The organism is Acinetobacter sp. AOR43_HL (assembly GCF_027854635.1).
Taxonomy (GTDB): Bacteria; Pseudomonadota; Gammaproteobacteria; order Pseudomonadales; family Moraxellaceae; genus Acinetobacter; species Acinetobacter pittii.
Genome location: NZ_JAKTHX010000018.1, coordinates 288358 through 346028, shown reverse-complemented (window position 1 = coordinate 346028; position 57671 = coordinate 288358). Strand labels below are relative to the sequence as shown.

At 40.0% G+C, this 57671-nt stretch carries 55 protein-coding genes, 3 tRNA genes and 2 pseudogenes (1 of these 60 running past the window's edge); 30 read left to right on the top strand and 30 right to left on the bottom strand.

The window, feature by feature from the left end; genetic code table 11:
• Window positions 1-104 precede the first annotated feature (104 nt).
• Window positions 105-1247: a hypothetical protein gene (locus tag MKL33_RS08520; protein WP_270906803.1), complete on the bottom strand. Its 1143-nt coding sequence runs from the start codon at window positions 1245-1247 to the stop codon at window positions 105-107.
• Between the two features lie 358 nt (window positions 1248-1605).
• Window positions 1606-2307 (bottom strand): DsbA family oxidoreductase, encoded by a 702-nt coding sequence (locus MKL33_RS08515; protein ID WP_002114847.1) that lies wholly within the window; start codon window positions 2305-2307, stop codon window positions 1606-1608.
• A 177-nt stretch (window positions 2308-2484) separates the two neighbouring features.
• Here MKL33_RS08515 and MKL33_RS08510 point away from each other — a divergent pair, with 177 nt between their 5' ends.
• Window positions 2485-3243 carry a hypothetical protein gene (locus MKL33_RS08510; protein WP_270906802.1) on the top strand — a complete coding sequence of 253 codons (759 nt, stop codon included), beginning with the start codon at window positions 2485-2487 and terminating at the stop codon, window positions 3241-3243.
• 21 nt (window positions 3244-3264) lie between these two features.
• On the opposite strand, the gene MKL33_RS08505 is transcribed toward MKL33_RS08510, so the two are convergent.
• On the bottom strand, window positions 3265-3630 hold the full coding sequence (locus tag MKL33_RS08505; RefSeq protein ID WP_270906801.1) for a MerR family transcriptional regulator: 366 nt from the start codon (window positions 3628-3630) through the stop codon (window positions 3265-3267).
• 71 nt (window positions 3631-3701) lie between these two features.
• Here MKL33_RS08505 and MKL33_RS08500 point away from each other — a divergent pair, with 71 nt between their 5' ends.
• On the top strand, window positions 3702-4346 hold the full coding sequence (locus MKL33_RS08500) for an RBBP9/YdeN family alpha/beta hydrolase (RefSeq protein WP_270906800.1): 645 nt from the start codon (window positions 3702-3704) through the stop codon (window positions 4344-4346).
• A 69-nt stretch (window positions 4347-4415) separates the two neighbouring features.
• Here the strand turns inward: MKL33_RS08500 and MKL33_RS08495 are convergent.
• A pseudogene (locus tag MKL33_RS08495) lies at window positions 4416-5131 on the bottom strand (hypothetical protein).
• Window positions 5132-5409: 278 nt separating this feature from the next.
• On the opposite strand from MKL33_RS08495, the gene MKL33_RS08490 reads away from it, so the two are divergent.
• Window positions 5410-5901, top strand: a complete 492-nt coding sequence (locus MKL33_RS08490; RefSeq protein WP_270906799.1) for a hypothetical protein — start codon at window positions 5410-5412, stop codon at window positions 5899-5901.
• Window positions 5902-5948: 47 nt separating this feature from the next.
• Here MKL33_RS08490 and fadA read toward each other — a convergent pair whose 3' ends face one another.
• From fadA to MKL33_RS08475, 3 genes are all read right to left on the bottom strand, one after another.
• Window positions 5949-7121, bottom strand: a complete 1173-nt coding sequence (gene fadA, locus MKL33_RS08485) for an acetyl-CoA C-acyltransferase FadA (protein WP_005065826.1) — start codon at window positions 7119-7121, stop codon at window positions 5949-5951.
• A 12-nt stretch (window positions 7122-7133) separates the two neighbouring features.
• Window positions 7134-9287 carry a fatty acid oxidation complex subunit alpha FadB gene (gene fadB / locus MKL33_RS08480; protein WP_002114932.1) on the bottom strand — a complete coding sequence of 718 codons (2154 nt, stop codon included), beginning with the start codon at window positions 9285-9287 and terminating at the stop codon, window positions 7134-7136.
• A gap of 150 nt (window positions 9288-9437) precedes the next feature.
• Window positions 9438-9554, bottom strand: a complete 117-nt coding sequence (locus MKL33_RS08475) for a hypothetical protein (RefSeq protein ID WP_080749983.1) — start codon at window positions 9552-9554, stop codon at window positions 9438-9440.
• A gap of 305 nt (window positions 9555-9859) precedes the next feature.
• Between MKL33_RS08475 and lpxO the strand changes: the two genes are divergently transcribed.
• The 9 genes and pseudogenes from lpxO (at window position 9860) to MKL33_RS08425 (ending at window position 18012) form a co-directional block, all read left to right on the top strand.
• Entirely contained in the window at window positions 9860-10774 is a 915-nt protein-coding gene (gene lpxO, locus MKL33_RS08470) for a lipid A hydroxylase LpxO (protein WP_000598899.1), read from the top strand.
• A gap of 84 nt (window positions 10775-10858) precedes the next feature.
• Window positions 10859-10984, top strand: coding sequence for a hypothetical protein (locus MKL33_RS08465; protein WP_014208213.1), 126 nt, complete (start codon window positions 10859-10861; stop codon window positions 10982-10984).
• Window positions 10981-12024, top strand: a complete 1044-nt coding sequence (locus MKL33_RS08460) for a lysozyme inhibitor LprI family protein (RefSeq protein WP_270906798.1) — start codon at window positions 10981-10983, stop codon at window positions 12022-12024. Before MKL33_RS08465 ends, MKL33_RS08460 begins: the two co-directional genes overlap by 4 nt.
• 310 nt (window positions 12025-12334) lie before the next feature.
• Entirely contained in the window at window positions 12335-12865 is a 531-nt protein-coding gene (locus MKL33_RS08455) for a peptidoglycan hydrolase (RefSeq protein ID WP_069036519.1), read from the top strand.
• A 133-nt stretch (window positions 12866-12998) separates the two neighbouring features.
• Window positions 12999-14798 (top strand): excinuclease ABC subunit UvrC, encoded by a 1800-nt coding sequence (gene uvrC / locus MKL33_RS08450; protein ID WP_002114749.1) that lies wholly within the window; start codon window positions 12999-13001, stop codon window positions 14796-14798.
• A gap of 120 nt (window positions 14799-14918) precedes the next feature.
• Window positions 14919-15713 (top strand): annotated as a pseudogene (locus tag MKL33_RS08445) (thioesterase family protein).
• A 118-nt stretch (window positions 15714-15831) separates the two neighbouring features.
• On the top strand, window positions 15832-16419 hold the full coding sequence (gene pgsA, locus MKL33_RS08440; protein ID WP_002114808.1) for a CDP-diacylglycerol--glycerol-3-phosphate 3-phosphatidyltransferase: 588 nt from the start codon (window positions 15832-15834) through the stop codon (window positions 16417-16419).
• A 130-nt stretch (window positions 16420-16549) separates the two neighbouring features.
• On the top strand, window positions 16550-17404 hold the full coding sequence (locus MKL33_RS08430) for a methylated-DNA--[protein]-cysteine S-methyltransferase (RefSeq protein ID WP_046812063.1): 855 nt from the start codon (window positions 16550-16552) through the stop codon (window positions 17402-17404).
• On the top strand, window positions 17401-18012 hold the full coding sequence (locus MKL33_RS08425; protein WP_046812062.1) for an alpha-ketoglutarate-dependent dioxygenase AlkB family protein: 612 nt from the start codon (window positions 17401-17403) through the stop codon (window positions 18010-18012). The genes MKL33_RS08430 and MKL33_RS08425 overlap by 4 nt, the downstream gene beginning before the upstream one ends.
• A 194-nt stretch (window positions 18013-18206) precedes the next feature.
• On the opposite strand, the gene MKL33_RS08420 is transcribed toward MKL33_RS08425, so the two are convergent.
• Complete coding sequence (locus tag MKL33_RS08420) at window positions 18207-18980, bottom strand: IclR family transcriptional regulator (protein ID WP_002114686.1); 774 nt, start codon at window positions 18978-18980, stop codon at window positions 18207-18209.
• 367 nt (window positions 18981-19347) lie between these two features.
• Between MKL33_RS08420 and MKL33_RS08415 the strand changes: the two genes are divergently transcribed.
• The 4 genes from MKL33_RS08415 to MKL33_RS08400 are packed head-to-tail and all read left to right on the top strand — an operon-like array spanning window position 19348 to window position 22809.
• Window positions 19348-19479: a hypothetical protein gene (locus tag MKL33_RS08415; protein WP_002115031.1), complete on the top strand. Its 132-nt coding sequence runs from the start codon at window positions 19348-19350 to the stop codon at window positions 19477-19479.
• Window positions 19470-21569 carry an FUSC family protein gene (locus MKL33_RS08410; protein WP_270906797.1) on the top strand — a complete coding sequence of 700 codons (2100 nt, stop codon included), beginning with the start codon at window positions 19470-19472 and terminating at the stop codon, window positions 21567-21569. Before MKL33_RS08415 ends, MKL33_RS08410 begins: the two co-directional genes overlap by 10 nt.
• Entirely contained in the window at window positions 21562-21768 is a 207-nt protein-coding gene (locus MKL33_RS08405) for a DUF1656 domain-containing protein (protein ID WP_002115096.1), read from the top strand. Before MKL33_RS08410 ends, MKL33_RS08405 begins: the two co-directional genes overlap by 8 nt.
• Window positions 21769-21807: 39 nt before the next feature.
• Window positions 21808-22809, top strand: a complete 1002-nt coding sequence (locus tag MKL33_RS08400; RefSeq protein ID WP_002114928.1) for an HlyD family secretion protein — start codon at window positions 21808-21810, stop codon at window positions 22807-22809.
• A 43-nt stretch (window positions 22810-22852) separates the two neighbouring features.
• On the opposite strand, the gene ruvX is transcribed toward MKL33_RS08400, so the two are convergent.
• The 3 genes from ruvX to recN all read right to left on the bottom strand — a co-directional run bounded on the left by ruvX (window position 22853) and on the right by recN (window position 25638).
• A complete protein-coding gene (ruvX, locus tag MKL33_RS08395; RefSeq protein ID WP_002115066.1) occupies window positions 22853-23293 on the bottom strand; it encodes a Holliday junction resolvase RuvX in 441 nt (146 codons plus the stop codon).
• Window positions 23293-23847 carry a YqgE/AlgH family protein gene (locus tag MKL33_RS08390; RefSeq protein ID WP_002114753.1) on the bottom strand — a complete coding sequence of 185 codons (555 nt, stop codon included), beginning with the start codon at window positions 23845-23847 and terminating at the stop codon, window positions 23293-23295. The genes ruvX and MKL33_RS08390 overlap by 1 nt, the downstream gene beginning before the upstream one ends.
• Before the next feature lie 123 nt (window positions 23848-23970).
• Window positions 23971-25638, bottom strand: coding sequence for a DNA repair protein RecN (gene recN, locus MKL33_RS08385; RefSeq protein WP_068527242.1), 1668 nt, complete (start codon window positions 25636-25638; stop codon window positions 23971-23973).
• 114 nt (window positions 25639-25752) lie between these two features.
• Between recN and MKL33_RS08380 the strand changes: the two genes are divergently transcribed.
• The 4 genes from MKL33_RS08380 (at window position 25753) to MKL33_RS08365 (ending at window position 29268) form a co-directional block, all read left to right on the top strand.
• Window positions 25753-27063: a tetratricopeptide repeat protein gene (locus MKL33_RS08380; RefSeq protein WP_068527244.1), complete on the top strand. Its 1311-nt coding sequence runs from the start codon at window positions 25753-25755 to the stop codon at window positions 27061-27063.
• Between the two features lie 76 nt (window positions 27064-27139).
• Window positions 27140-27466: a pyrimidine/purine nucleoside phosphorylase gene (ppnP, locus tag MKL33_RS08375; RefSeq protein ID WP_002115102.1), complete on the top strand. Its 327-nt coding sequence runs from the start codon at window positions 27140-27142 to the stop codon at window positions 27464-27466.
• A 102-nt stretch (window positions 27467-27568) separates the two neighbouring features.
• Window positions 27569-28318 (top strand): 23S rRNA (guanosine(2251)-2'-O)-methyltransferase RlmB, encoded by a 750-nt coding sequence (gene rlmB, locus MKL33_RS08370; RefSeq protein WP_016142380.1) that lies wholly within the window; start codon window positions 27569-27571, stop codon window positions 28316-28318.
• 35 nt (window positions 28319-28353) lie between these two features.
• On the top strand, window positions 28354-29268 hold the full coding sequence (locus tag MKL33_RS08365) for a DMT family transporter (protein WP_068527246.1): 915 nt from the start codon (window positions 28354-28356) through the stop codon (window positions 29266-29268).
• Here the strand turns inward: MKL33_RS08365 and coaE are convergent.
• From coaE to pilB, 4 genes are read right to left on the bottom strand one after another with little or no spacing between them, the layout of a single operon-like run.
• Window positions 29265-29861, bottom strand: coding sequence for a dephospho-CoA kinase (gene coaE, locus MKL33_RS08360; RefSeq protein WP_032070755.1), 597 nt, complete (start codon window positions 29859-29861; stop codon window positions 29265-29267). The genes MKL33_RS08365 and coaE overlap by 4 nt on opposite strands.
• A 1-nt stretch (window position 29862) precedes the next feature.
• Window positions 29863-30723 carry a prepilin peptidase gene (locus MKL33_RS08355; protein WP_068527248.1) on the bottom strand — a complete coding sequence of 287 codons (861 nt, stop codon included), beginning with the start codon at window positions 30721-30723 and terminating at the stop codon, window positions 29863-29865.
• The gene (locus MKL33_RS08350; protein WP_002114869.1) at window positions 30723-31949 is read right to left on the bottom strand and encodes a type II secretion system F family protein; all 1227 of its coding nucleotides are present in this window, start codon (window positions 31947-31949) and stop codon (window positions 30723-30725) included. Before MKL33_RS08350 ends, MKL33_RS08355 begins: the two co-directional genes overlap by 1 nt.
• A gap of 27 nt (window positions 31950-31976) precedes the next feature.
• Window positions 31977-33689: a type IV-A pilus assembly ATPase PilB gene (pilB, locus tag MKL33_RS08345; protein WP_270906796.1), complete on the bottom strand. Its 1713-nt coding sequence runs from the start codon at window positions 33687-33689 to the stop codon at window positions 31977-31979.
• Between the two features lie 291 nt (window positions 33690-33980).
• On the opposite strand from pilB, the gene tpiA reads away from it, so the two are divergent.
• The 9 genes from tpiA to MKL33_RS08300 all read left to right on the top strand — a co-directional run bounded on the left by tpiA (window position 33981) and on the right by MKL33_RS08300 (window position 40912).
• Window positions 33981-34775: a triose-phosphate isomerase gene (gene tpiA / locus MKL33_RS08340; protein WP_270906795.1), complete on the top strand. Its 795-nt coding sequence runs from the start codon at window positions 33981-33983 to the stop codon at window positions 34773-34775.
• Window positions 34776-34787: 12 nt separating this feature from the next.
• Window positions 34788-35117, top strand: coding sequence for a preprotein translocase subunit SecG (secG, locus tag MKL33_RS08335; RefSeq protein WP_002115012.1), 330 nt, complete (start codon window positions 34788-34790; stop codon window positions 35115-35117).
• A gap of 56 nt (window positions 35118-35173) precedes the next feature.
• Window positions 35174-35258: transfer RNA gene (locus tag MKL33_RS08330), tRNA-Leu, on the top strand.
• Between the two features lie 38 nt (window positions 35259-35296).
• A tRNA-Met gene (locus MKL33_RS08325) sits at window positions 35297-35373 on the top strand.
• 89 nt (window positions 35374-35462) lie between these two features.
• Window positions 35463-35539 (top strand) — tRNA-Met (locus tag MKL33_RS08320).
• Window positions 35540-35754: 215 nt separating this feature from the next.
• Window positions 35755-36279 carry a ribosome maturation factor RimP gene (gene rimP / locus MKL33_RS08315; protein ID WP_002114922.1) on the top strand — a complete coding sequence of 175 codons (525 nt, stop codon included), beginning with the start codon at window positions 35755-35757 and terminating at the stop codon, window positions 36277-36279.
• Between the two features lie 37 nt (window positions 36280-36316).
• Complete coding sequence (gene nusA, locus MKL33_RS08310) at window positions 36317-37801, top strand: transcription termination factor NusA (protein ID WP_002115134.1); 1485 nt, start codon at window positions 36317-36319, stop codon at window positions 37799-37801.
• 10 nt (window positions 37802-37811) lie between these two features.
• The gene (gene infB / locus MKL33_RS08305) at window positions 37812-40511 is read left to right on the top strand and encodes a translation initiation factor IF-2 (protein WP_002114697.1); all 2700 of its coding nucleotides are present in this window, start codon (window positions 37812-37814) and stop codon (window positions 40509-40511) included.
• Window positions 40511-40912: a ribosome-binding factor A gene (locus tag MKL33_RS08300; RefSeq protein WP_002114836.1), complete on the top strand. Its 402-nt coding sequence runs from the start codon at window positions 40511-40513 to the stop codon at window positions 40910-40912. The genes infB and MKL33_RS08300 overlap by 1 nt, the downstream gene beginning before the upstream one ends.
• Window positions 40913-40971: 59 nt before the next feature.
• Here the strand turns inward: MKL33_RS08300 and MKL33_RS08295 are convergent, their stop codons facing one another.
• From MKL33_RS08295 to MKL33_RS08225, 15 genes are all read right to left on the bottom strand, one after another.
• Entirely contained in the window at window positions 40972-41376 is a 405-nt protein-coding gene (locus MKL33_RS08295) for a Na+/H+ antiporter subunit G (protein ID WP_005065884.1), read from the bottom strand.
• An 11-nt stretch (window positions 41377-41387) separates the two neighbouring features.
• Window positions 41388-41663 carry a monovalent cation/H+ antiporter subunit F gene (locus tag MKL33_RS08290; RefSeq protein WP_005065886.1) on the bottom strand — a complete coding sequence of 92 codons (276 nt, stop codon included), beginning with the start codon at window positions 41661-41663 and terminating at the stop codon, window positions 41388-41390.
• Window positions 41660-42187 (bottom strand): Na+/H+ antiporter subunit E, encoded by a 528-nt coding sequence (locus MKL33_RS08285; RefSeq protein ID WP_005079335.1) that lies wholly within the window; start codon window positions 42185-42187, stop codon window positions 41660-41662. The genes MKL33_RS08290 and MKL33_RS08285 overlap by 4 nt, the downstream gene beginning before the upstream one ends.
• Before the next feature lie 2 nt (window positions 42188-42189).
• Entirely contained in the window at window positions 42190-44001 is a 1812-nt protein-coding gene (locus MKL33_RS08280; RefSeq protein WP_032005097.1) for a monovalent cation/H+ antiporter subunit D, read from the bottom strand.
• Window positions 44001-44369 (bottom strand): Na+/H+ antiporter subunit C, encoded by a 369-nt coding sequence (locus MKL33_RS08275; protein ID WP_002115033.1) that lies wholly within the window; start codon window positions 44367-44369, stop codon window positions 44001-44003. Before MKL33_RS08275 ends, MKL33_RS08280 begins: the two co-directional genes overlap by 1 nt.
• A complete protein-coding gene (locus MKL33_RS08270) occupies window positions 44366-47215 on the bottom strand; it encodes a monovalent cation/H+ antiporter subunit A (RefSeq protein WP_068527618.1) in 2850 nt (949 codons plus the stop codon). The genes MKL33_RS08275 and MKL33_RS08270 overlap by 4 nt, the downstream gene beginning before the upstream one ends.
• A 294-nt stretch (window positions 47216-47509) precedes the next feature.
• On the bottom strand, window positions 47510-48895 hold the full coding sequence (locus MKL33_RS08265) for an AAA family ATPase (protein WP_068527622.1): 1386 nt from the start codon (window positions 48893-48895) through the stop codon (window positions 47510-47512).
• A gap of 23 nt (window positions 48896-48918) precedes the next feature.
• The gene (locus tag MKL33_RS08260) at window positions 48919-50421 is read right to left on the bottom strand and encodes a UvrD-helicase domain-containing protein (protein ID WP_002114901.1); all 1503 of its coding nucleotides are present in this window, start codon (window positions 50419-50421) and stop codon (window positions 48919-48921) included.
• A 9-nt stretch (window positions 50422-50430) separates the two neighbouring features.
• Window positions 50431-51204 (bottom strand): bifunctional phosphoribosyl-AMP cyclohydrolase/phosphoribosyl-ATP diphosphatase HisIE, encoded by a 774-nt coding sequence (gene hisIE, locus MKL33_RS08255; RefSeq protein WP_014208235.1) that lies wholly within the window; start codon window positions 51202-51204, stop codon window positions 50431-50433.
• A 174-nt stretch (window positions 51205-51378) separates the two neighbouring features.
• Complete coding sequence (locus MKL33_RS08250) at window positions 51379-51765, bottom strand: VOC family protein (RefSeq protein WP_017385378.1); 387 nt, start codon at window positions 51763-51765, stop codon at window positions 51379-51381.
• Window positions 51766-51791: 26 nt separating this feature from the next.
• Window positions 51792-53105 carry an FAD-dependent oxidoreductase gene (locus MKL33_RS08245; RefSeq protein ID WP_068527625.1) on the bottom strand — a complete coding sequence of 438 codons (1314 nt, stop codon included), beginning with the start codon at window positions 53103-53105 and terminating at the stop codon, window positions 51792-51794.
• 124 nt (window positions 53106-53229) lie between these two features.
• Window positions 53230-54849, bottom strand: a complete 1620-nt coding sequence (locus MKL33_RS08240; protein ID WP_014208238.1) for an ABC1 kinase family protein — start codon at window positions 54847-54849, stop codon at window positions 53230-53232.
• Window positions 54850-54861: 12 nt separating this feature from the next.
• Entirely contained in the window at window positions 54862-55530 is a 669-nt protein-coding gene (locus MKL33_RS08235) for a ubiquinone biosynthesis accessory factor UbiJ (protein WP_039763486.1), read from the bottom strand.
• Between the two features lie 11 nt (window positions 55531-55541).
• The gene (gene ubiE, locus MKL33_RS08230) at window positions 55542-56489 is read right to left on the bottom strand and encodes a bifunctional demethylmenaquinone methyltransferase/2-methoxy-6-polyprenyl-1,4-benzoquinol methylase UbiE (protein ID WP_270906794.1); all 948 of its coding nucleotides are present in this window, start codon (window positions 56487-56489) and stop codon (window positions 55542-55544) included.
• A 147-nt stretch (window positions 56490-56636) separates the two neighbouring features.
• Window positions 56637-57344 (bottom strand): FFLEELY motif protein, encoded by a 708-nt coding sequence (locus tag MKL33_RS08225; RefSeq protein ID WP_068527627.1) that lies wholly within the window; start codon window positions 57342-57344, stop codon window positions 56637-56639.
• A gap of 209 nt (window positions 57345-57553) precedes the next feature.
• On the opposite strand from MKL33_RS08225, the gene pap reads away from it, so the two are divergent.
• Window positions 57554-57671: the beginning of a polyphosphate:AMP phosphotransferase gene (pap, locus tag MKL33_RS08220; protein WP_005065911.1), read on the top strand. Its footprint extends 1301 nt past the window's final position; the window shows 118 of its 1419 coding nt (coding positions 1-118); it begins with the start codon at window positions 57554-57556; the stop codon falls past the right edge of the window.

The following is a 57671-nucleotide window of genomic DNA, read 5'->3' as shown; positions in this document are numbered from 1 at the left end:
AATAAAATTAGAACAATACTTTAAAAGGCTAATCTTAAAATTTTATTTAAAAGTATTTTGTTATTCATCACCTTGGATAAGGTTCCAAGGTGATGGTTGCTAGCTTAGAAAAGTGCTTCTAAACGTAAGAAGGTGCTGACAAAATGATTACGGTCTTCGCGGTGGTCATTAAAGTAATTTACATCGCCTTGTACAAAGAACCATTCACGTAAAACGGGTTGGCGCCATGAAACAAAGGGTCCCCAACTGTTTAAACGCAAGTCATTGTCGTTGTAATAACCGCTAGTATAAATACCATAGTTAAAACGGTTGTTTGCAAAGAAACTGTGTTCGCGGAAAGTTCGGTTTTCCCAAGCTAGATCATCATCTTGATCATCGGCATAGGTTAGGCTGAACTGATTGGATAAAATCGGCTGATTCGGTCTAGCATGAGTAAGTTCAAGATTAGTACGTAAGTAGTTTTCGCTGTCTATGCCGTAACGATAAATTTGTTCAGCATAAAACTTAAAATCATTACGAAGCTGCCAATCTCTCGATGCTTTTAAACGAACATAAATATCGTCTCCAGAACGAATACCTAAGTCTGCATCGGTTTCAAAAGGCAGTTTTTTTGAGAAATTTGACCAACGCAAAGCAATTGAGCTGTTGTCATCTCGAGTTTGCTTACCATCTAACTTCTTATTAGAGTCGTGATTTGGGTTTTGGTTAATATTGGCTGGGCTGTTATTAAATTCATTATCTAAAGAGTCATCACCAAATACCACGCTTAAACGTTTTTCTAGCGTAGGGAGCTTAATCTTACCGCGAATTCTGGGCTTAATTTCAAAGTTGTCGTATTCATTCCAATAGTTATCAACCATGACGCGGATAGTTGCAGTAGCTGGTTTTTGTGGATCAACTTCACCAAACCAATTATCAATTTTTTCAGAAGTACGATCGGCCCAATTACGAATTTTCTTTTGCTTACGATCAACCCAGGTTTGATCTTCGGTTTGTTCGGTAGGCGGAACAATAGGCTCATTAGACTGCTCTGGAAAAATGGTTGGGGTTGCGTCTACCCAACGCGGAATTTGATCTAAGAGATTTTCGTCTGTGGTGACTTCAGTTTGTACTCCAGATGATGTACTTCCTATTTGTTGGTTTGTAGAAGAAGAGGCGGTCTCTGCATGAGCGATGCATACTGAACCAAATCCAATCGTTAAAAGTGCAAAAAGCTGCCGGTACGGCATTACATGAAATGTTTTCATATCTATCTTTATGTTTTGTTGTTGTTTCCACTTTTGTTGATTTTTCTAATAAAATCAAGAGGGAGACACAAAAGTTAAGTAAATTTAACTTTTTTTACATATTTGAAATAAATGAAAAAGTTTAAGCTATTAGCGATTATTTTTAACCAAAAAAATCCCCCAGTGAAGGGGGATGATAGATCAAGGAAACTTCAAATTCCGATCATTAAACACATAAAAAACAGAACATTACAGCGCGAATATTCTAAGCGGCAATAATAAACTGATTTTTAGCAATTAGATAGTTCTTTTTTTAGAACGCTCTATTGCTAAAATGATGATAAAACATACGATTTGATCACATTTTAATTGTGTTCATTTATTTCTTTGGAATATCGCAAGTTTCATCGGTACAAGCAGCTGCATCATCTTGCTCGACTTCTTCACTATCTGCTTTGATTTGTGCTTTTTCCAAAACTTGTAAAAAGACTTCACGTGGTTGAGCGCCAGCAAGAGCGATTCTTTGGTCAAATACAAAAAATGGCACGCCAGTTACATTAAGCTGCTCACGTGCAATTTTTTCATCATGACGGACAAAGTCAGATAGTTCGTTGGTATCTAGTACGTATTCAACTTCAGCATTGTCTAAACCAATACGAGATGCAATTTCTTCTACAACTTCACGTTCGCCAATTGCGAGACCTTCGGTCATATAAGCATGGAAAAAAGCTTCTTTAGCTTCATTACCTAAACCTTTGCTTTGCGCAAGGTGAATAATACGGTGTGCATTAAAACTATTGCCTGAGTTGGCTTTTTGCCATTGAAAATCAATACCTTCAGAAGCAGCCATGGCCGCAATATTGCGCTCCATTTCTTCCATCTCTTCATAGGTACGGCCATATTTTTTAGCTAGACGTTCAGTATTTGAAGTGTCATGTTTAGCTGGCGCATCAGGATCTAATTCAAAACTATGCCAGTGAATTTCAAGATCAATACCTGCTTCAGCAGCTACATGCTCAAGGCGTTTTTTACCAATATAACAAAAAGGGCAAACTACATCAGACCAGACATCAACACGCATGGGAGAATCTCATAAATTTTAATTACCCATCATAATAGGGATGATGGATAAGGATTTAAAGCTTTGGGTAGCGAATACAGTGTTGCGTATTGTGAAATAAATGGCATATAAAGAAGAATAAGCTCTATTTTATAACTATAAAGAGCAAAACTATAAGAAGGGAAATAGGAGGTGTGTATGCGCCGAGTTTTGATTGCGATTGCAAGTCTGATTGTTATCACAAGCATTATTTTTTTCACCTATCAACATATCAAACAGCAGCAGGCCAAAGACAGTAGTCAAATGTTTGATGTCGTCATGACTGAAAAAATGAATCAGCTTTATGACCAAGCACAAGACTGGTCTAAACCCGTCCAGCTCGATATTCACGATAAGCGTTTGGCAGGACACTATAAGCAAATTTCAGAATTTCTTTTAAGTTATTGGATTCAAAATATTAATGCACGTAATGCATACTTAAGAGAACTTAAAGCAGCCAAATGGGATACTTTTTTAAATGTGGACCGTTTAGATCGTGATAAAAAACAAAAATTTACAGAAACCGAAAAGATGCTAGCTGATGTCCGTAAAGCGTCAGATCAGTATCAGACTGAATATGAAAAGATTCATAAAACTTTCTTAGCGAAGGTTCAAGAGTTATCTGTTGATGCAGAGATGAGGCAACTTCTTGAAATGAAATTGGGAACTCAACAAAAAGCAGATCAAGATCATGCAATTTTTATGATTGAGCTACAAATTTTAGATAAAGCAGAACAAATGTTTAAACTTCTAAAAAATTATGAATGGCAAAAGAAAGATCAGATGATTCTTTTTCATGAAAATGCTCAGGTCAAAAAATTTAACGGGCTTTATCAAGATGTTCTAAAGCTAAATGCAAAAATTGAAAAAATTAAGAAAAAGAATGTAGCTGCACTCGAAGGAGATTTAAAAGAATAAGCAAAGCATGAGCATCAAATATTATGATTTGGTGCTCTCGACTTTTCCTTTGATTAAAAAAGATTGTAATAAACTTTGAGAAGTTTGCAGTTTGTTTAACTGCTCAGACACATGCATGAGTTCAGTTTGTAGTTTTTCTTGAACCACTGAGCATAGTGTAAATACTCGTTCATCTAAATCAAAACAAGGCAGCAAAACCTGAATATCTTTTAGGTGCATGCCTGCATCATTTAATATTTTAATTTTCTTAATATTTTCAATATCTTTTTGCGTATAACTTCGATAGTTATTACTCGCTCGAAGAGGCTGTATAAGCCCTAAGCTCTCGTAATAACGCAGCATACGAGGACTTACTTTTGTAAGCTCGGCAACTTTAGCTAAGTTCATAAAATGGGGTTAACCTTAACAGTGGTGTCATAGTTTAGCATGTTTTTATCTTTCAAAATGGTACTTGTTCAATGATCAGAAAACTCATTTTATTGGTGTTATTCGGATTAATGTCATTTGTTGCAAATGCCAAAACACTTGAACTTCAGGAGAAGAACATGCGTCAAATATTTGTGCTCCATGGTTACTCTGCTTCTATAGATGATCATTGGTTTTTAGATTTAAAACATCAAATAGAAGATGAACATACAACTGTTACCTTAATTCCATTTCCAGATTCTGAGAATCCGGACGTAGATGCATGGCAAAAGGTTTTAGATCAACAGATCCCTAAGGTGGATGAGAATACCTATTTTGTTGCGCACAGTTTAGGAGTGATTACGTTACTGCACTTTTTACAAAGACATGACTATCAAAATATTGGAGGAATGATTTTAGTATCTGGATTCTCTGGTCTCATTTCAGATTCTTCTGTTCTTAATAGTTATATAACGAAGAGTAAAGTCGATACGGATTACTTTAAGGACACAAAGAAAAAGCTGGTGTATTTATCGGATAATGATGATTTGGTTCCGCCCAAACTGACTATTGAATTGGCGAAAGAAATTGATGCGCCGTACATTACTGTTCCTAATGGTGGGCATTTTTTAGGTAGAGAAGGTTATACGAAATTTCCGCAATTAGTTGATTCTTTAAAACAGATGTTAAATGATTAATAAAAATCCCCGTAGTAAGCGGGGATTTTTTATCTTTACTGAAAGTTTGTAATTTTTATTCGTAGTCTATTAGGGCTGGTAAATGATACCCATGACTTTCGCAGGTAAAGCGATAATATCGAAAGTTAAGGTAAACGGAAGCAGTGGTAAACTTGCTAGCTTCTCTTTAGTTGATAGGGGCACTTTTCCACTTTTATCGTGAAGATATTGGATTTTAACGTGATATGGCTTAGATAAAGGGGTTATAGTTTTAAGATTGTTTACAGGAGGATAAACAGTTCCTTTAATATTTAAATCAAATTTATGTGGTTCTGATGTCTTTACACAGCCACATGGAACTACACCATATTGTTTAAATAAAGCTGATTCTTTCTCGTTCAATTTCCCATTAGGTGGGGTGTAAGAAAATCTAATATGTCCGTAAAAATGATTACTATCCGGAGCTGGAGCATTAAAATCTAGCTCATTACTTATTTGAATATATTGTGGATTTAATTGATTAATTAATTGAATGAAATCGTTACCGCCTTTACTAATGACATAACTATATTTTTCCCGGCGATGACAACACTGTCCTCTGATTCATTAGGGAGAGATACTGATGGTTTACCAAATGCAATTACATCATCTTCAATTAAAGTGATCCATTCATGGCCTGAGTCATATTTTGTAAATAGCTCTCGCGTGTTCTCACCAATAATTCGGTTACTCGCACAACCAGTGAGAAAGAAAATGACGAGTAGGCAGCTCATAAGAATATTCTGATTTAATACTTTAAAGTTCATTATTTCTGTTGAATTCAATGGATTTATAAAAGTTTGACTATAAACAAAAGATCTTAATATTTAAATCTAGTAGTATGATCTGACTTAGTTATACTCAGACTAATTTCTAAAATATTTTAGAAAGTCCCTTACTATTACATTAAAAATTTTAATTATATTTACCGTTTATCTGAGCCTTACTGAATCAAATTCGACTTTGTTGTAGCCTATTTATAGATACTTTTAATTTAATCATCATCTTTTAATTGAAATAGGGTGACTGATTTTTGGAGCAAGTTATGAACTTTCTAAAACAATCAGCCTTCATTGCTGCATTTGCTTTTATGGGTTTACCGACTGTTCAAGCAGAAGAAGTGGCTACTTTACCAACAATTCGCGTTATGGCTGAATCTGAGCTACGTGAAGAGGTGGGATTTGTACCCTTTCAAGAAGATAAAAAAGTGCGTCAGGCGCTGCAACATCATGAGTATAAAACTCATTACGATATACAGAATGCTTTAGTCCCTGAAGGCATGACGACAGTAGATTATCAGCCAGTTATGGCACAACCTGATTTGTCTCAACTTTCTCCATTCTTACAACAATACATTTTAGCGGTAGCCATTGGAATACAGTCTTCTGATCCAACCAATGGTATCTTTGAAATGTTAAGACCTTTGAATATTAATCGAAGTAATGTCGATGCTTATCGTGAGGGTACGATGAAAGTTAACCTTAGTGACCTCATAAAATTACAACAGCAAATTCAAGATGGGTTAAAAGGCCGATAAAATAAAAATCCCCGCATTGAGCGGGGATTTTTTTATTTTGGTGTTAATTAAACACGTTCGATCACTGTTGCAATACCTTGACCAAGGCCGATACACATGGTCGCAAGACCGATTTGAGTATCTTGTTGCTCCATTACGTTCAACAGCGTAGTTGTGATACGCGCACCAGAACAGCCTAGTGGGTGACCCAAAGCAATCGCACCACCATTTAAGTTAATGATGTCTTGCTTGTCATAAATACCTAAGCCTTTCATTACTGATAAGCCTTGAGCAGCAAATGCTTCGTTTAACTCGATAGTTTGAATATCAGCCATCGTTAAACCAGCACGTTTAAGCGCTTTTTGAGTTGCTGGAACTGGACCATAACCCATGATTGCTGCGTCACAACCTGCAACTGCCATAGAGCGAATTACAGCGCGTGGTTTTAAACCTAACGCTTGTGCGCGTTCAGCAGACATAAGTAACATTGCAGAAGCACCGTCAGATAAAGCTGAAGATGTAGCCGCAGTTACAGTACCGCCTTTCGGGTCAAATACAGGACGTAATGCTTTGAACGCTTCAAGGTTTGCATCTGGACGAATTACTTCGTCGATGTCGCAAAGGATTTTAAAGCCATTAGCATCGTGGCCTTCAACACCAACGATTTCGTTTTTGAAACGACCTTCTTGAGTTGCAGCCCAAGCACGGCGGTGAGATTCAACACCAAAAGCGTCTTGCTCTTCACGGCTAATGCCATTCATGCGACCTAACATTTCAGCAGTTAAGCCCATCATGTTAGATGCTTTTGCATAGTGTTTAGATGCTTCTGGGTTTAGGTCGATGCCATGCATCATACCTACGTGGCCCATGTGCTCAACACCACCAATAATGAAGATATCACCTTGGTTAGTTGCAATCTGTGCAGCAGCAGTATGAAGCGCTTGCATAGAAGAACCACAAAGACGGTTTACTGTTTGACCAGCAACAGTTTTTGGTAAGTCAGCCAATAAGCCGATGTTACGGCCAATGTTCATACCTTGTTCTAGAGTCTGGTTTACACAGCCCCAGATCAGGTCTTCAACTTCGTTTACATCAAACTGGTTACGGGCAACGAGTGCACGAACCAATTCAGCAGATAAGCTGTCAGCACGTACATTACGGAACATACCGTTTTTGGTTTTACCCATTGCAGAACGTACGCCATCAACGATGACAACGTCACGTGGATTTAAAGTAGCCATTCACGTTGCTCCTTAACCGTAGAATTTTTTGTTGTTAGCAGCCATGTCGCGCAACATTTGTGGCGCTTCATAAGCCTTACCTAAGTGTGCATATTTGTCGCAAAGTGCAACGTATTCAGCAACACCAGTCTGGTCGATATAACGACATGGACCACCACGGAATGGAGGGAAACCTACACCCATAATCATTGCCATGTCTGCTTCAGCAGCAGTTGCAACGATGTTGTCTTCTAAGCAACGAACTGTTTCGTTACAGAAAGCAAGCATCATGCGGTCAATGATTTCTTGGTTATCAAACTCGCGTTTCTCACCCGTTACGAAAGGAGCAATGATTTCATACGCTGTTGGATCAACAGTTTTTGCTTTTTTGCCTTTCTTATCGAGTTCGTATTTGTAGAAACCAACGTCATTCTTTTGACCAAGGCGTTTAGCTTCGTACATTGCTTGGATTGAACCTTTGTAGTCTGGCTTCATGCGGTCTGGGAAACCTTCAGCCATGACTTCTGCACCATGTACACCTGTGTCGATACCAACAACATCGATGAGGTAAGCAGGACCCATTGGCCAGCCAAACTTAGACATTACATTGTCAACTTGTTGGAAGTCTGCGCCATCTTTTACAAGAAGGTCGAACGCACCAAAGTAAGGGAACAATACACGGTTAACCAAGAATCCTGGGCAGTCGTTTACAACGATCGGTGTTTTACCCATTTTTTGAGCAAGAACAACAGTAGTTGCAATCGCTTCTTCAGAAGTCTTTTCACCACGAATCACTTCTACAAGCGGCATCATGTGAACTGGGTTGAAGAAGTGCATACCAACGAAGTTTTCAGGACGTTGTAATGCTTTTGCTAAACGCGTGATTGAAATCGTAGAAGTATTAGAAGCAATAATCGTATTTTCACGAACATTCTTCTCAGTATCCGCAAGTACCATTTCTTTTACTTTTGGATTTTCTGTAACTGCTTCGATCACGATATCAACTTCTTTAAACTCATCGTAGCTTAAAGTAGGACGGATACGTGCAAGCGTTTCACCCATTTGCGCAGGTTTCATTTTCTTGCGTTCAACTTGTTTAGTTAACAAGCTATTCGCTTCTTTCATACCTAAAGCAAGTTGTGGGTTACCAATATCTTTCATAATAATTGGTGTACCTTTGCTTGCTGCTTGGTAAGCAATACCACCACCCATGATACCAGCGCCAAGTACAGCTGCTTGGTTTACAGGATGTGCACCTTTTTCATATTTTTTAGCAGTTTTCTTAACAACTTGGTCATTGAGGAATAAACCAATCAATGCACCAGCTTGTGGTGTAATCGCAGCTTTTGCAAAACCTTCCGCTTCCGCTTTCAATGCTTCGTCACGCGCAAGGCTTGCACCCGCTTGTAATGAATCAAGTAATAATTTTGGAGCAGGGTATTGAGCAGGGTTTGCTTTAGCAAGCACTGCACCTTTCGCAGTATTGAACGCCATCATTTGTTCAAGCGGATTCAATTTTACAGCTTCAAGCTTTTCTTGACGTTTTGCTTTCCAGTTTAAACGACCAGAAATTGCTTGCTTAACCAAGTCAGTTGCAGCTTCAAGTAATTTATCAGCAGCTACAACCGCATCTACAGCACCATCTTTTAGAGCAGCAGCCGGTTTTTTAGGAGCAGCCATCGCCATCCATTCAACCGCGTTGTCGATACCGATCAGACGGCTTAAACGTACGCTACCGCCAAAACCTGGGTAAATACCAAGTTTAATTTCCGGTAAGCCCACTTGTGCAGCTTCTGACATCACACGATAGTCACAAACTAAACACATTTCAAAACCGCCACCTAACGCCATACCGTTAATAGCAACAACTTTTGGAATCTCTAAATCTTCAAAGCTATTGAAGATTTCGTGAACAGGCATAAGCCAGTCAACAATCGCTTTTTCGCCTTGTGCGAAGTTTTCACCAAATTCGGTAATGTCTGCCCCAACAATAAATGTCGATTTGCCTGAGGTAACAACTAAGCCTTTAATATCATTATTTGCTTTTACCGCAGCAATAGCAGCTTGGAAATCTTCAATTGTTGCACGGTTAAATTTATTGACCGACTCACCTTGTAAGTCAAAGCGGAATTCTGCAATTCCGTCCGAAAGCATTTGGACGGTAATGGCATTGCCAGCGTGGATCATGCCTGATCTCCTTAGTTTTGGAGGACTTCTAAGTTGATGTTATGAAGCGTGTACACATCTTAGGTACACATTTATGCTTCGCTAATCTTACGATAACTATATCTAAAAAAAACCTGACAAGTTGTATCAAGCCGTGACGCAAGGGTCATCTTATTTATTATTCAATTCATCTATATGAAATGCATAAAAGAAATCATAAAGATAGCTAATAACGAAAGACATTTGTTTTAACTTAATTTTTTCTTTATAAAGAATTGGAATTATCAATTTTTTATATAAAAAAGAATAAGTTTTAAAAGTTAATTTTTTGTCAAAAATGTCAATTGTTAGTGGGATCATCTGTAAATAACAGTAGTATAGTAATTAATTTTAACTTCCTTAAATTTATGGAAAAATACATTATATTTATAATTTTTATTACAACAGCGCTGTCTATTATTTGACTTAATTTTTTTACATTCGCTTTTTCTAAGTCAATTTTGTTAAAATTTGCGCCAATTAAATAAACTTCCGGTTTCTCTCTCCTTAAATATAAGGTGAAGTTGCCCCTAATCTTTTGAAAGAGTAGCAATATGATTAAGTGGATCATATTAGCGATTTTTGTGATATCAGCATTGTATATCCAGCATCGCGGCAAAGTGCGTCACTCGTTTTATCGTCAATTTTTTGACCATTCAACCTTGCTCGCACCGATTAACTTTTTAATGTACATCTTTTCAAAGGTGCCGAATCAACCTTATATCGATACACAGCATTTTAAAGATTTAAAAGTGCTGGATGAAAATTGGGAAATGATTCGTGATGAAGCGAAGGCGTTATATGACCAAGGTGGGATTAAAGCTTCAAGTACCTATAATGACTTAGGTTTTAACTCATTCTTTAAAACAGGTTGGAAGCGTTTTTACCTCAAATGGTATGAATCGAGTCATCCATCTGCTGCTGAGCTTTGTCCAAAAACCACAGCACTTCTTAAAACATTGCCGACAATTAAAGCCGCAATGTTTACTGAACTTGCACCTGACAGCCGTTTGGTAAGACACCGTGATCCGTATGCAGGTTCATTACGTTATCACTTGGGTTTGATTACGCCGAATGATGATCGGTGTTTTATTGATGTCGATGGTGAAAGATATTCTTGGCGTGATGGTCAAAGTGTCGTGTTTGATGAAACTTATATTCACTATGCTGAAAATAAGACTGATCAAAACCGTATTATTTTCTTTGCAGACGTTGAACGTCCAATGAAAGTAAAATGGATGGAGCGTTTCAACCATTGGTTTGGTCGTAATGTGATGACTGCGGCAAGTTCACCGAATGAAACAGGCGACCAAACAGGTGGCCTAAATAAAGCTTTTGGTTATGTCTATCAAATTCGTATTAAAGCTAAGGCTTTAAAAGCTAAGAACCGTAAGTTGTATTACTTCTTAAAATGGTTCTTGATGCTTGGGATTTTCTTCCTGATTTTTGTTCGACCATATGTATTTTAATTAAAGCGCCCGAAAGGGCGTTTTTTATTTTGATTATTTAAATAATTTGCATTTATTTTATACATTTAAAAAAAGATTATTGGCATGAATAGTACTTTATTTAAAATTTTAGGTGAATTTTATATTAATTATTGGGATGATAATACAACTGGTAAATATATACCTTTCTTGTACTTAATAAATTTAAAAATTTGCGTGGAATATAAATGAATACGGTGATGAAACAAGCTTTAGTAATAACTACATTCAGTGCAGCAGTAATATTGACTGGATGTGGTAAATCTAAGCCAGAGCCAAAATCAAAAACAGAAAAAGTTGAGGTAGTTTCGGATTGGAGTTGTACACACCCTGAGAATTTAAATCAGATTCAAACTTCTTTGAAAAAAGAATATTTAAAGCAAATTGAGCGTAGCTTAAGACAAAGTCAATATCAGGTTGATGCAGATATTCTTAATAAAATTAATCAAGGTTTGAAGTTTGAAATTAAAAATATCCGCACTTTACCATTAGAAGACGAAAGCCAAAAAAATACACAATTAAGTTGTGAAAGCCAATTGGTCATTTCACTGCCGAAAGGTTTACAAAAACGTGCGGAAAAAGCATATATTGAAGAGCTGCGTCATTCTGATGAAGAATCACAGACGCTCAATGACTATTTTTCGGATAATGAATCATCTTTGACTCTTGAAAATGACCAATTGAAAGGTGACTTTTTCTATAACATCACAAAAACAGATAAAGAGGGTTTGGTGTTTGACTTGCCAACTCAAAATAGTGTGATTGAAGGATTGGTTTTTGTTGCCACTAAAGCTGTGCAATATGCAGCCTATGTTAAAGAAAATGAGTTGATTGAAGAAAATATTGAAGAAAATCAGCAAATATCTGAACAAAATAATGAAGAGCAGACTGCTTTGGCTCAGGAAGCTATGGATGTTCGTAAAAAAGAACTGGATAGTGACAAAGCGAAGCAAGTGGAACGCTTAAATCAGACTTGGGACAAATTGAGTGCTGAGAAAAAAACTCAATTTAAACAAGATCAATCGGATTGGTTTAAAAAACGTGATGTTGAATGTAAGGTGCTTGCACAAAAGACTGTAGATGAAATTCCTGAAAAAGACTTAGAAACTTACCAAAAGCAATCCGATTATTGGACTGCTGACATGCATAAGCAAAACCAAGACATGCAATATACACAGTGCTTTACTCAAAAAACGATAGAGCGAACGGTTTATTTAAATAATTTAAATTAATCCTAAAACTCTTTATAAATGCTTGGCCAGTCGTATTGAAAGGAATGCGATTAACCAATTACGGGCAAATACTCTACTTTTACAAGTAGGAGGGTTAAGCTCAGTAATTGAATTTCATTTGTAATGTATATTTATACAAATATTAAAGCGCCCGAAAGGGCGTTTTTTTATGCTCTACAGTATTTAATGGATTTTGTGACTCATTTCACGGTGCTGGTAATTTGTTACAACTATTAAAAGCCAATAGGCAATTTTGATTCTACAATGGCGCGGTTTTTTCGAAGACTGGTCAGCGGAAGTAGGTTTTAAAATGGCTCATGCTCATCACGCAGCTCATGCACATGTTCATCATATCGAAGAGAGAAAAGAAGACAGTTCTCAAGGCGATTTAAAAACAAAAGTGATGTTAAGACAAGCAGCTTCGACGACTGAAAAATCTAAACGATCTAAAACTCAAAATCATAAAACTGAAGATCAAAATATTAATCTACATAAGTTCTCCAGTAAGCTCGAAAGTATCTCTGCCAACCACAGTAAAGAGAAATGCGCCAAAAATATTCGTATTGCTCTACAAGCGGCTGGAGCAGATGTATCAAAACATCCTGTAGCTGCTTCTGATTGGGGACAAACGTTAGAAAAGAATGGTTATAAGAAAATTAAACCTGCTTTCAACCGTCCACAAGAAGGTGACATTTACATTATTGAGCGAACAAGTGGTCACACCTATGGTCATATTGCAGGCTATACGGGCAATGGTTGGTTCTCAGATTTTCGTCAAAAAACCTATGCGGTCTACAAAGAAAAAGACGTTAAATATAGTTACTATCGTCTAGATTCTTAAGCAAGTACGACACAGTCTGTCGGGTCATATCTAAATCCCTTTCCAAATTTATGTTCTGGCACAGTAAAGCACTTGAAAAGTAGGGGTAAAAACATCACATTAGTTATTCAGTATTAAGCCATGCATGCCAATAGTGAATCAAAACGCTCGTCCTCATATTGAAAAAATTTTAGCCAACATGACCCAGCTTCCAGGTGTTTATAAAATGCTAGGGAAGGAGGGTGAATTGTTATATGTCGGCAAAGCAAAAAATCTAAAAAATCGGGTATCGAGTTATTTTGTTAAAACGATTGAGCATCCTAAAACGCAAGCTTTAGTTGCACGAATTTATGATATTGAAACTTTGGTTACTCGTTCGGAAACTGAAGCTTTACTCTTAGAACAAAACTTAATTAAACAACATCGTCCGCCTTATAACATTATGCTGCGGGACGATAAGTCTTATGTCTATATTTTTGTTTCGGCTGATAAGCCTTATCCTCGGCTTGCGAGCGGGCGTGGCAAAGGAAAACACCAAATTGGTAAGTTTTTTGGACCTTATCCAAGTGCTTATAGTGCACGTGATACGTTACTAGTTTTGCAAAAACTTTTTAATGTACGTCAGTGTGAAAATAGTTATTTTTCACAGCGCAAGCGTCCATGTTTGCAATACCAGATCAAGCGGTGTTCAGCTCCGTGCGTAGGTCTGATTTCGCCCGAAGATTATAAAGAAGACGTTAATAATAGTATTCGCTTTTTGCAAGGTGATACCAAAGAGCTTAATCAAGAGCTCATTGCCAAAATGGAACAAGCAGCGGCTGAGCTTGAATTTGAAAAAGCTGTTTTTTACCGTGATCGTTTATCTTTATTACGTGAAGTACAAGCCCAACAAGCCGTATTTAAAGTCAAAGGCGAAGCAGATATTCTGGCAATTGCATATCAGGCTGGTGTGACATGCGTGCAAATTATGTATGTACGCAATGGGCGAATGCTGGGTGGAAAAAGTTATTTCCCAGACATGCTCGGTGATGATCTTGGGCAAATGCTCAGTGACTTTATGGCGAACTTTTACTTTCAGGTTGCAGATGAAGTTCCCAATGAGCTTATCGTAAATATTGCTTTGCCTGACTGTAAAGAATTAGAAGAAGCGTTGGCACAGCAGTTTGGCAAAAAAGTTCAGATTAAAAGTAATGTTCGAGAAACTCGTGCCGAGTGGCTGGAGCTAGCTGAAATGAATGTTCAACATGCCATTAAGGGGCAGTTGAGTAATCATTTAGAGCTTAATGAACGTTTCCATCAGTTAGAGCAAGTGGTGGGAAGACCTGTCGATCGTATTGAGTGTTTTGATATTAGTCACACCATGGGTGAAGCTCCAATTGCCTCATGTGTCGTGTTTGACCAAGGTGGGGCACGTAAACGCGACTACCGCCAATTTGCCATTCAAGACATTACAGCAGGCGATGATTATGCTGCTATGCGTCAAGCTTTAACACGACGTTATAAAAAGGCCATATTGCCTGATTTACTGTTGATTGATGGTGGTAAAGGCCAGCTCCATATGGCAATGGAAGTCATGCAAGAGCTTGGGTTAGACGCTTTTATGGTGGGTGTATCTAAAGGTGAAGGGCGTAAACCCGGACTTGAAACCCTGCATTTTACCGACGGCACAAAAATCCAGTTACCGGAAGACCATAAGGCATTGCATTTGATTCAGCAGGTGCGTGATGAGGCCCATCGTTTTGCGATTACTAAACATCGTGCTAAACGCGACAAACGCCGCAGTACCTCAGTTTTAGAGGCAATTCCTGGGTTGGGGCCAAAGCGCCGTCGAGATTTATTAACTCATTTTGGTGGGATCCAAGGTGTTTTAAAAGCATCCGAAAAAGAGCTTACTCTTGTGCCCGGTTTTGGTGAAATGATGGCAAGAACGATTTATAAAATTCTGCATGAATAAAGCATGTTTCTATGCTGAGTGACCAAATAGTTGGGATATAAGTACAAGAATGATCATTCACATTCCCTTTAAAATGATGAAAGATGTTTCATCAAGAGTCAGAGTGCTTTAGGGAAGTGAATGTCATTACTGCAATTATTTGAAGAAATAAAACAAAAGGAATGGATTGAAATACCTGAAGGGTGGTTGCAGGGGCGAACTATTTTTGGCGGTCTTGTCGCTGGATTACTCATGCAAAAGGCCTGCTGCAATATTCAAGATCCAAATAAAAGATTATTAAGCTGTAGTATTACTTTTGTGGGGCCTGTACAGCAGGGACCTGCTCAATTGACTATTGAAATTTTAAGAGAAGGGAAATCGGTCACTACGCTTGAAACCCGGTTATGGCAAGATGGTGCGGTACAAACGATTTTGGTGGCAAGCTTTGGTGTGCCGCGTGCGTCGAATATTGAAGTGCGACATGAGCCTATCGTTCCAGTTTATAGGTAACCTGAAGAGTTACAACCTATTCCTTTTGCTAGACAAATACCAGAATGCTATCAACATTTTGATGTATGCTGGGCAGAAGGTCATTATCCTGTTACAGGAAGTCAGTATGCTGACTTTGGAGGGTGGTCGAGGTTTAATCCCGATAAGCATGAAAATCGTCAAATGACTTTGCCAGATTTAATTGTCTTGATGGATATTTGGCCACCTGGTGTATTGCCGATGTTTAAGCAAGTTGCTCCTGCAAGTTCTTTAACTTGGCACATTACCTATGTCCATCCGTTCCAACATCAATTGTGTGACTGGTTTAAATATAAAGTGGTAACTGAATATGCCGGTGAAGGTTATTCCACAGAATATGCCCATCTTTGGGACCAAAATGATCATTTAATTGCAATTTTACGGCAAACTGTTACGGTATTTACCTAAGCAGTCCACTTCCTCGATTCATATATTTCGTATAAAGTGGCTGTTACAGATAGATACAATATTGAAGAAAGTATTTTTGTCTGTTACAAGATGCATGAAGACTTAATTGGCGGTGTTTATGACCACAGGGCGAATCCTGAATATCCCAAATATCCTAACATTAGCGCGTATCGCGCTTATTCCTGTATTTTTGGTGATCGCGTATTGGCCGCCTGCAATGGGTATTGGTGAGCATGAAGGTAGTATGAGTCGTCATATTATCTTGACGGCTATTTTTGTGTTTGCTGCTATTACCGACTGGTTTGATGGCTATTTGGCACGAACTTTAAACCAGACTTCAGCATTTGGCCGTTTTTTAGATCCAGTTGCAGATAAGCTCATGGTGGCGGCTGCACTGATTGTTTTAGTGCAGTGGAATCCAACCATTTCAATGGCTTTTGCCGCAATTGTGATTATTTCTCGCGAAATTACAGTTTCTGCTTTACGTGAATGGATGGCGGAACTTGGTGCACGAACCAGTGTGGCAGTATCGACTGTAGGTAAATATAAAACAGCCTTTCAGATGATTGCCATTAGTGTGTTCTTACTCAATTGGCAGCCATTAGAAATGCTCGCATATGCCTTGTTATATACGGCAGTCATTTTAACTTTATGGTCAATGTTTATTTATCTTAAAGCAGCTTGGCCTTATTTAAAGCAACCTTAAGTGCTGCATATTGAATGATGAAGCCTTTCTACAATGAAAGGCTTTTTTTATTTTTAAAGAGTGCAAGAATCGGGTCGTCATAAGGCTTTGGCTACTTTAATGTAAGATATAAGTGCTAAGGAGGTGACACATGCAAATGCTTTCTTCTCGGCAATTTGCTGTAATTGCCACTGTGATTGAATATTTATATGAACATCTAGACCAACAACCCAGTCTGGACGATGTTGCGAGTCATATGAATTTAAGCCCAAGCTATATTCAACGCCAGTTTCAGGAATGGGTAGGGATTAGCCCCAAAAAATTTGTGCAATATATGAGTTTGCAACAGGCTAAATATTATCTGTTGCAACAGCGGAGTTTATTGGAAACTGCTTTAAATACGGGTTTATCTGGCACAGGACGTTTACATGATCTGTTTATTCAGCTCGAAGGGATGACGCCTGGTGAATATAAACAACAAGGTGAAGGTGTTATTCTTAATTATTCGGTTGAGACAAGTCCCTTCGGTGAGTTGTTAGTGGTCAGTAGTGAAAAAGGCATATGTTCTATAAGGTTTATCGAAACTCACGAAAATATTGAACAACCCATTAAGCAGTACTTTCCGAAAGCTCAATTGAAAAATCAGTCACCGATTTGGCATCAACAAATTGCGAAGTGGTTTGAACAGGATTTTTCAGAACACTTACAGCAGAAACTTCCTCTTAATTTGGCTGGAACCCCATTTCAGCTACAAGTATGGGAAGCCTTGCTCACCATTCCAGAAGGACAATTGCGGACTTATCAAGATATTGCAGAGCAAATTGGAAAGCCTAAAGCAGTCAGAGCCGTTGCTACTGCAATTGGACAAAATCCGATTGCATATCTGATTCCTTGCCATCGAGTGATCCGTGCCACAGGGATGGTTGGAGAATATCATTGGCAAAAAGGTCGTAAATTGGCATTGTTAGCTTGGGAGATGTCAAAGCAACATGGAGAGACCGTATGACCTTGGATTTATTTTCTCCAGAGCCTTGTGAGAATTTATTACCCTACGATGGTGAAGTTCAGGACTATGGTTGTATTTTAAGCCCTGAAGAAGCTGAACAATATTTTCACTACCTTTATCAACACCTTGCATGGAAACATGACGAGGCTAAGTTGTATGGCAAGCACTTTATTACAGCTCGAAAAGTTGCATGGTATGGAGATGACTACTATCAATATAAATATTCGGGTGTCGCACGTGATTCTTTGCCTTGGGACAAAGTACTCGCCAAACTAAAACAACAGATAGAGCAAATACTTTCAGAAAAATTTAATTCTTGTTTGGCAAATCTTTATGAAGATGGAACTCAAGGAATGGCTTGGCACAGTGACTCGGATGTATCTTTGGCAAGAACGACAACAATCGCCTCTCTAAGCTTTGGTGCTACCCGTAAATTTTCTTTTAGACATATTCAAAGTAAAGAGAAAGTTGAATTGTGGCTACAGCCAGGCCAACTTATCGTAATGCGCGGTGAGACTCAACAATATTGGCAACACCGTTTAAATCGCTCAACAAAGATTTTACAACCACGTATTAATCTTACTTTTCGGCAATTTAAGTTTTTATAACCTTCATTAAAAAGCGGGCAAGAAAAAAGCCCATGATGGCAGCATGAGCTTATTCCTCTGAGGGGGATGCTTCTACTGATGAGCTGCTGATGAAAAGAATCATCAATAGGAGCTAAAATCATAATATGAGAATATTATGAGATATTCAATGTTTTAAAGTGTAAGAAAAGTTTAAATTATCATAAGGTGGGGTTTTAGATTTCACCTTTTTCAGATAATTCCATAAAACGTTGTTCAATAAGTGCTGCATTTTCTTGCAAAATTTCGATGAGCTTTTCAACATTTAAAAAATCAAAACGATTTTTAGAGGCAACTAAAGTCAAAGCTAAAGGTACTTCTTTGTTTGAAAAACGAACAGGAACCGCTAGACCTGAAACATTTGGGTCAATCTCACCTTGTGAGAAATAGAACCCTTGTTTTTTAATTTTACGCATACGCTGAATAAAGCTCGGTTCATCTTCAGCAAAACCTGATTGTTTTAATTCTTGCTGGTAACGGTGGTAGTAGTCTTGCATGCGTTGTTTACTTAAATGCGAAACCATTGTTTTTGGAGATGATCCAACGTAAATCGGTCTTGGGCAGCCTCGGCCATATGAAAGTAGCTCAGTGTCTTTAAATATTTCATGATGTATGTCAATGCAATAGTCATCATTTAAATAGGTAAGCAAACAGCACAGTTCAGTACGCTCTACAATATTTCGCATAAACGGTGTGCTGATTTGAACCAGTGGGTCGGTTGTTCTAGATATATAGTCAAGAACTGCAATTTTTGAGCCTAAGGTATAATCGCCAGAGGTTCCATTAATGCGTTTTAATAGATCAGCTGAGACTAGCTCTTTGAGGTAACGGTAACTCGTTGGTTTGGACAAGCCAAGTTCTTCGCAAATAATATCGACATTAATGATTGGACGCGAAACTGAAAATAGGTCCAGTACGGTTAAAATTTTGCCAAAACTTGAAATTGCCATAATGTCTTGTTCGTATCCTTTAACAACGAGTCATCTTTGAGTTTTTATAACAGAAAAAAAGAAGATTTGTCTCAATTCTAAAATAAATGCCTGATTTGAGTATTTTACTCTGACAAAGAGAAAACTTCTCTCGGCTTATACATCATATACGATAATTAAAAAATATATCAAATTATCAAATAGAGATATTTTAGTTGACTAAATTGCTTTATTTTGAAAAAATTGCCAAACAAAATATCTAATCGAGAAATTGGTCGGTTCCAGATTGATTTCTTGATACCTCTTCTTTCCAAAGCTTGGCCGTTTAAATGGCGCCCAAACTGAAATCATTTCGGCCAATCAGGCGAGATGTGGAAAAATCATTGTATTGAAGGATGCTCCTCATATCATTTGCTTTGAGGCAAATGGCAAAGTTGTGTTGTCTTTAGAAAGACAATCAAATATTGAAGGGCATGCTCATCAGTTCAAATCTGTATTTGAGATGAGTTCATGTTATTAAAGCAAATACTGGCGTTTCGCCCGAGTAGGCTTGATCTGATCTTTGCCTTAAAAACATTTATTGCCGGAATGTTGGCACTATTTGTTTCGTTTGAATTAGATCTGATTAACCCGATGTGGTCGATTGGTACGGTCCTGATTATTGCCAATCCATATTCAGGAATGGTGTCTTCTAAATGTGTCTATCGAGTGGTAGGGACAATTGGCGGAGCTGTGATTGCCTTAACTCTAACGCCACATCTAATTAATACACCTTGGATATTTACCGTGGTGTTGTCGTTGTGGGTGGGTTTTGCGCTTTATGTGTCGTTACTAGATCGTACTCCACGTAGTTACGCTTTTATGCTGGCGGGTTACTCGACAGCCATGATCGTCTTCAATGCGATTACCTATATTGATCAATACAATATATTTGATATTGCTTTAGCTCGGGTTATAGAAATTTCGATTGGCGTGATTTCAAGTGCAGTGGTTTCTGCCACGATTCTTCCAATGCATATTGGCTCAGCAATTAAACAGCGGGTGATAAAAACCCTAAAAGATACAGAAAATCTGTTTGCTAATTTATTAAATACAGATTCGCAGCAGAACAATACTCAGCTCTTGGCTGCCATTACTCGCGACACCACAGATATTCATGCTTTGGCAGTACATTTGAGCTATGAAAAGGGTGAACTGCATGGTATGACCAAACCCTTGCAAGAAATGCTTCATCAAATCTCAATGGTTGTCGCTAATCTAGTCGCTTTATCTGAGCGTATTAAGCAGCTTAAAGAACTTCGATTTATCGAGACTCATGCAGAAAAACTGCAACAGCTTTCAGCTCATGTTGTACAGTTTTTAGAGCAAAAAGATCTGATTATTGATGAAAATATTTTGCAGTTACCTGATGAATTTGAAAGTGATTTTGCAAGTTTGATGGAGTCGGCTTCTACACACCAACAAGTTTTAGTTGCAGCCATGAAAATGGATGTACGCCATTTCATTAGCAATGTTTTAGCGGTTAAAGTTTTGTGGCAGCGAATTCAGCAAGGTAATAAAGAAATTCCTGACAACATTACCCCAATGACCACCAAATATCCAAGTTTGCATCGTGACCATGGTGTGGCAATACGAGGCGGTATCAGTGCAGTCCTTATTACATTTATTGTGACTGGAGTCTGGATTGTTTCGGGGTGGAAAGCTGGATTTATGATGGCACAGATGGGCGCAGTAACCGCCTGTATTTTAACAGCCTTAGATAACCCGGTTCCAGTTCTGCGTATTTTTATCTGGGGCAGTATAGCTTCAGCAGTTTTAGTCTTTGTTTATGCATTTGGTATTTTTCCGCATGTCACAACTTTTTGGGAACTTGGTCTGGTTTTGTTACCGATGTTCTTATTCGCAGTGTCTATGATGGCTAACCAGATGCTGATGCCAGTAGGTATGGTGTTGGGTATTAATACCATGATGGGACTAAACCTGCACAATGCTTATAGCATGGATGCAGTGTCTTATCTTGATAGTTCATTTGCCATGATCTTAGGTGTTTTAGTGTCTTTGATTGTCATTGATGTTGTTCGCGCCATGTCACCAGATACAAGTGCAAGCCGTATTTTAGCCTTGCATTATCGCGCCATGCGACAAGCGATCTATCTGCCATATGGTCTTGATTTTAAAGTTCATCTACGCAGTATGCTAGATCGGATTGGGATTCTAAACAGCAAAATGGTGCAATCAGACGAGATTAAAACTTCAATTCATCAGGCTCTGATTGAGTCGAGTAGTATTGTTGATTTAAGCCGATTGCAAGAGTTAGCCAATCAGTTTCCTCAAACATCCGAACTCACTCAGCATATTGGCGTTTTGCAACAAAATCTGGATGAGTTGTTTAGAGCTAAAGAAAACGATGAAAATGATACGACCGCTTTAGTAGAGCGAATCTACCGAGCGTTATTTGAATTAAAACAGCTTGCTTCAAATGTTGAAGATATGACTATGCGACAAAGACTACTCATTTCACTGAACAATATTGCTTATAGCATGTGCCATGTTTCATCAGAGCAAATGAATGAAAACAGCACCCTGAGAGGAGCCACAGCAAATGGGTGAGTTTAATGTTTATGGTATTTATGTGCCTTCTTTGCTCGTTCAAGCACTCTTGGCATATATCTGTTTCCGTGGGTTAAGTCCTTTAACAAATAAGTTGATTGCACAAGGCTGGATTGCATTACCTAGTATTTTTAATTTGTGTTTTTACCTCTTATTACTTTTGGTAATACATCAAATTTTTGTTGGGGTCGGTGCGTAGAGATGTTTGCGAAATTAAAGATTGAGTTAGGTGAGTGAAATGAATCAGGTGGATTTGAAAAAAGTCATCCGTCCAGTAATTTTGATTGTCGCATTAATGGTGGCGGTCTATACCATTGTGCATTTGTGGAACTACTATAATGCAGCGCCGTGGACGCGTGATGGTCGAGTTCGTGGTGACGTTATTCAAGTATCTTCGGATGTCGCGGGGCTTGTGACAGAAGTATTGGTTCAAGATAACCAGACTGTGAAAAAAGGTCAGGTGCTCTTTAAAATTGATGTTTCCCGCCGAGCTTTAGATGTAGAGCAGGCAAAATCTGATTTAGCAAAAGCAAATGCAGCCTTTGCCCAAGCGCAAGCTGGTTTAGCACAAGCCAAAGCGAACCTGATTAAATCAGATACGAATATTAAGTTAGCCGAGAAAAATGCAAGCCGCTACTCAAATCTTATGGATGGCGCCATCTCTAAACAAGAACAAGATCAAGTTTTCGCAACACGTGATCAATCCCATGCTGAACATGAGCAACTCCAAGCTGCCATTCAGCAAGCAGAAGCAACTGTTAAACAACAACAGGCTCTCATTGAGGCGGCAACGAGCAATTTGCATTTGGCTGAGCTTAATATGCATCGTGCTGCTGTAATTGCCCCAGCTGATGGTACTTTATCTAACTTTGATATGCGCCCAGGTAACTATGTTCAAGTTGGTCAGGCTGTTGCGGCACTACTTGACCGTAAACAACTCTATGTTGTGGGCTATTTTGAAGAGACTAAATTAAACCGTATTCATGTCGGCGATCAGGCCAGTGTACAGTTAATGGGGGATAGCCAAAAAATTAAAGGCCATGTACAAGGTATTGCATCAGGTATCGAAGATCGTGAACGCTCAAGCAGCTCTAAACTTCTTGCCAATGTAAATCCAACGTTTAGTTGGGTTCGTTTAGCGCAGCGTGTGCCTGTAAAAATCGTATTGGATGAAACACCAAAGAACCAGCTTGCTTTTGTCTCTGGACGTACGGCAACTGTGCATATTATCGAGAAATAAAACGAGAAATTAAAAAGGAAGGCTTTAGCCTTCCTTTTTAATATTACGGGGTTAAACCGACCGGATTTCGATACCAACTTTGAATGAGTAAGGCTGCTGCAAAACTATCTGCAGAAAGTTTTTTTGCTCGACCTTGCTCTTGGTAGAAACCGAGTTCTTCTCGTGCTTCACGTGTAGTTAGACGCTCATCTACCATTAATGTTTCAATATTGGTTTGATGGCGTAAACGTCTCGCAAATTTGCGGGCACGTGTAGAAAGTTCTGACTCGCTATCATCCATATTCAGAGGCAAACCAACCAAAAATAGATCAGGTTGCCATTCTTTCACGATTTTTAAGAGCTGATCCCAGTTTGGAATTCCATCTTTCATCACAAATAGAGGGAGGGGATTGGCACTTTCAATTGATGATTGGCCAATCGCCATTCCCATTTTTTGAGTACCAAAGTCAAAAGCCATAATCGATTTTGATTGTGTTTCGGTCATTAAGCATGTCCGATTTCAGATGCTAACCATGCACGATCTACACCGATTTTTTTATAGGCTGCATCCCAACGATCGTCATAAGGCAGGTTAAAAATCAGATCCATATCGGCATCACAAATGAGCCAGTCACCGCGCGTAATTTCATCTTCTAACTGGTTTTTACCCCAGCTCGCATAACCTAAAGCAATTTGATATCGACCGACACCTTCATTGTGGGCAATCGCATCAAGAATATCTTTACTGGTAGTAATACAAACATTTTCACCTACAGCAATAGATGAATGCCATGTCGGTTGTCCAGTATGAAGAACGAATCCAGCCTCGGGACGTAATGGCCCACCTTGTAAAACCACATGTGGATTTACATTGTCTGCTTCAATGTCGAGATCATTGAGTAATTCTTTAATTTGAATGCCGGAAGGGCGGTTAATAATAATGCCTTGAGCACCTTCTTCATCATGACGGGCAAGATAAATTACAGTGTTTGCGAAAAAGTCATCTGCCATTTCTGGCGGGGCAATCAGACAACGGTGAGTCAGATATTGTTTGGTCACCTAAGCGGTTCTCCCTCAAAAAATGTCACTAGAGGGTCTCTCGACCCTTTTATCTATATAGGTTCTTTTTATCAACATACAAGAGTTAATCGGATTTCGCCAATCTTTTTCTCTCATTTTTTATTAATTTGAAGAAGCCTGAAATTTAAGTTGGCGTAATTGTTTTGCGTGTTGCAAGGTTGTTTCATTAATTTCAACACCACCTGACATGCGAGCTAACTCAGAAATAATTTGATTTTCATCTAATTCAACAATTGTACTGCTTGCTGGATCAGTTTGTTGTTTCTTCACTAGTAAATGCTGATCTGATTGTGCAGCAACTTGTGCCTGATGAGTAATACATAAAAGTTGAACATGTTGGGCTAGGTCGGCAAGTAAACGTCCAACAACTTCTGCTGTACCACCACTAATACCAACATCAATTTCATCAAACACTAACACTTCTGCTTCGGTTTTTTCAGCGTTCATGACTTGCATGACAAGTGCAATACGTGAAAGTTCACCACCTGAAGCTACTCGTGCTAATGGTTGTGGAGGAATACCCTTATTGGCAGTAAATAATAGTTGAATAAAACTTAAACCCTCAGCAGTAGGTTGCTCTAGTGGTTCAAACTTAAACTCAAAATGTGCCTCTGGCAGCGCTAAAGGTTTAACTTGTTCGGTTAATTGTTTAGCAAGTGGAGCAGCCGCTTCACGACGAATATTGTCTAAATGCTGAGCTTTCTCCAAGAACTCCTCATGCGACTTTTCAACTTGTTCTGCCAATGTTTCTGGGTCTTCAAGTTGATGTAATTGCTCAAGCTCACTTTGCCAAGCTTCATATTCTTCTTTAAGCGTTTCTGGTTGAGTTCGGTATTTCCGTGCCAGACGGTGGAAAACTTCCAACTTGGAATTTAGTTCTTCCATTCGCTCTGGATCAAAACTTTGACGATCAATAAATTGACGCAAGTTTGCCGTTGCATCATCTATTTCACTTTGAGCATTGAGTAAAGAATTATAAATCTCGGAAAGTTGTTCGCTACGGCCCGCGTGGGATTCTAATCTACGAATAATCGAAGACATTTCTTGAGTAATGTTTTGCTCAGCTTCATCAAGTACATTTAGGCTGTAGCTACAATCTTGCATGATATGTTCATGATGACTGAGGCGATCGAACTCTTGCTCAATTTCTTTATAGTCAGTTTGAATGACCTCTTCGAGCTCTTCAATTTGATGCTCTAAAGTACCAATACGCTGAAGTCGGGTTGCTTGTGCATCTAAGGCTGCTTGATGCAAACGAATGGTACGTTGCCATGTGCTATAGGCTTCACGTACATCATTCGCTTCAGCATAAAAATTGTTATAACGATCTAACCAATGCTTTGGATAAGGTGGTTCAAGCAGCTGCTGCTGGCTGTGCTGACTATAGAGCTGAACCAGCAAGCGACCTAATTCTTTGAGTTCAGATAGACTGCTCGGGCGTCCATTGACCCATGCTTTACTACGGCCAGTTGCAAAAATAACACGACGTAAATGAATTTCCCCAGAATCATCATCTAGCTCGTGGTCTTGGAGCCATTTTGCTTCAGGACTATTATTTTGATAGGTAAAAACAGCGGTGATATCCGCTTTGTCCGAACCGTAACGGACATAATTTGTATCTGTACGTTCCCCTAGGCAGGCAGAGAGTGCATCCAGTAATAATGATTTTCCGGCACCTGTTTCGCCTGTTAGAACATTAAATCCTTGTTCTATATCAATAGCCAAATGATCAGCTAATGCAAAATTAATTAAAGTTAAATGTGTGAGCATAAACGCATCCAACGCGCCAAATTATGGGTTAAAGATAGAGAAGTTTTGAATTTGCTACAAGTGATCTATTATTCTAACTGAAATTATAGAACAGCAAGATTGCGGATATTTACAATGAAAAAAACATTAAGCTTACCGAAACCACCAATAGGGATGATCAACCGCCATAAAAAAAATAATCCTGCGGAAATGAATAAAATTTTAAATCAGTATTTTAATGCATTTAAACAGGCAGCAGCACAAGGGGATTATGCCAAAGCTTATCAACATGTTAAACAAGCTGTTAATTTGGTTCCCAAGCATGCTGGCGCCTTATCAGATTTAGCTTATACCGAATTGCGCTTAGGCCGTTATAACGATGCCCATCAACATTATTTACAAGCGATTCAAGCAAGTGGAGCTAATGTAAATACAAACTTATATGATGGACTCACAGAAGTTTGTCATCATTTAAAGAAAAAAGAAGAAACAATCAAATTTGGACGCTTGGCAATTGCAACCAAAAAAGAATTAGCGAAGAAAGAACCTGTTTTGGCGATTCCAGATCAGGTACCATCAGCATTTAGTGCAAATCCTCAAGAAAATATTATTGCTTTTTCATTGTTTGGGGCAAACCCCCGCTATTGTGAAACCTCTATTTTAAATATTCAGTTAGCCAAACAAATTTATCCAGAATGGACATGTCGCTTTTATGTCGATGATACTGTGCCAGTACTGGTGCAACAGCGTTTAAAAGAGAAGGGCGCGCAAGTTATTCAGGTTACAGATTCTCAAAAACAGTTATCTGGTTTGTTTTGGCGCTTTTTGGTGATGGATGATCCGACAATTAAGCGTTTTCTGATACGTGATGCCGACTCTATTGTCTCGCACCGCGAAAAAGCAGCTGTAGATGCTTGGCTCAAGAGTGATAAATGGTTTCACTTAATGCGAGATAATTATTCTCATACCGAGTTAATTTTGGCGGGAATGTGGGGTGGATGTACGGGGATTTTTCATAATATTGAAGCACATATCAGGGATTATGTTGCCACCGGACGTTATCTGGATAATCGGGTGATGGATCAGCATTATTTGCGCTACTGTATTTGGCCGACTTTAAAACAAAGTGTGCTTATACACGATAGCCAGCAATTCGATTCAGATGCTATCGATTTTCCAGCTTATGATCTGGCGTTAATGCAAAACGACAGCGAAAATTTTCATGTAGGAATGAATGACGGTTCACCGGTAGTTGCTACAGCAGTTGCCCATCCAACTGCACAGAGAGTGTGTTGGGTACTTCTAGATGAAAATCAGGTCGAAGTTTGCAGATACGATGCAATTGTGTCGAATAGTCGAAATATTGAGATTAACTTACCTTATGCTTTTGCCAAAAAAATTCAGGCACAGCAGTGGAAATTACAAGTCTATCCGTATGAAAACTGATTGATTAGTTATTTAGGCACAATTAAACTACATTCATCATAATTTATATAAATACGGCATTATCTGGAGAGTGTGCATGAGTTCAACCCAATTTGATCATGTAACGGTCATCAAAAAATCAAACGTTTATTTTGGTGGAGCATGTATCAGCCATACCGTGCAATTTGAAGATGGAACAAAAAAAACACTAGGTGTTATTTTGCCGACTGAGCAAGCTTTAACTTTTGAAACCCATGTTCCTGAGCGTATGGAAATTATTTCAGGTGAATGCCGTGTAACAATCGCGGACAGTAATGAAAGTGAGTTGTTCCGTGCAGGTCAATCATTTTATGTGCCTGGTAATAGTCTTTTTAAAATCGAAACTGATGAAGTACTCGATTACGTGTGCCATTTAGAAGGCTAAGAAATTCCTATTCAAATCGGGTACACTATGCCCAAAGAAATCCTGTGAAGTTGGCTTTGCAGGATTTTTATTTTTTTGCTCAAACGTTGTTAGAGGTCATGCATGGCAAAACCGGAATATTATTATGGCGTTCATTCAGTGGAGTCATTGTTAGAACTTGAACCGGAACGTGTGCTAACCCTGTTTACTTTAAAAGGACGGGATGACCAGCGTTTGCAAAAGATTTTGCAATTGGCAGAGCCTTTTGGAATTAGTGTACAAAAAGCAAGCCGTGATAGTCTCGAAAAGCTTGCAGGTCTACCGTTTCATCAAGGCGTGGTTGCAGCAGTACGTCCGCATCCGACTTTAAATGAAAAAGATCTAGATCAGATATTGGCTGAAACCCCAGATGCTTTATTGCTGGCATTAGATCAGGTGACAGACCCGCATAACTTAGGGGCTTGCATCCGTACCGCTGCTGCAATGGGCGTGCAAGCAGTGATTGTACCTCGTGATCGTTCAGCAAGTTTAACCCCAACAGCTCGTAAAGTTGCAGCGGGTGGAGCTGAAAAAGTTAAATTTATTCAAGTCACAAACTTGGCTCGTACATTAGCCCATCTCAAAGAGACGACTCATACACGTGTGATTGGCACTATGCTTGATGAAAGTGCAATGCCAATTCAAAAATGTGATTTCGCGGGTCCCGTCGTGATCGTGATGGGAGCAGAAGATACGGGTTTACGCCCAATTACACAGGCACAGTGTGATCATAAAGTTTATATTCCGATGTCTGGAAATTTACAGAGTCTAAATGTGAGCGTGGCAACGGGTATGGCACTTTATGAGGCTTGCCGTCAGCGTTCTGAGGTATAATCTAGCTGCCTTTCTAGTTTGTAAGCAGTCTTGATATGTCTCCCCGTAAGCAAGGTTATTTTTTTGTATTGGTGACCATGTGCATTTGGGGCGGGTTTACACTTTTTGCCCGTTTAAATGCACAGTGGCACATCAGTGCTTGGGACATTGCTGCACTGCGCTTTGCTATCGCCTTCCTGATTTTGATGCCTATTCTAATCTATAAGAAAGATCTCGCTTTTTTATGGAGTAAGCACGCTGTTATTTTGGCGCTCATTGGCGGAGTTATTTATTGTCTTACCGTCTATACCGCGTTTCTCTATGCTCCCGCTGCACATGCTGCCATTTTTTTAAATGGTTGTATTCCTATTTGTACTGCAATTGCAGCATACATTTTATTTAGACAACCATTTGATAAGCACACATGGGTGAGTCTGGCAATTATGATCACTGCCTTGGCTCTCATGAGTGTGTTGATGTTGCGAGGTAATGCTTCTGCTTTTGGCGTGGGGGATTTACTTCTTTTTATTAGTGCGATTTGGTGGGGCATTTTCACTGTATTACTTAAACAGTGGAAACTTTCCGCATGGCACTCTATGGCGAGTGTTGCGATTTGGTCTGCAATTATTTACTTACCCATCTATGCTTTATTCTTACCTAAACATTTCATGGAAGTCAGTCCTGTTCATCTAGCGATACAAGGTATTTTCCATGGTGTGTTTGTCGTGATTATTGCGACATTAACCTATGTTGCGGCTATCCAAAGACTTGGTGCTTTTAAAACGGGAAGTATTGTTACTTTGGCGCCGTTTATTGCTGCTATTTTAGCTGTACCTTTACTTGGCGAGTCATTAAGCTCATCAATTGTAGTGGGCTTAGTAGGTATGGGAATAGGCGCTTTACAGCCTTGGCGCTGGTTTCGACAAGATAGCTTGGCACAAAAGATTCAGCAGCAAAATAAGCAAGATTAGTTGGCGCGCTTCAAATAGCTTTGATGTAAAGGCTCTAATTGCTGATATAAATGTTCGAGTAATCCGTCATTAAACACAATGTCATTGGCAAGTTCACGTTTACGCTCGCGTGGCATTTGTGCTGCAATAATTTTCTGGATTTGTTCTTGGTTTTGCCCATCTCGCTGGCTTGCACGCTGAATTTGAGTTTGTTCACTCGCATCAACTAATAGAGTGTGATTAACCAATTCATGCTGGTTGGTTTCAAAAAGTAGGGGTGAAACTAAAATCACATAAGGACTTTTTGGGTTTTGTAGCTGTTGAACAATAGATTGGCGAATGGCTGGATGCGTGATTTTCTCAAGTGTTTGTCTTGCTTCAGGGTTTTGAAAAATATATTCACGTAGTGCACGGCGGTCTAGATTGCCGTCGGGTTGAAGTACCCAATCTCCAAAAGTTTGTTGGATTTTTTGAAGGGCAGGTTGGCCTTTTTCAACCACTTCGCGAGCAACAATATCGGCATCGACGACTTGGATTCCTTGGGATTCAAACCATTGTGTTGCAGCAGATTTTCCACTGCCAATACCACCTGTGACTCCCAAAATAAAAGCCATCTTAACCTCCCAAATAAATTTTCATAATTTGGTCACCCCATAAAAAGGCAACCCAACCCGCAATGGCAATATATGGCCCAAACGCAAAGGGCTGATTATCATTACGTAATTTTAGTAAAATGATGCCAATAATTGCACCTAGTAAAGATGACAATAGCACAATTAATGGCAGCATCAATGGCCCCATCCACGCGCCTAATGCGGCAAGCAATTTAAAGTCGCCGTAGCCCATACCTTCTTTGCCTGTAATCACTTTAAATAAGTAATACACAATCCAAAGACATAAAAAGCCGATTAAATATCCCCAAATGGCTGAGTTAGGCGAGGTGTAAATACTAAAGGTATTAATACCTAAGCCGAGCGCAGCCAAAGGTAGGGTGAAACGGTCAGGTAGTAGCTGAGTATCAAAGTCTATAAATGTTAAAGCAATCAAAATCCAAGTGAGCACTAGCCCCCAAAGCATTTGTAGGGTTGGACCAAAAACCATGACGACTACTAATGAACATAGCATCGTGAGTAATTCAATCGCTGGATAACGAATGCTAATAGGATGTTGGCAATGGCCACATTTTCCTCTTAACATTAACCAGCTTATAACTGGAATATTTTGATACCAACGGATCGGTTGCTGACATGCAGGACATGATGAAGCAGGTTTACTTAATGTCAGCTTTTCATACTCAATGATGGGTAGTTCGGGATTAAGCAACATTTGACATTCCTGTTGCCAATCTTGTTCCATCATTTTGGGGGTGCGATAAATTACCACATTCAAAAAGCTACCAATACATAGGCTCAATAGTGCGACTGCAATATAAAGTGCAGTTAAGTTTTGAATAAAATAAGCAATAATTTCTTGCATTATATGACTGAGCCCATTTGGAAAATTGGAAGATACATAGCAATCACTAGACCACCTACGAGCACCCCTAAAATTGCCATGATTAAAGGTTCCATCATTGAAGTTAATCCATCAACGGCATTATCAACTTCATTTTCATAATAAGTGGCAACTTTATCGAGCATGCTGTCTAGTGCACCAGATTCTTCACCAATTGCGACCATTTGTATAGCCATAGATGGAAAACGATTTGAAACACGCATTGCAAATTGGAGTTGTTGGCCTGTAGCAACATCTTCACGAATTTTCATGACGGCTTCTTCATAAATGACATTGTTGGTTGCACCAGCCGTTGACTCAAGCGCATCAATGAGCGGAACACCTGCGGCAAACGTAGTGGCTAAAGTACGGCTATAACGGGCAATAATCGCCTTATAAACCAGATCACCAAAGATAGGTAGTTTCAGGGTGAGTTTATCTAAACCATCACGAAATTTTTTGCTGCGCTTCTTGGCTTCCAGAAAGGCAGCAATCACTGCTCCAATCACAATAATCATAATGAACCAGTATTCCTGCATCCATTTCGACATATTCACGACCATTTGGGTGAATGCAGGTAAATCTGCACCAAAAGAAGAAAACAGGTCTTGGAAAACAGGCACTACTTTAACCATCAAAATAATGGTAACAACCACAGCAACTACAATAACCGTTGCTGGATATTTCATAGCCTTCTTAATTTTCTGTTTAAGCAATTCACTTTTTTCTTTGTAAATTGCTACACGGTCCAACATGGTTTCAAGTGCACCAGATTGTTCACCAGACTCTACAAGAGAACAAAACAAGTTATCGAAGTGTTGAGGATACTTTCTTAAAGCTGAAGCAAAGGTACTACCACCTTCAACTTCGCCTTTAATACCGAGTACTACCTCGCGCATAGCAGGGTTTTCTAAACCTTCCGCTACAATTTCAAAGCCTTGTACCAGTGGAACCCCTGCTTTCATCATCGTTGCAAGTTGACGGGTGAAAATCGTGATATCGAGTGTGGATACTTTCTTCTTGAATAAACCTTCAAGAATATTTTTACGCTTTTCTCGAATATTACGGACAGTTACCCCTTGTTTGCGTAGGGTGACTTTGGCTAAGGCCATATTCTTAGCCGGAAGTTCTCCCTTAATTTTTATGCCCTTACGGTCAACCCCTTCATAAGCAAAAGTCGGCATCATTTGTGCCTTTTTCACAGTCATGAATTATCCTTATTTTTAAATTGTCTTTTATTCACTGCTCACACGGTTGACTTCTTGTAAAGAAGTAACCCCTTGCATGACTTTCTTTAATCCTGAACGACGCAGATTATTAAACCCCAGTTTTTCAGAAGCAGCAGCGATTTCTAAAGCATTGCCATCTTCCATAATAATCTTGGAAATTTCAGGTGTAACTTTCATTACCTCGTAAATACCTACTCGACCTTTATAGCCTTCACGACACTCAGTACAACCGACAGGCTGGAAAATTTGAAAATCGGGATGGGTTAAATCTTGGTCGGTAAAGCCCATTTCTAATAGGCTCTGTTTAGGAATGTCGGCAGGTGTTTTACACTGTGGGCATAACCGACGCGCCAAACGTTGAGCAATCACCAGATTGACAGACGTTGCGATATTAAAGGATGGAACACCCATATTACGTAGGCGAGTAAGTGTTTCTGGCGCACTATTGGTATGCAGTGTGGACATTACCATGTGACCGGTTTGTGCAGCTTTAATCGCAATTTCAGCCGTTTCTAAGTCACGAATCTCACCGACCATAATAATGTCAGGGTCTTGACGTAAAAATGATTTCAGTGCGGCCGAAAAAGTAAGACCTACTTTTGGGTTAACGTTAACCTGATTAATGCCTTCAAGGTTGATTTCGACTGGATCTTCGGCAGTGGAAATATTAGAGCTTTCAGTATTTAAAATATTTAAGCCAGTATATAAAGATACCGTTTTACCAGAACCGGTAGGACCTGTAATTAAAAGCATACCTTGTGGTTTATCGAGTGCTTCTAAAAAAAGAGCTTTCTGATCTTCTTCATATCCTAAAGCATCAATTCCGAGCATTGCGCTAGATGGATCGAGAATACGCAGAACCAGTTTTTCACCAAACAAGGTTGGAAGTGAGTTCACACGAAAATCGATTGCTTTAGTTTTTGATAACTTAAGCTTGATACGACCATCTTGAGGCACTCGTTTCTCGGAAATATCCATTTGAGACATGACTTTTAAACGTGAAGCCAAACGGTTAGCCAATTGCAAAGGTGGATTTGCAATCTGACGTAACACGCCGTCGACTCGATAACGGACCCGATATGATTTCTCATAGGGTTCAAAATGTAGGTCTGAAGCCCCCATACGAATCGCATCGATGAGTAATTTATTAATATATTTAACAATAGGTGCTTCATCGCCTTGAGGTGTTTCTTCCTCATCCTCTTGTGAGGGTGGAGCTTCAAGGTCTACATCAAGATCAAACTCTTCATCACTAAATTCGAAGCTGCTTTCTTCGGTAAATTGCTGCGCCAGAATTTTCTCAAGCTTATGGTGCTCGACAATAACTGGTTCAACCATGAGCTTGCTATTAAAGCGAATGGCATCAATTGCTTCAATATTACTCGGGTTGCTGGTTGCGACATATAAAATCTGTCCTCTTTGTATGAGAGGTAAGACCCGATGTTTTAAAACTAGTTTCTGATCGACCAAATCTTTGGGAATTTGGCTTGTATCGTAAACATCCAGATCAAAATATGGTTCAGCAAATTCAATAGAAATTGTTTCAGCTAATAAAGAAGAGGAAAGATGAACCTCTTCAATCAGGTACGCAACCGTATCCCGTTTAGCTCTCTTTGCTGCATCTAATGCTGTTTGCATGGTCGCTGCCGACACATGTTTTTCTTCGACTAATCGTCGAAAAAACCCCGAAAATTTTGGAGATGTATGTATGACTGACATCTGCCTACCTGTGCTCATATGTTTATAATTGGTATATAAAAAATTATACTTTTGTTATCTAAAATTACTACCTGAGAAAATGATGCTCTGGTCTTGATCCACTCGCCAAAGCTTGAACTAGTCGAAGTTTTTATTCATTAATTTTTAAAAGACGATTCTTTAGACTCGATAAAGTTTTATAACTGTTTTCAATTAGTAGAAAAGATATGGGCAAAGCCGTTAAAGAAAAGTATCTGAAATTTGTATAAATGCGTGTAGAATGTGCTGCATTTTTGATGAAAGGTGAGCCGTATGTCGGGTTCGACGATTACGCCTTGGGTAGTTGGCAACTGGAAAATGAACCCAATGCGTGCCAATGCCAAACAACTTATAGAAGAATTTAAACAACTATTGCAACAAAACCAAATTGCAGATGAAGGCTGTCATGTAGGGGTTGCTCCAGTTTCTATTGCGCTTGCAATGGTACAAACACAATTGCAAGATGCTGCAAGAACAGTATATACAGTTGCACAAGATGTATCACGTGTAGCGGGTACTGGCGCTTATACTGGCGAAGTCAGCGCAGAACTATTAAAAGATAGCCAAATTAATTTTGTACTGGTTGGGCATTCTGAGCGCCGTGATATTTTTGGCGACAACGTTGAAATTTTGAAAGCTAAACTCCAAAATGCATTAAATGCGGGCTTGACTGTCATTTATTGTGTTGGTGAAAGCCTCGAACAACGTGAACAAGGTTTGGCAGAGCAAGTTGTATTGCAACAAATTTGTGATATTGCTCCTGTAGTAACTGTTGAGCAGTGGCAAAAGCAAATTGTAATTGCTTATGAGCCAATCTGGGCAATTGGGACAGGTAAAACTGCTTCTCCACAAGATGCACAGGCAATGCATGCTAAGATTCGTGAAGGTTTAAGTCAGATTACCTCAGCGGGTTCAGACATTGCGATTTTATATGGCGGTAGTGTAAAAGCTGAAAATGCAGTTGAATTGGCGGCATGTCCAGATATTAATGGTGCGTTGGTAGGCGGTGCTTCATTAAATGCAGCATCTTTTTATCAAATCGTACAAGCCTTTGCACAAAGTAAATAACGAGGATAGGGTATGCACTCTTTTGTACTGATCGTACATATTATTTTAGCGGTACTGATGATTGCCTTAATTCTAGTGCAACACGGTAAAGGTGCTGATGCCGGTGCTTCTTTCGGCGGTGGCGGAGCAGCAACTGTATTCGGTGCATCAGGTTCAGGTAACTTCCTTACTCGACTTACTGCTATCTTAACAGCGTTGTTTTTTGTGACGAGTTTAACTCTCGCTGTTTTTGCGAAAAAACAGACTACTGATGCATATAGTTTGAAAACTGTACAAACTACAGCGCCAGTTCAAACGACATCGCCTGAAACTTCACCAAATGCACCAAAATCGAGTCAATAATTCGAAATAGGGCTTTCCTTTTGCAGTGGGAAGGACTAGAATGCGTCCCACAAGCTGCGGTGGTGGTGGAATTGGTAGACACGCTACCTTGAGGTGGTAGTGCCTTCGGGCGTGGGGGTTCAAGTCCCCCCTTCCGCACCAACTTTGAACCAGAAAGTTGAGTGCAAGCAGTTTTTTGATGCGGGATGGAGCAGTCTGGTAGCTCGTCGGGCTCATAACCCGAAGGTCGTTGGTTCAAATCCAGCTCCCGCTACCAATTTGATTAAGGTGCAACTTAATCAAGCGAATATTAGATAAGTTTACATTGACTTTTTTCGATATTTGTATATAATTTTTGCACGTTGATGCGGGATGGAGCAGTCTGGTAGCTCGTCGGGCTCATAACCCGAAGGTCGTTGGTTCAAATCCAGCTCCCGCTACCAAGTTTCTTAAAAGAGGCTCACAGACAGGTGGGCCTTTTTGCACAGTGGACTATTGTTTTCTGTGCTAAATAGGGGCGATTAACGCCCTTTTTTATTGGTTATCGTATCGCTATCGTGTAGTGTCGACATCAATTGGTCAAATAGTCATGCTTCACTATAGTAGGTCTGTGTCGGTTAAAACAACCGATTGAATCGCACGAGAATGACGAGAGTAAATGAAATTATCAAATAAATCCCAAGCATTGCATGACTTAATTGTTCCTGCAGTGGAAGCATGTGGTGTCGACCTTTGGGGAATCGAGTTTCTCCCACAAGGTAAACGTTCATTATTGCGTATTTATATCGATAAAGCGGTAAGTGAAGATGCTGAGCCTGTAATTAATGAAGATGGCGAAGTAGAACTAGGCCGTGGTATTGGTGTACAAGATTGTGTGCGTGTAACACAACAAGTTGGCGCAATGTTGGATGTTCATGATCCAATCTCAGGTGAGTATTCATTAGAAGTTTCTTCACCGGGTTGGGATCGTCCATTTTTTCAACTAGAACAGTTACAAGGCTACATCGGACAACAAATTGCTTTGCGTTTAATTGCAGCAGTAGAAAACCGTCGTAAATTTCAAGCAAAACTTATCGCAGTAGACCTTGAAAATGAAGAAATTCAGGTTGAAGTTGATGGGAAGCATGTGCTTGTGATCGACAGCAACAATATCGATAAAGCAAACTTGATCTATCAAGATTAAATTTATTTAAATTTTATAAGAAATCGGTAGGTGACTTATGGGCCGCGAAATTCTTACCGTTGTTGAAACGGTTAGTAATGAAAAAGGTGTTAGTCGTGAAGCGATCTTCGAAGCTTTGGAACAAGCTCTAGTTGCTGCAACGAAGAAAAGATTTTACGAAGGTACGCATGCTGAAGAAGCTCAGCTTCGTGTAGAAATTGATCGTAAAACTGGTGATTACCGTACGTTCCGTCAATGGACTGTTGTGGCAGATGAAGATCATGAAATGCCAGCTTGCCAAGATGCAATTTCTGACGTTGATCCAGCTAAATGGTCAATTGGTGACGTGCGTGAACTCGAAGTAGAGTCTATTGAGTTTGGTCGTATTGCTGCACAAATTGCAAAACAAGTTATTGTACAAAAAATTCGTGAAGCTGAGCGTGCTTTAGTTGCTGATGCATACGAGTCTAAAGTTGGTGAGTTAATTTACGGTGAAGTGAAAAAACAAACCAAAGATGGCTTCATTATCGACTTAGGCGACAACGCAGAAGCTTATCTTGCACGCGAAGAGATGATTCCAAAAGAAATTCTTCGTCCAAAACAACGTGTAAACGCTATTTTATATAATGTTAACCGTGAAGGTCGTGGCGCTCAGTTGTTGTTATCACGCGCTAAGCCTGAAATGTTAATTGCTTTAATGAAAAAAGAAATTCCTGAAATTTCTGAAGAAATTATTGAAATTAAAGCAGCGGCACGTCAACCGGGCGTTCGTGCTAAAATTGCAGTGAAAACAAATGATCACCGTATTGACCCTGTAGGTGCATGTATTGGTATGCGTGGTACGCGTATTCAAGCTGTACAACAAGAGTTAAATGGTGAACGTATTGATGTAGTGGTCTGGTCTGATGATCCGGCTCAATACATTGCTAGTGCATTAGAACCAGCTGATGTTTCAGGCATCGTGCTTGATGAAGATGCAAGAAGTGCCGACATTATTTTTGCAACCAGCGATCAATTAGCTCGTGCGATTGGCTCTCAAGGTCAAAACGTTCGTTTAGCTTCTGATTTAACTGGCTACAAACTCGACATGATGCTTGAAGAAGAGTATCGTGCTCGTCAGCAAAATGAAGCTCAGCAATATCTTGATATGTTTGTATCACGTCTCGATATTGAAGAAGATTTAGCAATGGCATTGGTGGAAATGGGCTTCACTTCTTTAGAAGAGATTGCTTATGTTCCTGCTGAGACTTTTGACGAAATTGAGCTTGATGCTGAATTGGTTGAGTTATTGCAAAGTCGTGCAAAAGAAGCAGCCCTTACTGATGCTTTGAAACAGCAAGAAAATATTCAAGAACCGAGCGCAGACCTTCTCACTATGGAAGGCATGACTTCTGAGATCGCTTACTCGCTTGCCGCTCGCGGTATTATTACTGTCGACGATTTGGCAGATCAAGCTACTGACGATATCTCTGATATTGAAGGACTTGGTCATGAAAAAGCAGGTCAATTGATCATGAAAGCTCGCGAATCATGGTTTAACTAGGAGATGAAATATGACGGACAAGTCGATTAAAGAGTTAGCTCTCAGTGTAGGACGTCCTGTTGAGAAGCTCCTAGAACAGGCTCGTGAAGCAGGTTTGCCTCAACGTACAGCAGACGACATTATTACCACTGAACAACAGGATACTTTGGTCAATCATTTGAAAAAAGTTCATGGTCAGGAAAGTGGTAACACAGGAAAAATTGCGTTGAAACGTAAAACAACCAGTACCGCTAAAGTTGCAAGTACTTCAGGTAAAGCAAAAACGATTAACGTAGAAGTACGTAAAAAACAGGTTTTTGCTAAACCAAACCCTGAACAAATTGCAGCTGAAGCTAAAGCACGTGCAGAAGCTGAAGCTAAAGCACGTGTAGAACAGCAAACGCGTGAAACTGCCGAGCAAAAAGCGCGTCTTCAAACAGAGCAAAAAGCTAAAGCAACTTTAGATGCGATGCGTGCTGCTCATCAACAAGATAGTGCTGCACAGACAGCTCCAAAAGCTGCTGTTGTAGTGAAAAAGCGTGGTGGTGGTACAGTAAAACCTGCACCAAAACCAGCTGAAACTCCAGAACAGAAACGAGCTCGTGAAGAGCAGTCAGCTCAGTTAAAAGCAACTGAAGAAGCTGCACGTCGTAAAGCAGCTGAAGAAGCTCAGCAACGTACACTTGAACAAATGCGCAAAATGGCGTCTAAGTATTCAAATGACGATGCTACTACGACAATTCGTGTTATTGATGATTCTCCACTTGCTTCAGGTCTAGTTGGCCAAGCTTATGAAGATTCATTTAAGCAAGAAGACCGTGAAATTAAACGCGGTGGCGCAACCACTAACCCACGTGCTGGGAAGAAAGGTGGTCGTCGTGGTCAAGAAGAGCAAAGCTTTGTTAACCATAACAAACGTGGTTTAAAATCAAGCCAAGCGAATAAGCATGGATTTGAAAAGCCAGTTAAAAAGCAAGTTTATGATGTAGAAATCGGTTCAAGCATTGTTGTTGCCGATCTTGCTCAAAAAATGGCGATTAAAGTACGTGAAGTTATCAAAACACTTATGAAAATGGGTGAATTGGTTAATCAAGATCAAGCTATTGATCAAGACACAGCGGCACTTGTTGTAGAAGAAATGGGCCACAACCCTGTTTTAGTTTCTGATACACAAGCGGAAGATAACTTGCTTGAAGCAGCTGAAGAAGCTCGTGGTGAGCAAACAACTCGTCCGCCAGTTGTTACCATTATGGGTCACGTTGACCATGGTAAAACATCATTGCTTGACCGTATCCGTCGTTCGAAAGTAGCGGCTGGGGAAGCAGGTGGTATTACCCAGCATATTGGTGCATATCACGTTGAAACAGACAAAGGAATTATTACATTCCTTGATACGCCAGGACATGCGGCATTTACTTCAATGCGTGCACGTGGTGCTAAAGCAACAGATATCGTTGTATTAGTTGTTGCTGCAGATGACGGTGTAATGCCACAAACTGCAGAAGCAATTGACCATGCTCGTGCAGCAGGTACTCCAATTATTGTTGCAATCAACAAAATGGATAAAGAATCTGCTGATCCAGACCGTGTGTTAAATGAATTAACAACGAAACAAATCGTTCCAGAAGAATGGGGTGGTGATGTTCCGATTGCTAAAGTTTCTGCACACAGCGGACAAGGTATTGATGAACTCCTTGATTTAATTCTTATTCAATCAGAATTGATGGAATTAAAAGCATCTGCTGAAGGTGCTGCGCAAGGTGTTGTTATTGAAGCACGTGTAGATAAAGGCCGTGGTGCAGTAACTTCGATTCTTGTTCAAAACGGTACATTAAACATTGGTGACCTTGTTCTTGCAGGTTCATCTTATGGTCGTGTCCGTGCAATGTCTGATGAAAACGGTAAGCCGATTAAATCAGCAGGACCATCTATTCCAGTAGAAATTCTGGGTCTTCCAGATGCTCCAATGGCGGGTGATGAAGTTCTTGTTGTAAATGACGAGAAGAAAGCGCGTGAAGTTGCCGATGCTCGTGCTGACCGTGAGCGTCAAAAACGTATTGATCGTCAAAGTGCTATGCGCCTTGAAAATATCATGTCGTCAATGGGCAAAAAAGATGTTCCTACAGTGAACGTTGTTTTGAAAACAGACGTACGTGGTACTTTAGAAGCATTGAATGCTGCTCTACATGAATTATCTACTGATGAAGTAAAAGTTCGTGTAATTAGCTCAGGTGTTGGTGCGATTACTGAGTCTGATGTAATTCTTGCTGAATCTTCAGAAGCTGTATTATTAGGCTTTAACGTACGTGCCGATACGACTGCTCGTCAACGAAGTGACCAAGACGGTATTGATATTCGTTACTACAGCATCATCTATGAATTAATTGATGATGTGAAAGATGCCATGAGCGGTAAACTTGCTCCTGAACATCGTGAAACAATCTTGGGTGTTGCGGAAGTACGTGAAGTATTCCACTCAAGTAAGTTTGGTGCAGCAGCAGGCTGTATGGTACTTGAAGGCACATTACATCGTAATAAACCGATTCGCGTATTACGTGATGATGTTGTAATTTTCCAAGGTGAGCTTGAATCTCTTCGTCGTTATAAAGACGTTGTTGATGAAGTTCGTGCCGGTATGGAATGTGGCCTTGCGGTGAAAGGTTATAAAGACATCAAACCACAAGATAAGATCGAAGTGTATGATGTTCAATTGATTAAACGGAGTCTTTAATGGCGGGTAGCCAACGCTTAAAGCGCATGGCGGATTCAGTACAACGTGAGTTGTCTGAGCTGATCCGTCAAGAGCTTAAAGATCCTCGCTTAGGTGGTCTAGTGACCATCTCTGCGGTGAAAGTCAGTGCGGATATGGGTTATGCTGAAGTTTATGTTACTGTTATGGGACGTGAACTCGGCGATGAGCAAAGTGAAGCAGCAAATAAAGAAACTTTAGATGTATTAAATAAAGCTTCTGGTTTCTTGCGTCATGAATTGAGCCGTCGCATTAAGACTCGTATTACGCCTCGCTTACGTTTCCATTACGATAAGACGAATGCATATGGTAACTATATGTTTGGTCTAATCGAAAAAGCGGTACAAGATTTACCAGAACGTAAGTCAGATGACCAAGAGTAATTAGAACTCAAAAATAAAAAAAGCCACCTTCGGGTGGCTTTTTTTATTGATTCAATTTCTTATTCTTTAGGAGGTTCCATTGGCGGTTTGTTTTGTGAGAAGCGCTGACCAATTTTGTAACGGTCCCAAGGGAGTGGGCGCTCAATGGCTTCAGGTACTTCACCACTCAATGAGCGTAAACGTAAATGTAGCGCAGCTTGTGCAATCAAATTAGCCGAAACAGGCGCGGTAATAAAAGCTAAAAGGGTAATAAGTAATTCGGCAAAACCAAAGCGACCTTGGAAAGCAAAAAAGATCATGGAAGCGATCAGAAAGCTTCCTAAGCCGAGCGTACTCGACTTAGTTGGCGCATGTAAGCGCATGAATAAGTCGGGTAAACGGACCATACCGATTGAGCCAACTAACATGAAGAAGGCGCCAAAAACCAGAAAGACCGAAACAATAATTTCCATTGTAAATTGCATTTGACCTCTCCTTAATCGATAACATGACCGGTTGTGAAGTAGCGTGCTAAGGCGGCTGTAGATACGAAACCTAACATCGCAACCAATAGTGCTCCTTCAAATAGAGAAGTCGTCATCCAATAAATGCCTAACACAACAATGAGGCAAGTTGCATTGAGGAAAAGTGTATCGAGCGCTAAAAGGCGGTCTACAATTGATGGGCCCATAACCAATCTAAAAAGGCAAAGTAGCATCGAGATTGTAACGGCAATCAAGCTAATACCTAGAGCATAGGGTAGGATTGTCATGCACTTGCCTCCGTTTTACTTTTCACATCAAAAATTTCCATAAGAGGAATTTCATAACGTTCTTTGATGTCTTGAATATCAGATTCGGTATTATCTGTGCTCAAAGCATGAACCAGAATATCCCCGCGTTCCTGATCGATACCCGCAGAAACCGTACCTGGTGTTGTGGTAATGATCATTGCAAGTAAGGTGTTGACCTGCTCATGTTCTGTCTCTAAAGGTACGCGATACCATTTAGGATGTAATTTTTTAGTAGGTCCCAAAACAAGTTTTGCGACCTTAAAGTTAGAAATAATAATATCCCAAAGAACTACAAAACATAGCTTAACCGCAGGTTTCCAATGAATATGCGGTGTGCGGGTAATAAACGGTTTGACTAAACGAGGGATGATTAAGCCCAAAAGCATCGCAGTCAAAAGATCACTCGCATCAAGACTATGCGCCAGCATCAACCAAAATAAAACGATGAGAACCGAAACAAATGGATGTGGAAACCAGCGTTCAAGCAAATGAGTTAACTGCATTGTTATGGCTCCATAGGTTTCAATTGACTTTCATCAACAATGGTAGGCGTTTGGAGTTTGTCCTGTTGCTGAATTTGTCGTTGTTTATATTCAGAAATATGTTCGCCATTGAACGTATCTTTCGAAATAATATCTGGAACAAGATAAGCATTATGATCTTCAACTTCACCGCCGTACTTGGTTTCCGGTAAGTAAGCTGGATCATATGGTTGCACACTGATGACTTCACCGTTTTGATCTACTTTAAGAATAGAGTGTTGGTAAAGTGCATGGTCCTGGATCTGTTGTGCGGTGCTTAATGTGTAATGCTGAATTGGTGCAGCAAAGACAACATAAGCGATTAAACCAGCCAGTAATAGATAGATAACTTGATCGTTACGTGGTGGTGCGCGTTCCGGCAAAGCACGATAAAGAATATAAGCTGGATGGATTGGATCTTCTTCTGGAGGAGAGGCGCGCCAGAATAAGATAAAACCAACACGTGTGAGTGCAATAATACTTAATAGGCTCACAACAAGCACAACACCAATAATCCAGCCTTGATAGCTAGCTTCAACTGTCGCTTGTAAAATGAATACTTTTCCAAGAAAACCACTAAAAGGTGGCAAACCTGCAAGCATCATGGCAATCAAGAAGTAAGTCAGCATAGCCGCTTTTTCTTGTTTGATTCTTGGGGCAACTTTTAAATGATCTTTAAAATCTCCACGTTGTGAAGTGATCCATCCACAGAATAGATAAAAAGCTGCGCCAATTAAGGTACTGTGCACTAAATAATATAAAGCACCAGACCATGCCTGCGTATTAGACATGGCAATTGCTGTAAGCAAGGTACCAATTGAAGAAAGGACCATAAAGCCGACAAATCGACGTAAACGATCTGCTCCAATTGCTGCAATCACCCCATAAAGAGAAGTAATTAAGCCAATAGGCAATAACCAGCTTTTTAAGATTTCTTGACTAAGCGCATCGTCAAATACTGTTCCATTTACACGTAAAATAGAATAGATCCCGACTTTAGTCATAATAGTGAAAATTGCAGCTACAGGCGTACTTGCAACGGCATAGGTTTTTGGTAGCCAAAAACCGACAGGAAGCATTGCTGCTTTAATACCGAAAACAACAAAGAGAAGTAAGGAACCAGCGACTGCTAATTTGTGTTGATCTGCTTCAAGTGTCGGTATAAGACGTGAGACATCCGCCATGTTGAGGCTACCCACACTGCCATAAATCATACCAAGCCCAATTAAGAAAAGGGCAGAGGCTAAAAGATTGATAATGACATAGTGAACGCCAAGCTGAAAACGAGGTTTGCCTTGTCCATGTAAGAGCAACACATACGAAGCCATCAACAGGATTTCAAAAAAGACGAAAAGGTTAAATAAGTCGCCTGTTAGAAATGCTCCACAAATCCCCATTAATAGAAAATGTACCATGGCATGGAAATAGCGACCACGCGTATCCCAGTTATCACTTGCATACCATAAAACTGGTACCGCTAATGCGTAAGTCAGTGCCAGCATAAAAGCAGAAAGACGATCGAGTACAAGCACAATACCAAATGGCGCTGACCATTCGCTTAATTGGTAAACAGTAATTTGCCCCGTGCTGGCGTAACTAAGATAAACAATAGCGGTAATTAATCCGGCAATTGCTGAGACGAGGCTAATGCCACGACGCCAAGGCTGACGCCAGTCATCTTTTAAAGCTCCTGCCCCGGGGTTGCCTAACAGTAATAAGATAAAAGCAGTAAATGCTGGGATGAGAATGCTAAAAATAGGCGTGTGTTGTTGCCAAAAAGATAAAAAATCAAACATCACGGCTCATCCTCACGTGGGTCGTATGTTGGGGAAGCATCTTCTTTAGCATCAACATGATCACTACCTGATTCATAACGGCTACGTAGCGCAAGTTGTACAATAAACGCTGTAGTTGCAAAACCAATCACGATGGCGGTTAACACCAACGCCTGAGGGAGTGGATCGGTTATTTTTGTCGTTTCAGTTAAAATTGCTGGCGAGCTGATTTGTAATCGACCCATAGCAAATAAAAATAGGTTTACTGCATAACCGATTACAGCCAATCCGAGCACAACAGGGAAAGTACGAGCACGTAAAATCAGATAAATACCTGTGGCAACAAGTAAACCAATAGCAGAAGCCAGTAAGAATTCTAAACTGATCATGATGATTCCTCCCGATGTGGTACAGGACCGGACATACTCGAATGACGAGAGTCGCCTAATACAGAGATGAGCAACATTGTCGCGCCTACAACGGTGATATAAACACCCAAGTCAAAACTTGCAGCTGAAGCTAGATGTAGTTTTCCTAGAATTGGTAATTCAACATAGACATGAGCACTCGTGAGGAACGGACGTAACCAGAACCATGCTGCTATACCAGTCAGGCCTGCAATCGTTAATCCTGTGCCAATCCAGACTTCGTAAAGGCGGCCAGACTTCGCTTTTAACAGCTGTTCTGCTTGATCTTGACCTAGTGCAATATATTGAATGATTAGCGCCATTGAGGTGATTAGACCTGCAATGAAGCCACCGCCTGGATAGTTATGTCCTCGCAAAAAGATATAAACACTGACGACAAGCGCTAGAGGTAATACCCAAGAGGCCGTAATACGGAACATAAGCGGAGAAGGATTAAAACGGTAGGTGAGGCCTTGCGTCATGGTGGTGCCGTGTACACGCATACCATCCATTAAACATAGGGCACCAATCGCAGCGATGCCTAATACCGTAATTTCACCGAAGGTATCGAAGCCACGGAAGTCAACTAAAATGACATTTACAATATTTGAGCCACCACCAAGTGGTAAAGACTGTTGGGCAAAGAACCAAGAAATTGAATTATGATCACGGGTTAAAATGAGCCAAGTAATCCAGCCAATTCCTAAACCTCCAATAATTGCTAAGGCAGCATCTCTCAAACGTCTAGAACGAAGAGATTCATACGGTGTGAGCTGTGGAAGTAACGATAAGCTCATCAATAAAAGAACAGTCGTTACAACGTCTACTGTAATTTGAGTCAGCGCTAAATCTGGTGCTGACATGGTGACGAAGACCATCGTTACCACTAGACCAATTGCACCACTAATAAGTACTGCTTTAATACGCTCATGGTGGAACCAGAGCATCATCCAACAGCCTGAGAACAACGTCAGCCAAAGAACCACAGCAATCCATGGAGCATGGGTGAGTTCACGTGTACCTGTGCTCAGCCCTTGATTGAGTAAAGGCATAGTGACCATGATGATGCTAAAAGCAATGATCCAGAACAAATAACTTTGCAATGAACCATTTTCAGTTTTTTGTTTGATTTTTCGGCTTGTAAGCAGCAGATGTTTTAAAAATAAATCAAATAAGATACGGCCTTGTAATTTGCCTAGACGTGGGTCAAGGTCAATTTTACGAATCATGCCGTCTTTTGCTAAGGCAAAGTAGAACAGCGTACCGCCTACTAAGGCAATAATACTCATCACAAGAGGAGCGTTGAATCCATGCCAAATTGCAAGGTGTGTACCCGCAAATTCTAGTTGCATTAAGCTTGCTCTAGTTACACTATTGACCAGTGGTTCTACCAATAACGAAGGCAGAACGCCGACCAAGATACAAAGCACAGCAAGAAGGATGGCTGGAGCACGCATCCCGATAGGTGGTTCATGTGCGTCTTTATTTGGCACTTGTTTGCCAATTGGGCCGTCAAAGAAGACACCATGTACTAAGCGAATTGAATAACTTACTGCGAAGATACCAGCCAGAGTTGCAATGATGCTGGCAAAGATAACTGTTGAGCCTGAAAGATTCGCCAATAGCTCGGTAAAGAACATCTCTTTTGAAATAAAGCCGTTGGTAAGTGGTACACCTGCCATAGAGGCAGCGGTAATCATGGTGAGTGTGGCAGTGAAAGGAAGTAATTGCCAAATACCACTGAGTTTTCGAAGATCACGTGTGCCGGTTTCATGATCAATAATCCCTGCAAGCATAAACAGCGCTGCTTTAAATGTTGCATGGTTAATAATATGGAAAATAGCAGCGGCAACTGCTAAAGGAGAACCGATACCGAGTAAACAAACAATAAGCCCTAAATGACTAATGGTTGAATAGGCTAACAGTCCTTTTAAATCTTCTTTGAAAATAGCAAAACACGCTGCCATACAGAGCGTAAATAGGCCGACAAACGTAACGATATTGTGATAGATCGCAGCGCCTATAAAGATTGGAAGTAAGCGGGCAAGTAGAAAAATCCCGGCTTTTACCATGGTCGCAGAGTGCAGGTAAGCGGACACTGGTGTGGGTGCCGCCATTGCGTTAGGTAACCAAAAATGAAATGGGAACTGAGCACTCTTTGTAAATGCGCCAAGCAAAATAAGCAATAACATTGGAATAAAAAGAGCGTGGGCTTGGATAACATCTTTCATGCCCATGATTTCGCTAATTTCATAGGTTCCGGTGATTTGTCCTAATAGAACAAATCCACCTAGCATTGCTAAACCGCCCATTCCTGTAATTGTGAGTGCCATCCGAGAGCCACGTTGAGCAGCTTCATAGTGACTCCAATATCCCACTAACAAGAAAGATGAAATACTGGTGAGCTCCCAAAAGACTAATAAAATAATAAGATTATTAGAGAGCGAAATACCCAGCATTGCTGCCATAAACAGCATGAGTAACGTATAGAGTTTACTTAATGAATTTTTAGGGCCTAAATAATAATAGGCGTATATATAAATGAGTGTACCGATACCGGTAATAAGTAAAGAGAATAATAAACCAAGAGCATCGAGCCTGAAGCTCAGATTGATCCCTAATTGAGGTAACCAATCCCAGCTTTGTTGAATGCTTGCACCACCAAGCACAGTTTTAGCTTGAGTCAGTAATAAACCAAAACTGGTTAAACTGACTCCAATTGCCCCTAAAGCCGTTACTCCACGCGAGAACCGTTGAAGCAATGAAACAAGGGTGGTGCCTAATATTAACGGTAATAAGATAATTATCGGTAGCACACTCGTATCCATATGTGATTTAGGTCGAAACCTAAAGGTGAAATTTTAATTTCAGAATAGATAGGAATTCAAAGAGAGTTCCAAAGCTTATTATTCCGAAAACCCAACCAAATTAGAAAATAAAGCGAGAAACAAGTTGTATTGCGCAACTTGAAGAATAAAAACGCAAAATGAAATTTATTGTACACTAAAAAAGCATTGAAAATCTGATGTTATTACATGTAGTAACAACATCTAGTTATTTTAGTGCCTAAAAAACCGTACTCCACCATATATTTTGTGACTGTGGTTTTTTGATTATAAAACTCAAACCGAAGGGCTTTCTTCCGGCGCGTCTCCCGCATGAATCATCCTTAATAATTCATTTTTTTGTTGTTCAGTTAAACCCTGAATCTGCTGAAATAAAACCTCAATCGGTGCTGGTGTTGGGTCTATTAAACTCAAAGGCTGTGCTTCTATAGATGGTGTTAATGGCTCGCTTCTTTGAAGTAAGGTGTAGATATGTTCAAGCTGTTGTTTGGTGGTGTTTAAATCAAGATGGCTAACTTTACCGTGCTCTAATTTTAGACATTGATAGGTTGAAGCATGTTCGAGTAGCTCTTCACGACTTCCTGTTGCAATAATTTGTAGGTGTGGGAATGCTTGATGAAGCCGATTTAAGATCTCGGAGCAATGCGTTGAGTCGAGCTGTACATCAATCTGGTCAATGAGTAAAACGCCATCCCCTTCAAGACAAGGGTTTAAGCTCAAAGGATTGAGTAAACAGAGTCGGCGGGCTATATCACCTACTAAAGCAATCCAGGTTTTTGTTGTATTTGAAAGCTGCTGAAAAGGTAAGGTTTGATCTTCATAGTCGACCATGAGTTGCAGTCGAGGCTGATATTGTAAATAGAGGTCTTTAAGCTCAGGCAAAACTATATTCAATGCATTCTTAAGAGCATATAGATTGGGTGAAGTGAGCTGTTTAGGTTGCCCTGATAACTCTTTTTGAAGCTCATTTAATAATTCTGTTTGATCTTGCTGATCTGATTGTTTCGATCTAATCCGTTGTACTAGATATGCAGCTTGAGCATTTTCGATATCGCTGATTTCTCGTAACCATTCAAAAAAGCGTGTAAAAGTTGTAAACGGTAGTGGGCTAATGTCATAGGCTGAAATGGCTTGAGTAATGCCGGGTAAATTTTTATTAAGCAGATTAATATCATTCACAAATCGCTCGGCTGGGTAGTAAGCGATTAAGGGAAGCCCCTGTAATGGATCTTTTTTTATGACTTGTTGATAAAGAGCCATGGTTTGGTCAAGTTGCTGAGTTTCAACTTGGCTCACTCCAATCCCACTTGCATTTAAGGTTTTAAAAAGTTTCCAGCTACATAGTGAAGAGTCTACCTGCTGAGCAGAGGTACTTTCTGGCAGATGACCAATTTCTGAACGAACTTGAATAGTCACTTCAATTTTTGATTGTAGACGCGACTGAGTAATGTCTTGATCAGGCATGACAATACCGGGACTACGCAAATCTTTAAGGCGAGCAGGCAGCCAAGTTAAAGCATGGTAAATATGTTTGAGCAACATACTTTTACCAGTTGCCTGTTCACCTAAAATTAAGGTGATTGGCTGTTTTTCATAGTGAAAGTGTATTTTAAGGTCGTGAAACAGAGCAATATGTTTAAATTGGACAGATTCAAGTTTCATAGGCTCACCTAAATATGAGCGCTTCAACCAACCGACTGACGAAGACTTAAAGGCGCCCTTAGTTTTAATTGTTGTATCAGATCATAAAGATGATGGATATTTAGACTTACTTTAGCACGAGTACAGGCAACGTACAGTAGTCTTAATTCTTCATCGGTAATCTTGTGTTCTAACCCATTAATTTTAAATTGATAGTCATCTTCAATATGAACACGGTTCCATTCTAAGCCTTTTGCTTTATGTGCTGTAGAGATGACATAGTCAGCTTGCTCAAGTGGAGTAATCTTTGCAAGTGCTTTTTTTAGCGGGTCAGTGCCGTGATCATCGACCAATTTAACCAATGGTTTAATATCACTACCTTCATTGGTTTCACAGTATTCATGGACATCATGCCATGAGTTGAACCATGCTAATTCAGGCACATCAGTAACCCGTTTTCCTTGTTTTAAGAGACTTGCAGCATCTACAAAACGGTTTAGTTTTTGATGATCAGCTTGCAAACTCACTTTATCGCCGTGAACTAAACCTGCTAATAGAAGTTCCATAGCCCGAGCATTGGTACGGCATAAAATCGCATCACGCATTTTGGTATGCGGTTTATTTACGACACTTGATTTTTGATTTGGATTACCAAGCAAAGGAACAGTTTCATTTAATCCGCCCAGCAATGCATTGGCAACATCCGCAATCGTTTCACCAAAACGGAAAGAAGTGGTGAGGCGAGACTCTGGCAATGGTAATTGCTGCATGGCATTGATTGCACCACGCCATGCATAAATTTGCTGATGTGCATCACCTACATAGATGACCTGCGTACTTTTTTGGCGAAGTAAAATACCCAACATTAAAGGGTCGGCATCTTGTGCTTCATCAAATAGTACATAATCGGCTGGAATGTTAGGTTCAGACAAAGCCCAAAGTTTGAGGTAAATATCGTGACCAATTCCTGCCTGATGATTTGGGTCGATGGATTCTAACCAACGGCGCTCTACAGCAGGGTAAAGGTGAGTTTGTAGCTCGGTAATATCGTCCGGATGTAACCAGTTGGGCGCCTGAATATGTCGAGGAGCTGGATATTGAGAACTGGTTGAACAGAAATAGCTGACAGCATTAGCGACAAGGCTTGCGAGGCGACTTGGCATTAAGACGTATTTTTCATAACGTCCACCCATCATGCGTCGTAAAGTAATAGGTTCTAGTCGATATTCTTTGGCAATAAAGCTTGGACTTAAGCGAGGTAAGCGTAATTTATCAGTCACACCTCGTGGCACACTGCGAAACGCGAGTGAGTGAAAAGTCCGGCAGTCTACATTACGATGAAATTTGTTTTGTGCTTCACCAGCAATGGCTTTGTTAAAAGCCAAATACATACCGCGCCGTTCAGGCATGGCATCACTAATCATTTGTAACGTAGTAGTTTTACCTGTACCCGCATAGGCAATCACTTTAAATGATTGCCCAAGACGTCCGTTATCTATGGCAATAGCTTGCTCATAGGTGGCTTTAGGTTTTTCGATATTCGACACTGAGTGATTTTAAACCTTGTTGCGGTTAGCTTTTTCAACTAAACCAGATAAACCCTGACGACGAGCTAATTCGTCAATAATAAGTTGTGGATTAAGATCGAAATAACCCAACATGACAATGCTATGGAACCACAAATCGGCAGTTTCATAAATCAAGTCATTTAAATTGCTTTCTGTATTTTGAGCAGCGTAGTCTTTCGCAGCAATAATAGTTTCTACGCTTTCTTCGCCGACTTTTTCCAAGATTTTATTGATGCCTTTTTTATAAAGGCTTGCAACATATGACGTATCCGCTTCAGCTTGCTTACGCTCTTGCATCAATTGCCCTAAGTGAGCAAGTACATCAACTTGTTCAGTGGTGTGAGCATGATCGTGGCTTTCAGTTTTGGCTTTATCGCCATAAATTGCAGTAGGGTCTTTTAATTGTGCATCGACAATTTCCCAACCCTGTGGGGTAAGTTTACGGTAGAAACAAGACTCACGACCTGTATGGCAAGCAATACCGCCGTGTTGCTCAACTTGTAATATGATTACATCGCCGTCACAGTCCAGACGAATTTCATAAACCGTTTGGAAATGACCTGATTCTTCACCCTTGTGCCAAAGTTTTTGGCGAGAGCGAGAGAAATACACCGCTTGATTTTTTTCTGCTGTGAGCGCAAGTGATTCACGGTTCATCCACGCTACCATCAAAATACGTCCGGTTTGATGATGTTGAGCAATGGCAGGGATAAGACCTTGTTCGTTAAATTTTACTTCATCGAGCCATTGCGTGTTATTCATGAGGAATCACCAAAGAAATATGAACTATAAATTGATTTCAATCTGATGCTAAAAAATAGCTTGTATAGTGTACGGCATCAACGTCGCTTTGCGGAAAAATTCTTTGTCCTTTTTGTCTTTGTCAGCGTAATGAATAGCTTGTAACACTTACCAATCTGTATATTATTCGAATGACTAAGGCGTGAGGATATTTGAAATCTCAATCAAATTTTGATCTGGATCGCGTATATAAACTGAAAGAATAGGATGCATTGCACCAGTACGCTCAATCGGACCTTCTTCAATTTGAATATTTAACTGATTAAGATGCGCAACCACTTCTGAAATGGGAGTGTCTGAAATAAAACACAAGTCGGCAGATCCGGGAGTCGGCTGTAATGCCTTCGGTTCAAACTCGTTGCCTTGCTGGTGTAAATTTATTTTTTGATTTCCAAACTTTAGAGCCTTTCTATTACCTTTAAACGTGATGACTTCAAACCCCAATACGGTTTGATAGAAATGACAGGTAGTTTCAATATTTGAGACAGTTAAAACAAGATGATCAAGATGGCTGATTTTCATGTGTTAATCACTATTATTTGGTGGGGTTAATAGTCAGACAAAGATTGGCTTTCTAAATGAAATGCACTGTTTTCTTTAGGAAATTGAGCTACCTGATCATAATCAAGTTGCTTGAATGGTCCTGTTTTTAAGCCTGAAATTGTAATTGCCATTTCTTTTCGAAAATAAGGGATTTGATACATCCACGGAAAAACTAAATCTCTTAAACCTCCAGCCCACCAATGATCAGATTGATAAAGTGGTGTTAGTAAGCGACTAAGAAATTGATAAAACTGGGTGGATGAACGGCGAAGCTGGTGGTAGTGCTGCCAGAGCAGGGACCAATCAATATTCTGGTTTTTTTTAGCATGTTGCAATGATTGAGAGAAAGCCCAAGCATCCAATAATGCCATATTTGCGCCTTGACCTAACTGCGGACTCATCGCGTGAGCGGCATCGCCAATCACCCCAATTCGACCTTGACCAAATTGAGTCATAACGACATCACGGTAGTTTGCAGATAACCATTTGGGCTGAGTTGGACTGTTATATAAAATCTCTTTTAGCCATTCTGCAACTGTGGGCCAACGCTCAGAGACTTGCTTTAACCAAGCTTGTTTAGCCTGCTCATCTTGCAAAAAGCTTTGTAATTGTGGCTTAGGTAAGCTCCAAAATACACTTGAAAGGCGCTGTTGAGGTTCGCTTGGAACTGCTCCTGTAGGAAGAATTCCCATCATAATTTTCGAGCGATCATAAAATTGATGCAGAATTTCAGAATCGAGCACTTGGCACTCAGGCACGATACTCCACGCCGCACCCCAAGGGTAGGCTTGGTCAACCTTTACCCATGCTTTAGGTCTTAATTGACTACGAGCACCATTGGCAATAAGTACGGCATCAAAGCGAGCATCAAACTTATGGTTTTGATGCATGCCGAATAGCTGAATTTCATCGTTACGTTCTTCAAAACTTTCAACAGAGTGGTTCATACACCAAGTAATCTGGTTTGAATATTCACTAAGCTTTTGAGTGAGTACATGACATAAAGTGGCTCGGTGTATACCTAGGCCATAAAGATTTGCTGATGCTTCGTGATAGTGACTGTTAACTAAAAGACGCTTGTCTGGAAGTTGGCCCTCTAAGCCTGTGACTCTTGCACCTAATGTTAAGGCGTTTTCGAGCACACCTAAATGTTCAAATACAGCTAAGCCCGCAGGTTGTAGTAATAAACCAGCACCTACTGGAGATAACTCATCAACTTGTTCAAAAATAGTAACGTTATTGCCTTGGCGGGCGAGTAAAATCGCAGTGGCTAAACCTGCAGTGCCGGCACCGATAATGGCAAAATGAGGTGTTTTCATTGTTTGTTCTTTTGAAGCATTTATAGGTTCAATTTAGCAATGAACGAATAGTTGATCTATAAATTTTTTAAAATATTGAATTTTTCTCATAAAAAAACCCTTGCACTGGCAAGGGATTTTGAACTTATTTCAATATACGCCAAAGCGCTAGTAAACTACTCAGCACAATTAGAATAATCGAAACAAACCAAGGGCTAATAATTGCAATAGTCAGCAAAATCAGCATGGTACTGCCGAACATCCAGCTACGGCGTTGCTGATGTTCCATTTGCAAACGAAGTTGCTGAATTTCGCGTAACTGGCGGTCTTGCCAAGCTGACTGATTTTTTAAACCATTTAAGCTATCAATAATTAAGCTTGGGAAATCTTGAGCGCCTAAAAGCAGGTCAGGTAATTGCTGGCCAAGCTCTTTTACATTTTTGACTGGGTTCATGTTGGATTTGACCCATTCCGTCAAAATTGGTTTTGCCAATTTCCAGATGTCGAGCTGCGGATAAAGGTCAGTACCTAGGCCTTCTACATGCACTAAAGTTTTGAGTAGCAGCATGAGCTGTGGTGGTATCTCAAGATGGAAGCGTCGAGCAATATCCATGACTTGGATTAAGATACCCGCAAAATCAAGTTGATCCATTGGTTTAGACACCATTGGCCCAACAGTGCGTCGCATTTCACGTGCTAACGCGTCTTGATCTGTACCCGGTGGAATCCAGCCAGCTTGATGCACAATTTGAATAAGCTGCATAAAGTTGCTGTTCATCACAGCAAGCAACATACGGGCAACTGTCATCTGGTCGTGCTTAGAAAGCTCACCCATAATCGCACAGTCTAGTGCAATAAAGCGTGGATTGCTTGGGTTGATGGTTTCTACAAAGACATTACCAGGGTGCATGTCTGCATGGAAAAAGTTATCGCGGAAGACTTGCGTAAAGAAAATGGTTAACCCTTTTTCTGCAAGTTGTGCGCGGTCCATGCCTAGACGGTCAAAGGTTGCCGTATCTGAAATAGGAACACCTGTAATGCGCTCTGCCACCATGACATCTTTGGTGTCCATGTAGACTTCAGGCACATACATCATGGTTGAGCCAGTAAAGTAATGGCGCATACGACGGGTGTTATCCGCCTCAATACTCAAGTCCAGTTCGTTTAAAATGATCTGGCGGTAGTCTTGAATAATTTCGGTGAGATGCAACGCACGAGCAGCTTCAAGGCGGCTTTCTAGTGTATTACCTAGCCATGCCAAAATCTCAAAGTCTTGTAAAATTTGATTGCGAATGTCAGGGCGAGTGACTTTAACAACGACTTCGCGACCATCATGCAATGCAGCAGTATGCACTTGGGCAATTGATGCGGCAGCTAATGGCTGATCATCAAAGCGAGCAAATAATGTATTAACGTCAGCTTTTAACGAATCTTGAATACGTTGTTTAGCAACATCTCCATCAAAAGGTTTTACTTGATCTTGAAGTAAAACCAGCTGAGCGAGCACCTCAGGTGGAATTAGGTCACGGCGAGTAGACAGTAATTGACCGAGCTTGATTGCAAGTGGTCCCATATCTTCTAAAGCTTCTTTGAGCTTTAAAGGATTTTTACGTTCACGACTCGACCATGCAGCAGGGTGCATTTTAATAATATTTAATGCATGCTGAGCTTTAACTGGTAATTCATCCGCAGGGAACAACGTATCGAGTCTATAGTGCGCTGCAATACGCCAAAGTTCGAGTAAACGTGAAACGTGCGGAATCATATACAGTCTTACCTAGTCTTGAGAGGGTTGTAGTTGTGCATTGAGTTGCTGCAATCTTGCTTCAAGACGGTCAATGTCTTGATTAAGCTTGCGAGTTGCTTGAGTTAAATCATCCATTTCCCAGCGAGGGGCAAATAGACCGCTATCTTCTTTTAATGCGTCTTCTGCGAAAAATAGATGGCTTTGCACCGAGCGTTTTAAATGTTTTGGTGCAAGTTGAATCTTGCCAATTTCGTGGGCGAGTTGAGGACCCACCCATCTTGATAAATGCGCAGCTAAATCTGGTTCAGCTTGCTGCATAATCTTTTGAATATCCTGTAGCAGATGGTAATCACCTTGCAATGGGATATTACCAATCTGATCTGGATCGCTGACCAATAATTTAATCAGTTCAATGACATCATTAACATGCAAAGTTGCAGTTGCTTCAGAAATTTTGAATTGGGCATCAAAAGGACGCTGTTCAAAAATAGAAGGCTTTTCACTATGACCTGTTACGGTAGGTTCAAGACGTACTTTTTCTTGGTCAAAGAATACATCGACAGAAAGTTGCGGGCTATCAATCACAACACGCAACATTTTGCCCTGTAACTGATTAAGCTGAATGCGAGTAACCGCATCCAGATCGATCAGATGATGAATGATACGTTCGACTGCACCGAGTGCCAGAATCGACCACATATCGTTATCCCTTACAGTTTGAAGCCACGGTGAACGGCAACGATACCAGCAGTAAGGTTGTGATAGTCACAGTTCTGGAAGCCAGCATTTTCCATCATACCTTTTAAAGTACGTTGGTCTGGGTGCATACGGATTGATTCAGCCAAATATTTATAACTTTCTGAGTCATTCGCAACCAATTTACCCATGATCGGTAAAGCGGTGAATGAATAGAGGTCATAAAGTTTCGAGAATGGCTCAAATACAGGTTTAGAAAACTCAAGAATCAGTAAACGACCACCTGGTTTTAACACACGGAACATAGACGCAAGTGCTGCATCTTTATCTGTCACGTTACGTAAGCCAAAGCTAATGGTTACAAGATCAAAGCTGTTGTCTGCAAAAGGTTCTAAAGTTTCTGCATTGGCAAGAATGAAGTCAACATTGGTACAGCCTGCATCAATTAGACGGTCACGACCAACATTGAGCATAGATTCGTTAATGTCTGAAAGTACAACATGACCTTGCGGACCAACTTCACGGCTAAATACTTTTGCTAAGTCGCCTGTACCACCCGCAATATCCAACACGTGTTGACCACGGCGAACACCAGACATGTTAATTGCAAAACGTTTCCACAAACGGTGAATACCAAATGACATCAAGTCATTCATCAAGTCATATTTGCTTGCAACTGAGTGGAAAACTTCTGCAACTTTTTGTGCTTTATCTTCAGTTCTAACAGTTGAGTAACCAAAGTGTGTGGTTTCACCAACGTTGCCAGTATTGCCAGCACCACGAGGTAAATTGTATTTAGGTACAGAACCATTCACAGGTGTGTCTGTTAAGGTTTGCTGTAAAGTTTGTTGTTGCCCTTGAGGAGTACCTTGAGGTAAAGGTGAGCTTAGGAATGGGCTAACTTTGTCTGAACTTTGTGCCTGCTCAGTTGGAGATGTTGGCTTTTGGTTTTCGTTAGACATATTGTCTCTCCTAGACTCAAACTCAAGTGAAACGGAATAAGTTCTGCATGATGACAGATTTTGTCTATTTTTACAGGCATCATCATGCAAATATAATGAATAAAATCTCAACTTCGTGAGGTTGAGTTTTTCTATGTGCCGACCTTATCACACTCTAAACGGATTCGGATGCCCTGAATGTACATTTTCAATAATCTGGCGTTCTTTTTCAGTAAAAGTCTTAATAAAGGTCTCGGCTGATTTTAACGGTTTCATCGCATTAAAACCATCTTGAATGAAATCATACATCAATTCGAAGTGATATTTTTGGGCAATACCTTTACACATTTTAAAAGCAGTAAACATCATAAATGAACGCATGTATTTATCGAGCGCTGCTCCTAAATCGTCAAGCAGAGCAAGCTGCTGGTAACGAGCTTCTGCTTGATCGAGCTTAATTAAGGTTAAACGCATAATCTCATCAGTGAGTACTGTATCTGCCGGATAGTCCTCAAGAAGTTGCATTGCTACTTGCTCATCAAGTTGGGTTGCAAGTACAGCCAAACTTACTGATTTAGTACCTGTTTTAATTGCATTCTCAGGTAAGACTTTTTCTGCTTTATGCGCATATTTCAATAAGCGTTCGATTTGAGCTGCAAGAGCATCAAATTCTGGGCCACCATATAAACGATTTAAAAAGTACTCTGACATGAGCTTGTGTGTTGGCAGATTAAAAAAGTCATGATGCGTATCTTTCATCCGCTCTTTTAGCCATGTTTGTACATCTTGCAAACGCTGGGCAAGCACTGGATTATCGTGATAATTAAACGTTTTATATTGTTGTAAAAGATCATCAAAAGCAGCGAGTTTAGACATTTAAGGCTCTAATATTGGGCTATTTGCAAAAAATCATAAAAGGCATTGTAACCTTGTACTATGGCGAGTAGATGTAAAAAAAATGATTCATGCGTCAATTTTTAAACAGAATTTTGTCGCAATGACATAATTTGTATAGCAATTCATCATTTAACCGCATAAGTTAAAGATCATCGAAATTAAACAATAAAAGATTAGAGCCGTGGACTATGAGTGAACAACAACCAAAATTTGAGATTCGTGATGAAGAACAGCTTTCAGTCGATTTGATTGAAGCACAATATGCGTTAAAAGAAAGTCGGGGCAAACCCAACGCTAAAAGCACAC

Coding starts and splice junctions, on each gene's coding strand:
- MKL33_RS08455 (WP_069036519.1), top strand. CDS start 12,335: ATGGCTCATGCTCATCACGCAGCTCATGCACATGTTCATCATATCGAA.
- pilB (WP_270906796.1), bottom strand. CDS start 33,689: ATGTCAGTCATACATACATCTCCAAAATTTTCGGGGTTTTTTCGACGA.
- MKL33_RS08460 (WP_270906798.1), top strand. CDS start 10,981: ATGAATACGGTGATGAAACAAGCTTTAGTAATAACTACATTCAGTGCA.
- MKL33_RS08400 (WP_002114928.1), top strand. CDS start 21,808: ATGAATCAGGTGGATTTGAAAAAAGTCATCCGTCCAGTAATTTTGATT.
- MKL33_RS08270 (WP_068527618.1), bottom strand. CDS start 47,215: ATGGATACGAGTGTGCTACCGATAATTATCTTATTACCGTTAATATTA.
- MKL33_RS08285 (WP_005079335.1), bottom strand. CDS start 42,187: ATGCAGTTAACTCATTTGCTTGAACGCTGGTTTCCACATCCATTTGTT.
- MKL33_RS08295 (WP_005065884.1), bottom strand. CDS start 41,376: ATGCAATTTACAATGGAAATTATTGTTTCGGTCTTTCTGGTTTTTGGC.
- MKL33_RS08280 (WP_032005097.1), bottom strand. CDS start 44,001: ATGTTTGATTTTTTATCTTTTTGGCAACAACACACGCCTATTTTTAGC.
- rlmB (WP_016142380.1), top strand. CDS start 27,569: ATGGCAAAACCGGAATATTATTATGGCGTTCATTCAGTGGAGTCATTG.
- fadB (WP_002114932.1), bottom strand. CDS start 9,287: ATGATCCACGCTGGCAATGCCATTACCGTCCAAATGCTTTCGGACGGA.
- MKL33_RS08410 (WP_270906797.1), top strand. CDS start 19,470: ATGTTATTAAAGCAAATACTGGCGTTTCGCCCGAGTAGGCTTGATCTG.
- ppnP (WP_002115102.1), top strand. CDS start 27,140: ATGAGTTCAACCCAATTTGATCATGTAACGGTCATCAAAAAATCAAAC.
- MKL33_RS08505 (WP_270906801.1), bottom strand. CDS start 3,630: ATGAACTTAGCTAAAGTTGCCGAGCTTACAAAAGTAAGTCCTCGTATG.
- MKL33_RS08465 (WP_014208213.1), top strand. CDS start 10,859: ATGAATAGTACTTTATTTAAAATTTTAGGTGAATTTTATATTAATTAT.
- MKL33_RS08490 (WP_270906799.1), top strand. CDS start 5,410: ATGAACTTTCTAAAACAATCAGCCTTCATTGCTGCATTTGCTTTTATG.
- nusA (WP_002115134.1), top strand. CDS start 36,317: ATGGGCCGCGAAATTCTTACCGTTGTTGAAACGGTTAGTAATGAAAAA.
- hisIE (WP_014208235.1), bottom strand. CDS start 51,204: ATGAATAACACGCAATGGCTCGATGAAGTAAAATTTAACGAACAAGGT.
- MKL33_RS08355 (WP_068527248.1), bottom strand. CDS start 30,723: ATGCAAGAAATTATTGCTTATTTTATTCAAAACTTAACTGCACTTTAT.
- MKL33_RS08405 (WP_002115096.1), top strand. CDS start 21,562: ATGGGTGAGTTTAATGTTTATGGTATTTATGTGCCTTCTTTGCTCGTT.
- MKL33_RS08425 (WP_046812062.1), top strand. CDS start 17,401: ATGACCTTGGATTTATTTTCTCCAGAGCCTTGTGAGAATTTATTACCC.
- MKL33_RS08430 (WP_046812063.1), top strand. CDS start 16,550: ATGCAAATGCTTTCTTCTCGGCAATTTGCTGTAATTGCCACTGTGATT.
- MKL33_RS08245 (WP_068527625.1), bottom strand. CDS start 53,105: ATGAAAACACCTCATTTTGCCATTATCGGTGCCGGCACTGCAGGTTTA.
- ruvX (WP_002115066.1), bottom strand. CDS start 23,293: ATGACCGAAACACAATCAAAATCGATTATGGCTTTTGACTTTGGTACT.
- MKL33_RS08300 (WP_002114836.1), top strand. CDS start 40,511: ATGGCGGGTAGCCAACGCTTAAAGCGCATGGCGGATTCAGTACAACGT.
- MKL33_RS08515 (WP_002114847.1), bottom strand. CDS start 2,307: ATGCGTGTTGATGTCTGGTCTGATGTAGTTTGCCCTTTTTGTTATATT.
- pgsA (WP_002114808.1), top strand. CDS start 15,832: ATGACCACAGGGCGAATCCTGAATATCCCAAATATCCTAACATTAGCG.
- MKL33_RS08290 (WP_005065886.1), bottom strand. CDS start 41,663: ATGACAATCCTACCCTATGCTCTAGGTATTAGCTTGATTGCCGTTACA.
- coaE (WP_032070755.1), bottom strand. CDS start 29,861: ATGGCTTTTATTTTGGGAGTCACAGGTGGTATTGGCAGTGGAAAATCT.
- MKL33_RS08500 (WP_270906800.1), top strand. CDS start 3,702: ATGATCAGAAAACTCATTTTATTGGTGTTATTCGGATTAATGTCATTT.
- MKL33_RS08510 (WP_270906802.1), top strand. CDS start 2,485: ATGCGCCGAGTTTTGATTGCGATTGCAAGTCTGATTGTTATCACAAGC.
- MKL33_RS08275 (WP_002115033.1), bottom strand. CDS start 44,369: ATGATCAGTTTAGAATTCTTACTGGCTTCTGCTATTGGTTTACTTGTT.
- ubiE (WP_270906794.1), bottom strand. CDS start 56,489: ATGTCTAACGAAAACCAAAAGCCAACATCTCCAACTGAGCAGGCACAA.
- rimP (WP_002114922.1), top strand. CDS start 35,755: ATGAAATTATCAAATAAATCCCAAGCATTGCATGACTTAATTGTTCCT.
- infB (WP_002114697.1), top strand. CDS start 37,812: ATGACGGACAAGTCGATTAAAGAGTTAGCTCTCAGTGTAGGACGTCCT.
- MKL33_RS08240 (WP_014208238.1), bottom strand. CDS start 54,849: ATGATTCCGCACGTTTCACGTTTACTCGAACTTTGGCGTATTGCAGCG.
- tpiA (WP_270906795.1), top strand. CDS start 33,981: ATGTCGGGTTCGACGATTACGCCTTGGGTAGTTGGCAACTGGAAAATG.
- MKL33_RS08235 (WP_039763486.1), bottom strand. CDS start 55,530: ATGTGGTCGATTCTGGCACTCGGTGCAGTCGAACGTATCATTCATCAT.
- recN (WP_068527242.1), bottom strand. CDS start 25,638: ATGCTCACACATTTAACTTTAATTAATTTTGCATTAGCTGATCATTTG.
- MKL33_RS08520 (WP_270906803.1), bottom strand. CDS start 1,247: ATGAAAACATTTCATGTAATGCCGTACCGGCAGCTTTTTGCACTTTTA.
- lpxO (WP_000598899.1), top strand. CDS start 9,860: ATGATTAAGTGGATCATATTAGCGATTTTTGTGATATCAGCATTGTAT.
- MKL33_RS08250 (WP_017385378.1), bottom strand. CDS start 51,765: ATGAAAATCAGCCATCTTGATCATCTTGTTTTAACTGTCTCAAATATT.
- MKL33_RS08380 (WP_068527244.1), top strand. CDS start 25,753: ATGAAAAAAACATTAAGCTTACCGAAACCACCAATAGGGATGATCAAC.
- MKL33_RS08265 (WP_068527622.1), bottom strand. CDS start 48,895: ATGAAACTTGAATCTGTCCAATTTAAACATATTGCTCTGTTTCACGAC.
- MKL33_RS08365 (WP_068527246.1), top strand. CDS start 28,354: ATGTCTCCCCGTAAGCAAGGTTATTTTTTTGTATTGGTGACCATGTGC.
- MKL33_RS08420 (WP_002114686.1), bottom strand. CDS start 18,980: ATGGCAATTTCAAGTTTTGGCAAAATTTTAACCGTACTGGACCTATTT.
- MKL33_RS08225 (WP_068527627.1), bottom strand. CDS start 57,344: ATGTCTAAACTCGCTGCTTTTGATGATCTTTTACAACAATATAAAACG.
- MKL33_RS08350 (WP_002114869.1), bottom strand. CDS start 31,949: ATGACTGTGAAAAAGGCACAAATGATGCCGACTTTTGCTTATGAAGGG.
- secG (WP_002115012.1), top strand. CDS start 34,788: ATGCACTCTTTTGTACTGATCGTACATATTATTTTAGCGGTACTGATG.
- fadA (WP_005065826.1), bottom strand. CDS start 7,121: ATGGCTACTTTAAATCCACGTGACGTTGTCATCGTTGATGGCGTACGT.